This is a genomic window from Candidatus Binatia bacterium (genome assembly GCA_036382395.1).
GTDB lineage: Bacteria > Desulfobacterota > Binatia > HRBIN30 > HRBIN30 > JAGDMS01.
Window position 1 is genome coordinate 1 of sequence record DASVHW010000155.1, and the last position, 51357, is coordinate 51357.

Annotated in this window: 50 protein-coding genes; 35 read left to right on the forward strand and 15 right to left on the reverse strand. The window is 62.0% G+C overall.

Features of this window, described 5'->3' with window-relative positions; genetic code table 11:
* The 8 genes from VF515_07055 to rplU form a co-directional block, all read right to left on the reverse strand.
* Nucleotides 1–461 (reverse strand): DUF1156 domain-containing protein (locus VF515_07055; GenBank protein HEX7407395.1); only part of this gene is annotated, 461 nt, incomplete at its 3' end.
* Complete coding sequence (locus VF515_07060; protein ID HEX7407396.1) at nucleotides 458–781, reverse strand: hypothetical protein; 324 nt, start codon at nucleotides 779–781, stop codon at nucleotides 458–460. The genes VF515_07060 and VF515_07055, both read right to left, overlap by 4 nt.
* A gap of 20 nt (nucleotides 782–801) precedes the next feature.
* Entirely contained in the window at nucleotides 802–2283 is a 1482-nt protein-coding gene (locus VF515_07065; GenBank protein ID HEX7407397.1) for an ATP-binding protein, read from the reverse strand.
* The gene (locus VF515_07070) at nucleotides 2280–5774 is read right to left on the reverse strand and encodes a helicase-related protein (protein HEX7407398.1); all 3495 of its coding nucleotides are present in this window, start codon (nucleotides 5772–5774) and stop codon (nucleotides 2280–2282) included. Before VF515_07070 ends, VF515_07065 begins: the two co-directional genes overlap by 4 nt.
* A gap of 185 nt (nucleotides 5775–5959) precedes the next feature.
* Nucleotides 5960–7135 carry a glutamate 5-kinase gene (gene proB, locus VF515_07075; GenBank protein HEX7407399.1) on the reverse strand — a complete coding sequence of 392 codons (1176 nt, stop codon included), beginning with the start codon at nucleotides 7133–7135 and terminating at the stop codon, nucleotides 5960–5962.
* A gap of 1 nt (nucleotide 7136) precedes the next feature.
* The gene (obgE, locus tag VF515_07080; GenBank protein HEX7407400.1) at nucleotides 7137–8210 is read right to left on the reverse strand and encodes a GTPase ObgE; all 1074 of its coding nucleotides are present in this window, start codon (nucleotides 8208–8210) and stop codon (nucleotides 7137–7139) included.
* A gap of 145 nt (nucleotides 8211–8355) precedes the next feature.
* Nucleotides 8356–8610: a 50S ribosomal protein L27 gene (gene rpmA / locus VF515_07085; GenBank protein HEX7407401.1), complete on the reverse strand. Its 255-nt coding sequence runs from the start codon at nucleotides 8608–8610 to the stop codon at nucleotides 8356–8358.
* Nucleotides 8600–8935 carry a 50S ribosomal protein L21 gene (gene rplU / locus VF515_07090; GenBank protein ID HEX7407402.1) on the reverse strand — a complete coding sequence of 112 codons (336 nt, stop codon included), beginning with the start codon at nucleotides 8933–8935 and terminating at the stop codon, nucleotides 8600–8602. Before rplU ends, rpmA begins: the two co-directional genes overlap by 11 nt.
* A gap of 84 nt (nucleotides 8936–9019) precedes the next feature.
* Here rplU and VF515_07095 point away from each other — a divergent pair, with 84 nt between their 5' ends.
* The 4 genes from VF515_07095 to cutA are packed head-to-tail and all read left to right on the forward strand — an operon-like array spanning nucleotide 9020 to nucleotide 11721.
* Nucleotides 9020–9307 carry a glutaredoxin family protein gene (locus tag VF515_07095; GenBank protein ID HEX7407403.1) on the forward strand — a complete coding sequence of 96 codons (288 nt, stop codon included), beginning with the start codon at nucleotides 9020–9022 and terminating at the stop codon, nucleotides 9305–9307.
* A 16-nt stretch (nucleotides 9308–9323) separates the two neighbouring features.
* Entirely contained in the window at nucleotides 9324–10337 is a 1014-nt protein-coding gene (plsX, locus tag VF515_07100) for a phosphate acyltransferase PlsX (protein ID HEX7407404.1), read from the forward strand.
* Entirely contained in the window at nucleotides 10337–11380 is a 1044-nt protein-coding gene (locus VF515_07105) for a phosphatase domain-containing protein (protein ID HEX7407405.1), read from the forward strand. Before plsX ends, VF515_07105 begins: the two co-directional genes overlap by 1 nt.
* A gap of 11 nt (nucleotides 11381–11391) precedes the next feature.
* Nucleotides 11392–11721, forward strand: a complete 330-nt coding sequence (gene cutA / locus VF515_07110) for a divalent-cation tolerance protein CutA (protein ID HEX7407406.1) — start codon at nucleotides 11392–11394, stop codon at nucleotides 11719–11721.
* Nucleotides 11722–11725: 4 nt separating this feature from the next.
* Here the strand turns inward: cutA and VF515_07115 are convergent, their stop codons facing one another.
* From VF515_07115 to tldD, 6 genes are all read right to left on the reverse strand, one after another.
* On the reverse strand, nucleotides 11726–12883 hold the full coding sequence (locus VF515_07115; GenBank protein HEX7407407.1) for a PilT/PilU family type 4a pilus ATPase: 1158 nt from the start codon (nucleotides 12881–12883) through the stop codon (nucleotides 11726–11728).
* Nucleotides 12884–12886: 3 nt separating this feature from the next.
* Nucleotides 12887–13990, reverse strand: coding sequence for a type IV pilus twitching motility protein PilT (locus VF515_07120; GenBank protein ID HEX7407408.1), 1104 nt, complete (start codon nucleotides 13988–13990; stop codon nucleotides 12887–12889).
* A gap of 149 nt (nucleotides 13991–14139) precedes the next feature.
* Entirely contained in the window at nucleotides 14140–14781 is a 642-nt protein-coding gene (locus tag VF515_07125; protein HEX7407409.1) for a CPBP family intramembrane glutamic endopeptidase, read from the reverse strand.
* The gene (locus VF515_07130; GenBank protein HEX7407410.1) at nucleotides 14778–15437 is read right to left on the reverse strand and encodes a septal ring lytic transglycosylase RlpA family protein; all 660 of its coding nucleotides are present in this window, start codon (nucleotides 15435–15437) and stop codon (nucleotides 14778–14780) included. The genes VF515_07125 and VF515_07130 overlap by 4 nt, the downstream gene beginning before the upstream one ends.
* 81 nt (nucleotides 15438–15518) lie before the next feature.
* Nucleotides 15519–16871 (reverse strand): TldD/PmbA family protein, encoded by a 1353-nt coding sequence (locus VF515_07135; protein HEX7407411.1) that lies wholly within the window; start codon nucleotides 16869–16871, stop codon nucleotides 15519–15521.
* Nucleotides 16872–16884: 13 nt separating this feature from the next.
* Nucleotides 16885–18339 carry a metalloprotease TldD gene (tldD, locus tag VF515_07140; GenBank protein ID HEX7407412.1) on the reverse strand — a complete coding sequence of 485 codons (1455 nt, stop codon included), beginning with the start codon at nucleotides 18337–18339 and terminating at the stop codon, nucleotides 16885–16887.
* Nucleotides 18340–18429: 90 nt separating this feature from the next.
* Between tldD and VF515_07145 the strand changes: the two genes are divergently transcribed.
* Both VF515_07145 and VF515_07150 read left to right on the forward strand, forming a co-directional pair.
* A complete protein-coding gene (locus tag VF515_07145; GenBank protein ID HEX7407413.1) occupies nucleotides 18430–18732 on the forward strand; it encodes a hypothetical protein in 303 nt (100 codons plus the stop codon).
* A gap of 6 nt (nucleotides 18733–18738) precedes the next feature.
* Nucleotides 18739–19020: a hypothetical protein gene (locus VF515_07150; GenBank protein ID HEX7407414.1), complete on the forward strand. Its 282-nt coding sequence runs from the start codon at nucleotides 18739–18741 to the stop codon at nucleotides 19018–19020.
* A 101-nt stretch (nucleotides 19021–19121) separates the two neighbouring features.
* Here the strand turns inward: VF515_07150 and VF515_07155 are convergent, their stop codons facing one another.
* Nucleotides 19122–19892: a Sir2 family NAD-dependent protein deacetylase gene (locus tag VF515_07155; protein HEX7407415.1), complete on the reverse strand. Its 771-nt coding sequence runs from the start codon at nucleotides 19890–19892 to the stop codon at nucleotides 19122–19124.
* Nucleotides 19893–20022: 130 nt separating this feature from the next.
* On the opposite strand from VF515_07155, the gene VF515_07160 reads away from it, so the two are divergent.
* The 29 genes from VF515_07160 to VF515_07300 all read left to right on the forward strand — a co-directional run.
* Nucleotides 20023–20598, forward strand: a complete 576-nt coding sequence (locus tag VF515_07160; protein HEX7407416.1) for a hypothetical protein — start codon at nucleotides 20023–20025, stop codon at nucleotides 20596–20598.
* Between the two features lie 107 nt (nucleotides 20599–20705).
* A complete protein-coding gene (locus VF515_07165) occupies nucleotides 20706–23291 on the forward strand; it encodes an ATP-binding protein (GenBank protein ID HEX7407417.1) in 2586 nt (861 codons plus the stop codon).
* Between the two features lie 120 nt (nucleotides 23292–23411).
* Nucleotides 23412–24761 carry a glycine--tRNA ligase gene (locus VF515_07170; protein ID HEX7407418.1) on the forward strand — a complete coding sequence of 450 codons (1350 nt, stop codon included), beginning with the start codon at nucleotides 23412–23414 and terminating at the stop codon, nucleotides 24759–24761.
* Nucleotides 24762–24869: 108 nt separating this feature from the next.
* Nucleotides 24870–27698: a pyruvate, phosphate dikinase gene (gene ppdK, locus VF515_07175; protein HEX7407419.1), complete on the forward strand. Its 2829-nt coding sequence runs from the start codon at nucleotides 24870–24872 to the stop codon at nucleotides 27696–27698.
* A 226-nt stretch (nucleotides 27699–27924) separates the two neighbouring features.
* Nucleotides 27925–29619: a type IV-A pilus assembly ATPase PilB gene (gene pilB / locus VF515_07180; protein HEX7407420.1), complete on the forward strand. Its 1695-nt coding sequence runs from the start codon at nucleotides 27925–27927 to the stop codon at nucleotides 29617–29619.
* A gap of 11 nt (nucleotides 29620–29630) precedes the next feature.
* Nucleotides 29631–30764 (forward strand): type IV pilus twitching motility protein PilT, encoded by a 1134-nt coding sequence (locus tag VF515_07185; GenBank protein HEX7407421.1) that lies wholly within the window; start codon nucleotides 29631–29633, stop codon nucleotides 30762–30764.
* A gap of 101 nt (nucleotides 30765–30865) precedes the next feature.
* Nucleotides 30866–32086 carry a type II secretion system F family protein gene (locus VF515_07190; GenBank protein ID HEX7407422.1) on the forward strand — a complete coding sequence of 407 codons (1221 nt, stop codon included), beginning with the start codon at nucleotides 30866–30868 and terminating at the stop codon, nucleotides 32084–32086.
* A 6-nt stretch (nucleotides 32087–32092) separates the two neighbouring features.
* On the forward strand, nucleotides 32093–34168 hold the full coding sequence (locus tag VF515_07195) for a sigma 54-interacting transcriptional regulator (GenBank protein ID HEX7407423.1): 2076 nt from the start codon (nucleotides 32093–32095) through the stop codon (nucleotides 34166–34168).
* A gap of 495 nt (nucleotides 34169–34663) precedes the next feature.
* Nucleotides 34664–35056 (forward strand): prepilin-type N-terminal cleavage/methylation domain-containing protein, encoded by a 393-nt coding sequence (locus VF515_07200; GenBank protein HEX7407424.1) that lies wholly within the window; start codon nucleotides 34664–34666, stop codon nucleotides 35054–35056.
* A gap of 199 nt (nucleotides 35057–35255) precedes the next feature.
* Nucleotides 35256–36194, forward strand: a complete 939-nt coding sequence (locus VF515_07205; protein HEX7407425.1) for a hypothetical protein — start codon at nucleotides 35256–35258, stop codon at nucleotides 36192–36194.
* Nucleotides 36178–37116, forward strand: coding sequence for an ABC transporter ATP-binding protein (locus VF515_07210; protein HEX7407426.1), 939 nt, complete (start codon nucleotides 36178–36180; stop codon nucleotides 37114–37116). Before VF515_07205 ends, VF515_07210 begins: the two co-directional genes overlap by 17 nt.
* 151 nt (nucleotides 37117–37267) lie before the next feature.
* On the forward strand, nucleotides 37268–39031 hold the full coding sequence (locus VF515_07215) for a tetratricopeptide repeat protein (protein ID HEX7407427.1): 1764 nt from the start codon (nucleotides 37268–37270) through the stop codon (nucleotides 39029–39031).
* Nucleotides 39028–39795, forward strand: coding sequence for an ABC transporter permease subunit (locus VF515_07220; GenBank protein ID HEX7407428.1), 768 nt, complete (start codon nucleotides 39028–39030; stop codon nucleotides 39793–39795). The genes VF515_07215 and VF515_07220 overlap by 4 nt, the downstream gene beginning before the upstream one ends.
* Before the next feature lie 74 nt (nucleotides 39796–39869).
* Nucleotides 39870–40073, forward strand: a complete 204-nt coding sequence (locus VF515_07225; protein ID HEX7407429.1) for a tetratricopeptide repeat protein — start codon at nucleotides 39870–39872, stop codon at nucleotides 40071–40073.
* Between the two features lie 3 nt (nucleotides 40074–40076).
* Nucleotides 40077–40844, forward strand: a complete 768-nt coding sequence (locus VF515_07230) for an A24 family peptidase (GenBank protein ID HEX7407430.1) — start codon at nucleotides 40077–40079, stop codon at nucleotides 40842–40844.
* Between the two features lie 124 nt (nucleotides 40845–40968).
* A complete protein-coding gene (locus tag VF515_07235; GenBank protein ID HEX7407431.1) occupies nucleotides 40969–41412 on the forward strand; it encodes a GspH/FimT family pseudopilin in 444 nt (147 codons plus the stop codon).
* 2 nt (nucleotides 41413–41414) lie between these two features.
* Entirely contained in the window at nucleotides 41415–41759 is a 345-nt protein-coding gene (locus VF515_07240; protein HEX7407432.1) for a type II secretion system protein, read from the forward strand.
* Nucleotides 41705–42361, forward strand: coding sequence for a hypothetical protein (locus VF515_07245; GenBank protein HEX7407433.1), 657 nt, complete (start codon nucleotides 41705–41707; stop codon nucleotides 42359–42361). Before VF515_07240 ends, VF515_07245 begins: the two co-directional genes overlap by 55 nt.
* A 53-nt stretch (nucleotides 42362–42414) precedes the next feature.
* Nucleotides 42415–43479 carry a hypothetical protein gene (locus tag VF515_07250; protein ID HEX7407434.1) on the forward strand — a complete coding sequence of 355 codons (1065 nt, stop codon included), beginning with the start codon at nucleotides 42415–42417 and terminating at the stop codon, nucleotides 43477–43479.
* Between the two features lie 117 nt (nucleotides 43480–43596).
* A complete protein-coding gene (locus VF515_07255) occupies nucleotides 43597–43971 on the forward strand; it encodes a response regulator (GenBank protein HEX7407435.1) in 375 nt (124 codons plus the stop codon).
* Between the two features lie 39 nt (nucleotides 43972–44010).
* Nucleotides 44011–44394 carry a response regulator gene (locus tag VF515_07260; protein HEX7407436.1) on the forward strand — a complete coding sequence of 128 codons (384 nt, stop codon included), beginning with the start codon at nucleotides 44011–44013 and terminating at the stop codon, nucleotides 44392–44394.
* Nucleotides 44387–45010 (forward strand): dTMP kinase, encoded by a 624-nt coding sequence (gene tmk, locus VF515_07265; GenBank protein ID HEX7407437.1) that lies wholly within the window; start codon nucleotides 44387–44389, stop codon nucleotides 45008–45010. The genes VF515_07260 and tmk overlap by 8 nt, the downstream gene beginning before the upstream one ends.
* Nucleotides 44992–45969: a DNA polymerase III subunit delta' gene (gene holB, locus VF515_07270; protein HEX7407438.1), complete on the forward strand. Its 978-nt coding sequence runs from the start codon at nucleotides 44992–44994 to the stop codon at nucleotides 45967–45969. The genes tmk and holB overlap by 19 nt, the downstream gene beginning before the upstream one ends.
* An 82-nt stretch (nucleotides 45970–46051) precedes the next feature.
* A complete protein-coding gene (gene metG, locus VF515_07275) occupies nucleotides 46052–47593 on the forward strand; it encodes a methionine--tRNA ligase (GenBank protein HEX7407439.1) in 1542 nt (513 codons plus the stop codon).
* Between the two features lies 1 nt (nucleotide 47594).
* Nucleotides 47595–48416, forward strand: coding sequence for a TatD family hydrolase (locus tag VF515_07280; protein HEX7407440.1), 822 nt, complete (start codon nucleotides 47595–47597; stop codon nucleotides 48414–48416).
* 229 nt (nucleotides 48417–48645) lie between these two features.
* Nucleotides 48646–48921 (forward strand): hypothetical protein, encoded by a 276-nt coding sequence (locus VF515_07285; protein HEX7407441.1) that lies wholly within the window; start codon nucleotides 48646–48648, stop codon nucleotides 48919–48921.
* Nucleotides 48922–49030: 109 nt separating this feature from the next.
* Nucleotides 49031–49468 (forward strand): large-conductance mechanosensitive channel protein MscL, encoded by a 438-nt coding sequence (gene mscL, locus VF515_07290; protein HEX7407442.1) that lies wholly within the window; start codon nucleotides 49031–49033, stop codon nucleotides 49466–49468.
* Between the two features lie 273 nt (nucleotides 49469–49741).
* Complete coding sequence (locus VF515_07295; protein HEX7407443.1) at nucleotides 49742–50575, forward strand: LLM class F420-dependent oxidoreductase; 834 nt, start codon at nucleotides 49742–49744, stop codon at nucleotides 50573–50575.
* Between the two features lie 41 nt (nucleotides 50576–50616).
* The coding region (locus VF515_07300; GenBank protein HEX7407444.1) for an AMP-binding protein at nucleotides 50617–51357 on the forward strand (741 nt) is incomplete at its 3' end.

Below are 51357 nucleotides of genomic sequence, written 5' to 3' on the forward strand. Positions count from 1 at the left end.
TCGCACCCGAGCCGCAGCGCCTCCAGCGGGATCGAGCCGCCCCCCGCAAACGGATCCACGACCAGCGGCGGCTCTTCGCCATGCGCCGCCTTCACCAGCGCCCGGCTCACCTCGAGATAGGTACATTGCGCCGCGTTATCCCAGTTCGCGAAGTCCGCGATAAACTTGAGCAGCGCCTTGCGCAGGTCCTCGTCCGTGGTGCCCGGATTGCAGCCGGCCACCTGCGGCAGGAGTTCCCGCGCCTTTGCCTTGAACTCCGCCGGGCAGAGCGGATCGCACGGGTCCGGCCACAGCAGCGTGAGCAGCACCGCCCGGCTCGACGCCAGCGGCCGCCGCGCCCACCACAAGTGCAGCGTGCTCGGATGCCCGTGCCGGATCGACTTCTCCCGCGCCGCGCGCCGCGACACCTCGGCGATCGGGAAGTCCACCTCGGCGAGGCGCTTGCAGTCCTTGGGGATCATTGCCGGACCTTGCCCTTCTTCTTGCGAGACGGGCCGCCATCGCGGCCGGAATCGGGCGAGAGCGGTCCGGAAACGGGCGGTCGCCCGGAGGCATGGGCGGTTGCCATCGCCAGTCCCGCCTCCGTTGTTTTGTACCTCTGCATCCGGCTTCGCGGCTTTTCAGGGATGGTCCGTTCCAGAATGTCCATGGCCATCAAGGGCGCAAGATAGTTCGCCTGGAAGGTCTTCCAGTGCTTGAGCCCCAGTTCGGTCATGATGGCCTTCGCCGGTTGAGGTTCGCGGCAGAACGCCGCCACTTGTGCGGTGACTTCTGCGGTCACTTGTGCGGCGACATGCGGGGTCATTTCACGTCATCCCCGCCGCGTTCCTTCAGCGCCTTTTCCCCGGCCGGGGTCAGCCGGTACTTCTGCAATCGGCTGTTCGGCTTGTCGGGTATGGTGCGTTCGACGAGGCCTTGCTCAAGGAAACGTCGGACAGACCGCTTGAACGCTCCCGTCACGGCCTTGCACCCGCACCGTCTCGCCCAATCAGAGATCGCCAGGGGGCTGTCGGCTAGATGACGCAGGAGCGACTCGGCCCCTGACTCGGCCCCTGACTCGGCCCTTGACCTTCCCGCCGCGCCGCCGGCAACCAACGGCGCCCTGAAGGTGACGACCAGGAACCCCTGCTTTTCCTCGAAGACCGGAGGCGGTGCGCCGTGCTTCTCGCACATCTCGATCACGCGGTTGGTGCCGCGACCCCAGACCTCCACCGCTCCGGTGCGATGGAACGCTTCGGCGATCGACGGGTTGGTCGGCTTCGACAGATGCGGACCGGAGAGCTGTTCCACGGTCATGCCGCCGGGGAGACGGCCATAGCTCTGGATCTCGATGCGGTCGTCGAAGATCGCGATCGCGACGTACCCGGAGTGATGGGAGTAGTCGCGGTGCATGACGGCGTTGAGGAGGATCTCTCGCAGCGCTGCGGGCGGAACCGGGAAGCGATCTTCACGGAAAACCGTTCCCTTGGGGAATCGCGCCCCCAGCGGCATGGTGCGCTCGAGGAACGCCATGCCTTCGCGCACCATGGAAAAGGCGTTCATGTGCTCCTGCCGGTTGTCCACGATCTCGCCGGTGACCGTCGTGCCGCGGAAGCGCCCCAGCTTGAGAAGGCACTGGGGATAGTCGGGCATGAATCGCGTGCCGTAGAGCACCTGGGCGGCCCGCGTGAGGACGCTCGATACCCGCAGTCCCAGCCGGTCGAGAATCTCCCCGATGTCGCGGCGGGTGTCCGGCGAGATCCGGCTTTGCTGAATGGCCAGCTCGCGCGTCCGCAGGATTTCCTTGCGATCCAGGTCCTTCAGCGCCAGTCCCTCGGCTGAAAGGTTCTCCCAGCGGCGTTTGGCATGGCCGCGCTCGACGAGCAGACGCTCGTACTTGGCCTGCGGCATCCGACGCGTCGTGCTCCCTACGCGCTCGTACGGGCGGCCTTCGTAGGTGAAGGGTCGCATGTCCACGCCACCCTCGACCGCCGCAAGGACGAGCTCGCGGCCTGCCTTGACCTTGATGCGATGGATGGAGACGTGGGCGGGCGGCTCGAAGCGATCGGCGGCTTGAGCGATGTCGCGGAGCGTCTGGTCAGAGACGGCCTGCCCCTCGATGGTACCTTCCGGCCGGACGCCGAAGAGCACCATGCCGCCGGAGCCGTTCAGGAAGGCGCAGAGCGTCTGCATGCCTTCCTTCAACTCTCCCGTCGAGCGCTTGAACTCCAGAGCCGGACCTTCGCTTTCTTTCACGAGGGCGGCGAGCTGTTTCGCGTTCGCGGGAATCCCCACGGTCGTCACGGACGTTCTCCTCCATACGGCGGCGAGTCCTCACGCACCTGCATGGGCTTCGTCATCGCGTTCACGGCCAAGTAGTAGTGGGCCACCTTCGTCACCTCGTTCCAGTCGAGGCGCGCCGGGTCGCGGATCGGCTGCTGGAGTCGCGGAGCATTGTCGCAGTCGGTGACGACGTAGAGCCAGAAACAGTCGGGACGGTCTTCTGCCACGCGGCGCTCATTGGGCGTGAGCAGGATCGTGCCGGTCGCTGCACCAAGGCCCTTCACCTCGATGAGGCGCAGCTCTCCGGAAGCAAGGTCGAGGCTCGTGACGTCGTAACCCAGGTTTTTCTCCGAGACATCGTAGACCTGCCGCCCCTGCGCCTGCTCGTGCTCCATGACCACGCGCATGGCGATGGCTTCGGTCTCGAAGTTCGGCCTGAGACGTCGCACCTCGGGCGCCTCGCGCTCCGGATGGGGCAGGACCAGCACGCTGGCGATACGTTCGACGGCTTGCAGCGTGAGCGCCCGCTGGCGCTCCAGCTCGCGCCGCCGCCGCTCGCGCCGCACCATCAATTCGGCATGTCGTGCTTCCGCTTGTGCCAACCGGCCCTCTGCACCGGTCACCTTCTGGTCGACCTCCGCCGCAGCTTTGCCGATCTCTTCGTCGACCTTCTGCAGCAGCTCCGTCAACGACAGCTTGATGTGCGCGCCGATGCGCTCGATCTCGGCCAGTCGCTCGGCGCGGACTTCTCCGATGAAGGGTGTGAGCGCGTTTGTGTTCAGCCACTCGGTTGCCTCGGGAAGCGAGATGACCGACGGCAGAGCGGCGGGCGCTGGAGTTGCGGTGAGGTTGCCGAGCATGCTGAGTTCGACCAGCTTGGCGTTGCCCTCACCCTCGCTGCGAGAATTCTCTTGAAGGAAGCCTTCGCTTGGAGACGCCGTGCCCTCACGGCGTTCAATCCCGCTGCGAGCGCGGGCTGAGGGCAGCCCGTCTCCAACTGCGGAGTGAGGAGATCCAATCTCCACAGCGAACAACCGTTCGTGAATCACTTGGCCGAGGCCGTCGACGACTCGTGCGCGGTAAAAGTCGATTCGCGCCGACGTCTCGTGGTCGAGCGAGTAGAAGCACGCGCCCTTGGCGAACACCTCCTGGGCGAGTGCGCTGGTGTGCCGGTGCAGCGCTTCGAAGTGCGGATGCCCCGGCGTGACCCACTCCAGATTGTTCTTCTCCGCCGTCTCGCGATCGGTCGACAGCCGCGGATACTTCGCGACCAGCGCTGGAAGCTTCCAGTCGGGTTCGCTCTCCTGGCGCCGCAACACCGGCGGCGTCCTGCCGGGCTCGAACGCGTGCGGCAGCGACGCAACCGGCTTCAGCTCGAACGGGACATACCCCGCCGCGTCGCGGATGAAGCGCGCGATCGTCTCGGGCACGACGCGCCGCTCCTGGGCGCGGGCGCGGCGCTCGATGAGCATGTCGAGGTTGAGCCGCTTGCTGGCCAAACCTTCGAGCGCATTCTGGCAGATGGCCCGGAACCGGCCTTCGTCGACATCGCGCAGGAGCCGATCTTCAAGGTCCGCATCGCCGAGCTTGCCGGCATAGTAGTCGCGTAGGACGCGCTCGATGTGGGCGGCAGGCAGGATCTCACCGACGACGTTGAAGACGGCGTCGTCATCGAGGGCGTTGCGGATCTCCTGCAGCTTCTCGAGCAAGCGCTGGAGCACGCGGCCTTCGATGGTATTCGTGGCAACGAAGTTGAAGATGAGACAGTCGAAGAGCTGGCCGTAGCGATGGATGCGGCCCATGCGCTGTTCGAGCCGATTCGGGTTCCACGGAATGTCGTAGTTGAACAAAATGTGGCAGCACTGCAGGTTGATGCCTTCACCTGCCGCTTCGGTGGCAACGAGCATCTGAATGTTACCTTCTCTGAACTGCTGCTCGACGTACAGCCGCGTGTTCGGTTCTTCCCGCGAGCCGATCTTCATGCTGCCGTGGATGCATCCGACGCGGAAGCCCCACTCTTTGAGAAGTCCCATCAGATAGTCCAGCGTGTCCTTAAACTCGGTGAACAGGAGCAGACGCTGCTCGGGATGGTCGAAGAATCCCTCTTGGTGCAGGAGCTCCTTGAGCCGCGACAGCTTGGCCTCGGCGCCCGAGTCCTCGACGCGCTTAGCATCTACGGCCAGCACCTTCAGCTCCGCGATCTCCTCGCGAACCTGCTCGGCACTGCCGGCAAGCGTGATCGCTTCGAGCATCTGCTCCAGGCGCTCCCGTTCGCTCTCCTCCATCTCTTCCAGTTCTTCAGGATCGGGAAGGTCCGGTGGTGCGATTCGCGCGAGTTCCTGGGCCTGCTTCAGTGCCGCGTCGAGGCGGCGGGCGCGATTGTCGAGCGAGCACCGCATGGCGTGCGTGCTGGACGCCAGCCGGCGCTGGTACAGCGACATGAGGAAGCCGACGGCGCGAGCGCGCGGATCGTCGCCCTGTGCGGCGGCCTTGGCGCTCTGCTGCTTCACGAAGTGGGTCACGCTCCGGTAGAGATCGAACTCGTTCCCGTCGATCTGGAAGTCGACCGTGTGCGGAATCCGCTTGGTGAAGATCTTCCGCGCCACCCACGAGCCGTCGCTCTGGCGCTCGGGGAAATAGACCATCGCCTCCTTCGTGCGACGCAGGTAGAATGGCGCGCGGCGCTGGGTCATCGCCTGACGAATCGACTTCACGTCGGCGTAGGCGTCCTCGTCGAGCAGTTGGAGAAACAGGCTGAAGTTCGTCGGGTCACCCTTGTGCGGCGTGGCGGTGAGGAGCAGTAGGTGATCCGTGCTGTCCCGGAGCAGCTCCCCGAGCGCGTAGCGCGCGGTCTTCCGAGCTGGCGGCGTCCACGACATCCGGTGCGCCTCGTCGACGATGACCAAATCCCAGTGCACTTGTTTCAGGCCGGGAAGAATGTCAGTGCGCTTGGCCAGGTCAAGCGACGTGAGGACATGACGGTGCTCCAGCCACTGGTTGACGCCGAACTGGTCGCGAATGTCGCCGCCTTTCAGGACCAGAAATTTCTCGTCGAACTTCTCCTTCAGCTCGCGCTGCCATTGGAAGGTCAGATTGGCGGGGCAGACGATCATAATCCGATCAGCCAGCCCACGGAGCTTCAGCTCGCGGATGAGCAGTCCCGCCATGATGGTCTTGCCCGCACCGGCGTCGTCGGCGAGCAGGAAGCGTACGCGCGCGAGTTTGAGCAGGTAGTGGTAAACGGCTTCAAGCTGGTGGGGCAGGGGATCGACGCGCGACACCGAGAGGCCGAAATACGGGTCGAATTCGTATGCAATCCCCAGCGAGTAGGCCTGCAAGCCCAGCCAGAGCAGCCGGCCGTCGCCGTTGTACGTGCAGACGGATTCTTGAACAGCCAGGGCTTCGAGATCCCGGCGCGTCAGCGTTACGCTGCGGAATCGCTCCGAGCGGATACCGACAAGCCCGACCGTCCAGGTGTCCGGCCCATTCGGCCGCACTGTCTCCACGCGCATGGGCTCGTTGAAGAGTGCACCGGAAAGAACTTGTCCGGGACTGATAGCGTGTTCTTCGTTCATCCTCCGCCCCGCTCGCTCCTGCAATTAGCATAGGCTCGCGGTTGGGAGATAGAACCGAGAGTGAACCGACAGAAGGGTACGGGTGGGCGCCCGCCTACGGCTGACCCCGTCTCCCTCGCAGGCTACGACTCAGGACCGATGGTCAGCACGAGATCATTGCGGTGGATGACCTCTTCGGTGAGCTTGTATCCGAGGACGCCTTCGATGCCGGCGGAATGGACGCCTTTGATCTTGTCCAATTCGGCGGCGCTGTAGTTCACCAGGCCGCGCGCGAATTCGCTGCCTGACAGATCGACGCAGCGAACGCACTCGCCGGGGCCGAACTTGCCGTGGACCTCCTTCAAGCCTTTGGGCAAGAGACTGCGGCCCTTGTGGGTGATTGCTTCATAGGCACCCGGGTCCACCACCAGCGTGCCCGCCGGCTTCAATGTGTAGGCGATCCAGTGCTTGCGCCGGCCCAGTCGATCGCCGCGCGGAAGAATCAGTGTGCCCACCGCTTGGCGCGCATCGAACACCGCCGGCAGCACGCCGGAATGGAGACCGTCCGCGATGATGGTGGGAATGCCGGCGGCAGCGGCCTTCCTGGCGGCGGCAAACTTCGATGCCATTCCCCCCGTGCCGAGTGCGCCACGCCCATCCATGACGTAGGCGGACATGGCGCGGCCGGGATCCTCGACCACGTCGACCATCACGGCGTCGGAATGGGCGTGCGGGTTCTTGGTGTACAGTCCGGCGACGTCGCTGAGCAGCACGAGCAGGTCGGCTTCGACCAGGCCGGCGATCAGGGCCGACAGATTGTCATTGTCGCCGAAGTTTCTCAGCTCGTCGATGACCACGGTGTCGTTTTCGTTGGCCACGGGCACGACGTCGGCGGCAATGAGCGTCTCGATCGTGTGCCGCGCGTTGAGATACCGGCTGCGGTCCGCCAGGTCGTCGTGGGTGAGGAGAATCTGAGCTACCTGGGTCGAGTGCGAGGCGAAGTACTCTTCGTAGAGGGCCATCAAGTTGATCTGTCCGACCGCGGCGGCCGCCTGCCGCTGTGGGACGGTTTTCGGGCGTTCCTTGAACCCAAGGCGCGCCATGCCCGCGGCAACCGCGCCCGAGCTCACCACCACCAGCTCGATGCCGCGTTTGTGCAATCCGCACAGTTCTTCCGCCAGCGATCGGAGCCGCGGGCGATTGATGCCGTTCGGCCCCGATAAGATGCTGCTACCGATCTTGATTACCGCGCGGCGCAGGTGTTTACACAAGCGCGGCTTATGAACGAGTTGGTCGTTTGTCGCGGCAGATCCGCCCATCTCATTCCCTCACCCTGACCGTCTCCTGGAGCGCGAGGGGATCCTGAGGTGGCGGCTCGTCAGGCACCGCCGCTCGTAGCGCCCGCCAACGGCGACCGACCTCACGCATGAGCACGGCGACGCCTTCGCCCGTGGCGGCAGAGATTGCCCACAGCGTGATGCCGCGTTGCGCAAAACGCGCCTGGACAGCAGGGTAGCGTTCTCGCGCTTCGCTCAAATCCATCTTATTGGCGACCACCACCTGCGGTTTTGCCGCCAGCGTGGCATCGAAGGCTTCGAGTTCGCGATTGATCGCGTCGTAGTCGTCCACCGGATCCCGGCCGGTCAGGCCGCTGATATCGAGGAGATGAATCAGGAGACTGGTGCGCGACAGGTGGCGGAGAAAACGGTCCCCCAGTCCGCGTCCGCGGTGCGCCCCTTCGATCAGACCCGGAATGTCGGCAAGGACGAAACTTCCTTCGTCATCGAAGCGGACGACGCCCAGGTGGGGCACGAGTGTCGTGAAAGGGTAATCCGCAATCACGGGTCGGGCGGCGGAGACGGCACTGATCACGGTTGATTTGCCGACGTTCGGATACCCGACCAACCCGACGTCGGCCAGAAGGTGGAGTTCGAGCCGCAGGCGGCGTTCCTCGCCTGGAGTTCCGGGCTGGGCGTATCGCGGCGCCTGGTTCGTGGAGCTGGCGAAATGGGCGTTGCCTTTGCCGCCGCGCCCGCCGTGCGCGACGATGTAGCGCTCGTGCGGCTGGCGGAGATCGACGATCAGCTCGCCGGTATCGGCATCGGTGACGATGGTGCCCGGGGGGACGCGGACCAGACGGCCCTCACCGTGCTTTCCGTACTGTTGCTTTCCCCTGCCATGTTCGCCCCGGCCGCCTTTGACGAGGGGCTGAAATTTGAAATCCAGCAAGGTGGTGAGGCCGGGGTCGACCACAAAGACCACATCGCCGCCGTCGCCCCCATCGCCGCCGCTCGGTCCGCCGTGGGGCCTATATTTTTCGCGCAAAAAGCTGACACAACCACGCCCACCGTCGCCGGCATGCACATGGACCTCAGCTTCGTCAATGAATTTCATCTCCGCTGCCGGCGGAGGTTAGCGGCACCACCCGAAAAAGGAAAGCGGTCTTCACCTGTCTCGCCTGCGCTCGTAGCGGCGCAGCATGCTGCGCCCCTACATAAGGGACGAAAATCGACAGACACGGAGGGTGAGGCAGAAGAGGTTATGCCGGGAAGATGTGGACTTGGCGGCGGTCTTTGCCGACCCGCTCGTAGCGGACGACGCCGTCGATCTTGGCAAACAGCGTAAAATCGCGACCCATCCCGACGTTCTTGCCCGGATGCACGCGCGTGCCGACCTGGCGCACCAGAATGCTGCCTGCCTTTGCCATCTCGCCCGCGAACAGCTTGACGCCACGCCGCTGTCCCTGGCTGTCGCGTCCGTTACGGGTGCTTCCTTGTCCCTTTTTATGCGCCATGGCTTCCTGCCCCTGTTTCGATGCCGGTCACACGAACCGCGGTGAACTGCTGCCGGTGGCCCTGATGACGGCGGTAGTTCTTGCGACGTTTCTTCTTGAACACCAGGATTTTCTTGGCTTTCCCGTGCTGGACGACCTTTGCGGTGACCCGGGCTCCCGCCACGAGCGGGGCTCCGACTCGGATTGCCCCCTCATCCGCCGTCATCAACACTTCCTGGAACTCGATATCCGATCCGGGCTCTCCGGTGAGCTTTTCGACTCGGATGACATCTCCGGGGGCAACGCGGTATTGCTTCCCTCCGGTACGAATTACTGCATAGCTCATGGCTGGTCTCCAGATAAAGAAGCTACTTGAGTAGAAGAACCCTCTAATATTGTCAACTCCGGCTGGTGACGGTATGCAACACCCATGGCGGCACTTACCCTCGTTCTGTATGGCAGGCCCGAGTGTCACCTGTGCGATGAAATGAAGCAAGTGGTGTTGCCGGTCGCACGAGAACTGGGGTGCACGGTGGCGGAGATCGACATCACCGGAGATGCCGATCTCGAAGCGCAGTTCGGTACGGAGATTCCTGTGCTCTTTGTCAACGGCCGCAAGGCCTTCAAGTACCGTGTCGTCGAACACGAGCTCCGCAAGCGCCTGGTTGCAGAAGGCCGCAGAGGGATGACCTCGGCTCCGGGCGGAGCGAAAGGTTGAGAGGCGGTTCTGACGTATGCCGATCATTGCTGTAGACGCGATGGGGGGGGATTTTGCCCCCGAGGAAGTGGTGAAGGGTGTTGCAGAGGCCTCCCTGGAGACAGACATCCAGTGCACCCTGGTTGGGGACGAGGCGGAGATTCAAGCCATCCTCAACCGCGTCGCGTACAACCCGGCGCATATCGGTGTGCACCACACGCACGAGTTTGTCTCTATGGCGGATGACCCCAAGACGAGCCTGCGCCACAAGCGCCGCGCCTCGATCCTGGTTGCGGCCCGGCTGGTTGCGGAAGGGCAGGCGGACGCGGCGGTGACGGCTGGCAACACCGGGGCCGCCGTGCTCGCCTGTGCCCAGCAGTTCAAGACCATCCGTGGCGTCCGCAAGGCGGCGCTGGCCAGCGTGTATCCGCGGCAGACCGAATACCCCGGTCAGGATCAGCTCGCGCTGCTGCTCGATGTTGGGGCCACTATCCGCTGCGATGCCACGGAACTCGTGCAGTTTGCGTTGATGGGAAGCGCTTATGCGCGGCATATTTCGAAGGTGCCGAATCCTCGTGTGGCGTTGCTCAACATGGGGGTCGAGGAAACGAAGGGCGGGGACATTCTGGCCGACGCCTATCGTCGGCTCAAGGCGGTTCCAGGCATCAACTTCGTGGGCAACATCGAAGGCAACGATCTGGCGAAGGGAAAGGCCGATGTGATTGTGTGTGAGGGGCTCCTGGGAAATGTTGTGCTAAAATTGTTGGAAGGTTTAGCCGAAGTGGTAGTGGATTTGGCCGGGACGGCCCGCCGTGAGAATTGGCGGTGGAAGTTGGGGTTTTTCATGTTGGCAAGCGGTTTCGGGCGACTACGTGACCTGACTGACTACGCCGCTTACGGCGGCGCGCCCATCCTCGGCTTTGAACACCTGATGATCAAATCGCATGGCCGTTCGAATGCGCCCGCGATCAAGAACGCAATCAAAGTTGCGGCCAAGGCCGTGCGCGATGGGGTGACGCGGGAAATCACCGCCGGGATTGAACGACTGTGATGGTGCTGCGCCGTGCCAAACGCCGCATGCCTGAGGTGCTGCGGCCCATCATCTTCCGCTGGGACCTCGACAAGACATACCTGAAAACTGAGTTCGACTCCCTGCGCGAGCTGATGCGGGTGCCGTTCGAGAAGCCGCAAGACAAAGTCGCGGTCCCCGGTGTGGCCCCGCTCATTCGTGGCCTGCGCGAGGTGGCGACCCAGGCGGGCCGGGAGGTCCGGATCTATTTCATCTCGGCGAGCCCGCCGCAAATCGCCAAGGCTATCAAGCAGAAACTTGCCCTCGACGGCATCGAGTACGATGGCATTGTGTTCAAGAACCAGTTACAGCACCTGGTCCGCGGTCGATTCCGCAACTTGCGCGAGCAAGTCGGCTACAAGCTGACGGAGCTGCTGAAGAGCCGCGGCGCGACGTCGGCGGAATCGCACGAGGCGCTGTTTGGCGACGACTGGGAGTCAGATCCAATCATCTATTCGCTGTATGCCGATGTTCTCGCCGGTCGCATCGCTGGCGACGAACTCGGTGAAGTTCTCCTTGCCATCGGCGTTGATCCGAGCCTGATTGCCGAGGCTAAGCAACTTGCGGCTGCAGCCGAGCGCGGCGAAGTCGTGGAAAAGATATACATCAACCTCGAGCGCCGCACCCCGCCGACCAGCTTTCGCGCTTTTGGTCCTCGCCTGGTGCCCACCTTCAACTACTTCCAAACGGCCGCGTGCTTGTTCGAGGACGGCTATCTGACCTTGCCGGCGGTGGTGCAGGTTGCCGAGAGTTTGATCAACGACTCAGGCTACACGCCTGGGGCGTTGGCGAATTCCCTGGCCGACATCACGCGCCGCGGGCATCTGCAGCAAGCGAGTACGATCGCGGTGCGCGAGTACTTACGAGCCCGCGGGCTGATCCCGCGTACCGGTCGTCGCCGTGTGGGCATGGCCTTGTGGCAGCGACTGAGCCAGTGGGTCAAAGCCAAACCCGCTCCGGTGCAGCCACAGGGCGATGCCATTGATTACCACCAACTGGTTATGCAATGGCGTGCGGCGCGTTAGGGAGCAAGGAGATGACGGATTGCATCGCCGTGTTGGTCACCGTCGGATCGCCGGAAGAAGGGGAACGGATTGCGCGGGCGTTGGTCGAGGAGCGTGTTGCCGCCTGTGTCAATCTGGTGGGTCCGATCAAGTCCACATACCGCTGGCAAGGTAAGATCAGGCGCGACGAGGAACTGTTGCTGATCATCAAGACGCGCGCGGCGCTCTTCGCCGAGGTGGAGGCCCGGGTGAAGGCGTTGCATTCCTACGGAACGCCGGAGGTGATCGCCTTGCCGATCACGGCGGGCGCTCAAGCGTACCTCGAGTGGTTACGCGCCGAGACGCAATTACCCGGTAAGTGAAGCTCTACGGCCGCCGCAAGTGTGGCGGCGTAACGCCTTCGATGCGGAAGTCGTCGCTTGCTGGCCTGCCCGGAAGGCCGTTCTTCTTCGGCTCTTGACGTGAGAGATCGAGATTCTTGATGCGAATACGCAGGTTGTTGGCGCTGTCGGCGTCGGCCAGCGCCTGCTCCTCTGAAATTCGCCCCTGAGCATAAAGGTCATAAATTGCGTGGTCGAACGTCTGGCCGCCTTCGTGGGTGCTCTGCTCTATGGCTTCCTTGAGCGTGTCGATTTCACCTTTCTTGATGAGGTCTTTGATCCAGGGTGTGTCGATGAGGACTTCGAGCGCCGCCACACGCTTCCCATCGACCCCCGGCACGAGCCGTTGGGAGATGATACCCCGCAGATTGAGGGAGAGCTGAAGATAGATCTCGGGATGCCGTGGTTGGGGGAAGAAGTTCATGACCCGTTCGATTGCCTGGTTGGCGTTGTTCGAGTGTAGCGTCGCCAGGCAGAGGTGGCCGGTTTCTGCAAACGTGATCGCCGCCTCCATCGTTTCAGCGTCGCGCACCTCGCCAATGAGAATGACATCCGGCGCCTGGCGCAGGGTATTCTTCAATGCATCATTGAACGAAAGCGTATCGAAACCCACCTCACGCTGGTTCACGATGCACTTCTTGTGGCTATGCACAAACTCGATTGGATCCTCGACCGTCAGAATGTGTCCCGCGGTCATCTCGTTACGGTGGTCCAACATAGCGGCTTGCGTGGTGGACTTGCCCGAGCCGGTTGCGCCAGTCACCAGCACGAGCCCGCGGCGGCTGAGCGCAAGGGTTTTCAAGATCGGTGGCAACTGCAGCTCATCAAGCGTTGGGATGCGGATCCTGATCTGGCGCACCACCACCGCCACCGCACCCCGCTGGCGAAACACATTGATACGAAAGCGGCCCAGTCGCTCCGAAGCGATGGCCAGATTCATTTCCAGCTTCTCATCAAAGGCGGCACGCTGGCGCTCACTCATGAGCGACGTCGCGAGCGCCTCGACCTCGACCGGCGTCAGCACCTCGGTTCCGACGGGTTCGGTGAACCCCTCGATGCGAAGCATGGGAGGACTCTCGATGGTCAGATAGAGATCGGAGGCGCCGCGCGTCACCATCTCGGAGAGCAGCAGCCGGATATCCACCGGTTACGCTCCGCGCCCCCCGACCGGCCGCGGAAATCGCTGCGCGCCAGCCTTGGCGTCGGTCGCCATTGCCCCGAACAAGTTCGGCGTTAGGGTCCTCGACTGCGCTTCTTCCTTGGTGACCAGGCCCCTGTTCACCAGATCGATCAGGGCCATGTCCAAGGTCTGCATTCCCACGGCTTGGCCGGTCTGCATGCTTGAAGGAATCTGATGGATCTTGTTCTCGCGGATCAGGTTGCGCACGGCGGGCGTCCCAATCAGAATCTCGAGGGCTGCGATCCGTCCCCCGGCTCGTTTGCGCAACAGGGTTTGTGTGATCACCGCTTGGATCGATTCCGCGAACATGGTGCGGATTTGCGATTGTTGGCCCGCTGGGAAGACGTCGATGATGCGATCGACCGTCTTCGGCGCACTGGAGGTGTGCACAGTTCCAAACACCAGGTGGCCGGTTTCGGCCGCAGTCAGTGCCAACGAGATCGTTTCCAAATCGCGCATTTCGCCCACCAGGATGACATCGGGATCTTCACGCAACGCGCCGCGGAGCGCTGCGTCAAACGACATGGTGTGCGGTCCAACCTCACGCTGGTTGACCAAGCATTTCTTCGAGGTGTGGACGAACTCGATCGGGTCCTCGATGGTCAGGATGTGTCCTTCGTAGCCCTCGTTGATATAGTCGATCATTGCCGCCAGAGTGGTCGACTTTCCAGAACCGGTAGGTCCGGTGACCAAGACCAATCCTTTCTCTTTGTCGGCAATGTCCTTTATCACCTGGGGCAGCCCGAGATCATCGAAGGTCATCACCTTCGTCGGGATCGTACGGAACACGGCGCCCTCGCCGCGACGGGTGCGAAAGGCGTTCACCCGAAACCGAGCGATGTTCCCCAACTCGAACGAAAAGTCCGCGTCGTTCGTTTCCTGAAACGTCCTGCGCACCGCATCACTCATGATGTCGAAGACCATGTGGTGCACCTCTTCGGGGCTGAGCGGCGGGTGCTCGATGCGTTTCATGTCGCCATGAATGCGGAGCATCGGCTGCTCTCCAGACGAAAGGTGAACGTCGGAGGCTCCCTCCCGGTGGGCAAAAGTCAGCAACTGTGTGATATCCATGGATGAACCCCTCTCGTGGATAGTGGAATGAGCAAAACGCACGCCAGGTGCGGGGGCTCGACACCTCTGGTGTCATCATGCCGGGGCAGGGGTGGCATCCTCAGCTTCGGGCAACGTGAGGGCCTGGGACGTTAATTTGGTAACGCCGCTCAGCGCGAGAGACTGGCCAACATGATCTGCATCAGAAGATTGCTGCCGGCGTGATAGAACGTCGGTACAAGGATGGTGTCCGTCCGGGCTCGCAGCCATCCGTAGAGGAGGCCCGGGAAGAATACGATCAGACGTGCCGGACCCCCGTACCATAGATGGCATGCGGCGAACAGTGCGGCGGCGATCGGCAACCCGAGCCCCCATTTTGCACCGAGGAATTCAAAGGGTCTGCCGCAGGCGCGATCGAATTCGGTCTGCAGGTATCCGCGAAAAAAAAACTCCTCAGGGAGGGCGATGAGCAGAAGCTGGTCAATGGCCGAAGCGAGAAACACCGTCGGCAAACGAAAGTGAAAATCCAGCCCGGACCACCAATGCGCAAGAAGGTAATGGCCGACCATGTAGGGGACAAACACCGCCACAATGACCCCGGCGTGAAAACGGACGCTGCCTGGACGCTTCAGGGTCAGGCCATATGTGGCGTAGGGGCGCCTGGCCAAGGTGACGAGCGCAAAGGGGGTTAGAAACCACAGAGTTGGGAGATGCAATGCCACCGCAAGGGGAAGCGTGCCAACGAGAAGCGCCAACGCTTCAGCGATGGGCCGGTAGCGATGCAGGCTCACGCCGTCCCACTTCCGCGTCACGGTGAAGGCGGACTCGCATCTTCCACAATGATGGCGGACAAACCCAGGGGTGTGACCGACCGGGCAAGGGCGACGGCATCTTCCCGACGGCCGAACCGACCCATTCGCACCCGGTAGTGCCGGCCCGCCGCTCCGTCGAGCGTGGCGAGATAAACCCCATCAAAGCGCCGCTCCAAGGTGCGCTTGAGCCGCAGGGCGTTGTCGCGGTCCGCAAAGGCGCCGACCTGTACCGCGTACGCCGCGGAAGCAAGCTGCACACCTCCCATGCCCAGCACCTCGATGCGCACGGGCACCGTGCCGGGGCCGATCATGCCGACGGTACGCGCGGCGGCGTACGAGAGGTCGATCGCACGGTCCTTCACGAACGGTCCGCGGTCGTTGATGCGTACCTCTACCTCTTTGCCGTTCTGCATGTTGGTTACGGCCACGCGGGTTCCGAGCGGCAGCGTTTGGTGAGCGGCGGTCAAATCGTACTGGTCGTAGATCTCCCCACTAGAAGTGCGATTGCCGTGGAAGCCCGGGCCGTACCACGAGGCCATGCCAGTTTGGACGGCTCCAGAACGAGCCTCGATCGGAGGGGGATGGCGGCGCGCGACCAAGCCGCATCCCGACAGCAGCACTCCCAGCACCAACCCTCCGGCCACCCCACGCCACATGGCCGCGGATTATACCAGAAGAGAGCACAGAAAGCGTACTGTCCGGGATCTATCAGGGAGACGTTCTCTGTCCTGTGCTTTTCAATTTCCCGCCACGGTCATGCGGGCAATTTTCACGGTCGGTGCCATCACGGAGTGACGAAGATCGAGATCGTTCCCGATGGCCTCGATGCTGTCGTACATGGTCAGGAGGTTGCCGGCGATGGTTATCTCCTCCACCGGATGAGCGAATTCGCCGTTCTCGATCCACTGGCCGACAGCACCGCGCGAGTAATCGCCGGTCACCGGGTTGACTCCGAAGCCAATCAACTCTGTGACGTACAGGCCGCGATGCACCGACCGAATGATCTCTTCTGGAGAAGCGGTTCCCGCCTGGAGGAAAAGATTCGTTGGCGCGACCCGTGGGGCGTCGCCGACCGATCGGGCCGCGTTGCCGGTGCTGCGGCTATTGAGCTTTCGCGCCGAGTACGTATCGAAGAGGTAACTGGCCAGCACGCCGTGATCCAGCACGACGGTACGCCGAGTTGCTAGCCCCTCTCCGTCGAAGGGCTTCGAGCCCAAGCCGCCCACGATCGTTCCGTCATCGATGACCGTGACCCACTCCGGAGCGATGCGCTGGCCAAGCTTATCGAGCAGGAAGGAGGTTCGCTTGTACAAGGTGTAGCCCGAGACCGCGGTCGCGAGATGATGCATCAAGCTCGATGCCGTTTCGGGATCGAAGATCACCGGCACGTCGCAGGTCTGCACGCGCCGTGCATTGAGGCGACGTACGGCGCGCGCTGCGGCCTTGCGTCCGATCGCGGCCGGGTCTTCCAGCCGCGTCAATTTTCGTTGCACGGAATACCAGTAATCACGTTGCATCGAGCCGTTGGCGGAGGCAACGGGTACAACTGAAAGCGACACGCTCGAATCGCGGTACGCGCCGACGAAGCCGAGGGTCGACGCATACACGACACGGCCAGTAGAAGAAGAGAAGCTTGCACCTTCGGAGTTTGTGATGTGGGGGTCCGTGTCCAATGCCGCCCGCTCGGCTTCCCGAGCCGCGGCAATGGCCCGTTCGGCCGTGAGCGACTCGATCTCCGGGTCATAGAGTTCCAGATCGGGAGTTCCGGCTGCCAGTTCGTGGGCCTCAGGAAGCCCGGAGAACGGATCCGGCGCGATTACCCGCGCCAGGGCACAGGTGTCCTCCGCCAGGCGCTCCAGCGCCTGGCGCGAAAAATCCGCGCTGGAAGTGATGGCGCTGCGTTCGTTGATGAAGACCCGCAGGCCGAGATGTTTCTGGCGCGCCTGTTTCAGCGTCTCGATCTCTGCCAGGCGCACGCCGGCTTCGAGCGCGTCTCCCTCGGCCACGACGACGTCGGCGGCGCTGGCGCCGTGGCGTTTCGCCGCCGCCAGCAGTACCTCGGCGATCTCTTCCAGCGGCTGGACACTCATGGTCTCCACCTCATCAGGCAGCCTGCGTGCCCCCGACGGTCAGGCCGTCAATGCGGATGGTGGGCAGGCCGACACCGACCGGAACCGATTGGCCGTCCTTGCCACAGGTGCCAATGCCCTCATCGAGCCGGAGGTCGTTGCCGACCATGCTGATGCGCTTGAGGACATCAGGCCCGTTGCCGATGAGGGTGGCACCCTTCACCGGCCGCGTGATCTTGCCGCCCTCAATGAGGTAGGTCTCACTCGTCGAGAAGACGAACTTACCGCTGGTGATATCGACTTGGCCGCCGCCGAAGTAGGCAGCGTAGAGACCGTGATCGACGGATCGGATGATCTCATCGGCGGTGGATTCTCCAGCCAGCATGAACGTGTTGGTCATTCGCGGCATGGGGATATGCGCGAAGCTCTCCCGCCGCCCGTTGCCGGTGAGCGGCATGCCCATCAGTCGGGCGTTGAGTCGATCTTGCAAGTAGCCGCAGAGGATGCCCTTCTCGATCAGCACGGTGCGGCTGGTCGGGGTGCCTTCGTCATCGACGTTGAGCGAGCCGCGGCGATTGGCCAGCGTGCCGTCGTCGATCACGGTGCACAACGGCGACGCTACCGGCTTGCCGAGCAGCGCCGAAAACGCAGAGACCTTCTTGCGGTTGAAATCTCCTTCTAACCCGTGGCCGACGGCTTCGTGCAGCAGAATGCCCGGCCAACCCGGACCGAGAACCACCGTCATCGTCCCCGCGGGTGCGTCGGTTGCATGCAGGTTGCGCAGCGCCTGATCCGCTGCGGCTCGCGTCAGACGCAGGTAGCGATCTTCCTCCAGCAAGAAACCGTACTCGACGCGGCCGCCCCCGCCGGATGTGCCTTGCTGGCGGTTCCCCGCTTCTTCCGCGATGCAGGTCACGTTGAGGCGGACGAGGGGCTGCGCGTCACCCACCAGCACACCAGCGGAGCTCACGATGAGCACGAGCTTCTGCTCGACGCCAATGGTTGCCATGACGTTCTTGATGCGTGGATCGTGGCGCCGCGCGGCGACATCGATGCGGCTGAGCAGATCCACCTTGTCCGCTAAGGGCGCTTCCAGTGGCGATCGCGCCAAGGCGTACAAGTCGTGCCCCGGCGCCGCCTCATGGACTGCCACGGCACGGTGTTCTCCGCCGCCCTCTGCGATCGCCTGCGCCGTGCGCGTCGCCAGCCGCAAGCTGTCGATGGTGACATCATCGGAGTAGGCATACCCGGTCTTGTCGCCGGCAACCACGCGCACACCCACGCCCTGCATGATGTGCTGACTGGCCGTCTTGACGATGCCTTCCTCGAGGCTGAGGCTTTGGACTCTGCGGAGCTCGAAGTACAGATCGGCGTAATCCGCGCGACGCGCGACGGCGGTGCCGACGATGTGTTCCAGCGCGGACTGGCTGAGACCGAAACGTTCGAGAAGGAATCGCTCCGGTGCGTGTGTGGGAATCGCGGCTGTCATCGTGATAGTCCTTGATTTTGAGCCTGCAACCTGCGTAGCATAGTCGCAGTCACGGGGCCAGGTTGTGCGTAGCGCAAGACGAACGGTCGCATGAGTCAGTACTCCCTCGAAGCGCGCTGGTCGTGTCTGCGACGCTACGTGGGGCTACGCATCAACCTCTTTCGTGCCATGCATGACGGCCGTTTTCACCTCGCCGACGACCAAAGTGTGATCGCTACCCGCTCCGGGGATTTCGCACTGACAGCGTGCATCGCCTTCGATCAGGTCTTCTCGTATTACTACGTGCGCGACTGCAGCTGGTATCGTAGTGATCTGTCGCGGTTGAGTGACGACGATGTGCCCGACCACATTCGCGACGATCTCCTGCGGCAGTTTCTCAGCTTGCTCGGTTGACGCCCCGTGAGCGCCGCACCTGTGCTGCCGCCGGATCGCTGGCTTACCATTCTCGATCGCCTGTTCACGGAAATGATCGAGCAACAGCACAGCAAGGTGCTGCAACTCGCACGTCGGGTTGTACCCGATGTCACACCGGAGGACTTGCGCAACCCACAGGACTTTCCGCAACTCAGCCGGGACCCGGTGTTCAACTACGAGGACGGTCTCCTCGCCGGTCTACGCAGCGCGCATATCGCGGTCCGAGCCGAGCTGCGTTGTTACGAAGACGCCCCCGGCAACGGCTGAGAGTGCCGCACGCATCGGCCGTGGGGGTTTCGACGCGGTCGTTCGCATGCAGCCGGCGGTTACTTGCCACCCACGATCGATGGGTGCGCGCGACGATGAGGTTAGGCGGTTCGCAATTGGGTGATCCGCCCCGCAAGCTCGGGAAGCACGACGGCGGACGGCGCGCGCAAGCTGATCGCGGCGAACGCGGTCAACTCGGTTTCGTGTGGGTTGATTTCAATCAACTGGCCGCCCTGCTGGCGCACGTCGATCGGGAACTGCGCTGCCGGATAGACGGTTGCGGAGGTACCGGCAACCAGCATGCAGTCGCACTTCTCGGTCTCCTCGAAGCAGCGGGCCAGCACGTCGGTCGGAATAGGCTCGCCAAAGGACACGGTATCGCTCTTGAGGATGCCATCACAACGCGGACAGTGCGGCGGCAACGCCTCCAAGCGGATCTCTTCGCGCGTAAAACGGCTGGTGCACTGGATGCAGCGTATGAGTGTGTAGTTCCCGTGGATTTCCTCGATCAGCTGGCTGCCGGCGAGCCGATGCAGGTTGTCGACATTTTGCGTGATGAGACAGCGCAGGATACCCGCTGATTCCAGTTGGGCCAAGGCGTGGTGTCCAGAGTTCGGCTCGGCAGTGAGTAGCGTCTCCCAGAGTTCGCGCATGGGCCCGCTGGGAGAAAGTCGCTCTCGCCAGGCTTGCGCTGGATCAGCGAGGAACCGTTGGTAGCCGTTCATCGGCGGCTCCCCGTATTTCGTCCACAGGCCGCCCGGCCCGCGAAATGGCGGAATGCCGCTTTCCACCGACATCCCCGCTCCCGTGAGGGCAACGACATAGCGAGAGCGCAACACGATTTCAGCAGCGCGTTCGATGTTAGCCGGCAAACTTTCCCCAATTGCCTGAGCCACGGACAGAGTTGAGCCTTCTGATGAGGTGCAGTATAGGAGAGCGGCAAGGATTTCAATCGGCCCTGCTGCAGATGATGTGTGGGCAAGTTCTGGGGAGGTTTGGCGCATGAAGCTGTCTTGGATGGGTGGAATCAGTATCATCGTAGCAACCGTGACTACAGCAGCGATCGCCGCCGGTGGGGAGCAGCCGATTAAGGACCCCGACGGAAAAATCTTGGCCGTGGTGTTGGCGTGCGACGCGTGTCAATCTGGCTCTGAGGGGACAGCGAAGGCATGTTCGACTGGGGCGGAAGAGGGCTGGCTGAACGGCAAGCCGTGCGGGAAGTGCATGCTGACGGCGAACTTGAAGGAACCTCTTGCGTACCGCTACGATCTCCATATGCAAGGAAAGCTCGTCGATGGCTCGGGCAAGCCAGTGAAAGAGCGGTTCGTCAAGATGTTTCTTCCGAACGGTTGGACGGTGCGCACCCGAACGTTCGAGGACGGCACTTTTCACGTGATGCTCGGCGCCACCGAAGACCGCAAATCCAAAAGCCCGGTACTCACTGACTTGGGGACGCACGTCGACTCGGTGAAAGGCACAGAGTACTACGCGCTGTTCATGCTGCCCGGATCCTACAAGCCGTGCCCAGCGGGAGCGGCCAAACCTGTTGGGAAAAAGCAAAAGAGCAAGAAGCACTGATTGGAAACGCGGGTCAGCGGCCGTTCCGCAACGGCTTGTGCGGCACCGTCCGCGCGTCGTGCCGCGTCGTGTTGCCAAGGTGAGCCGCCGCGCAGTAGACTGTCGTCGTGGGTTTCAGCGTGCGCCTGCCTCGCCTCAGCCTCCCGCGCTTGGCGTTGGCTCAATACTTGAAGCATGACCTGATTCGACAAACGGCTTATGTGGTCCTGGTTGTCCGCGCGGCTGAGGGCCTTGCTGCGTGGATCCTGTTCAATGAAGTGTTCCTACCGGATGAGCCGGACGCGTGGCCCATGCACTTCGTCTTCCTCGGCTATTTCATAGTCAACTCCTTATTCTGCCTGCGCTACCGGGCCGGGCGGATCACCAGTGCGGGGGTGTTGATCGACATCGCGGTCAACGTGGGTACCATGACCCTCGTGGCGGGCTGCACCGGGGGCGTCGCGAGCCCGGTTGCGCTGGTCAGTCTGTTCAAGATCGCGGGCTATGCCTTCATCTTCACGCCGCGAGCCGGGGTTGTGGCGATCGGGATGACGCTGGTGGGATTTGCCGGTCTAGGCGTGGTGGAAGATGCCGGGTGGTGGAACTTGGCTTCCGTCTCCATGTCACCGGAGACGGAACGTCGGATCGAGTCCGTCTTTCGCGTGTCCGTTCTCAGCATGATCCTGGGGGCATCCGCTTGGCTCTTCAATCAGCTTGCCGACAAGGAAGGGCAGGTCGGCGCTGAGACCCAGCGCGCGCGCGAAGCGGCGGAGCGCGAACACGCGGCGGCCAGTGTTACCGGCGCCCTTCTGGCGGTGAGCGAGGCCGTGAGCCGGCTCACCAGCCTGGATGAGATTCTCACCAAGGTCGTTGACCTAGCCCCGCGTGTGCTCGCAGTAGACTACTGCGGCATTTTTCTCTGGAGCGAGGAGACCGCCACGTACCGGAGAGCCGCCGTTTCCGGCGTCGAACCGGCGCTGGCGGGGCAGCTCACCAGCGTGAGCTTGAGTCCGGCTGACGTGCCCGATCTCGAGTGGGTGCGGCGGTTGGGCCACTGCGCCGTGATTGCACCACAAGGCATCTCCCTTCTCGGCGTGCCTGAAGCACCGACGCTGCTGGCGGCGCCGCTGCTCAGCGGTGGGCAGTTTTTCGGTGTGCTGCAGTTTGGCAGACGCGTTGGCAACGGGAACTTTACGCAGCGTGACCTCACCATCGCAGACGGCGTTGCCAGCCAGATGGCCGTTGCCTTGGAACGGGCGCGGTTGGTGGAAGAAAGCCGGCGCCTGGCGCGTGCCGTCGAGAGCACGGACGAGGCGGTGCTGATCACCGACCCCCAGCGCCGTGTGGTGTTTGCGAACCAGGCCTTCCTCGAGATGTTCGGGTACGCGCGGGACGAGGTACTCGGACGCGACGCCGTGACATTCGGCGCCGATACGTCGGAGGAATGGCTGCGGGAAGTACGGCGCTCCGTCTTCGATAGAAAATGGCGTGGTGAAATGCTGGCCCGGCGCCGGGACGGCTCGACGTTCCCGGTGACGCTCAACGCCAGCCTGATCCGCACGGACGACAATCGCATTCAAGGTGCCGTCGTGATCATGGACGACATCTCCGCGCAGAAGAAGATGCAGGACCTGCTGCAGCGAGCGGATCGTTTGGCGGCGGCGGGGGAGTTGGCCGCCGGTGTAGCACATGAGGTGAACAACGCACTGGCGGGTATTCTGGGGCAGGCGGAGCTGGCGCAGCAATCAGGGGACGTTGAGGTTTTGCGTGCGGCCATGGCCCGCGTGGAAACCCAGGGGCGCCGCATCGCGGAGATCGTTCAGGGGTTGCTGGGATTTGCCCGCCCGCGGCCGCCGCAACAAGAAGGCATCGATTTGCGGGCGCTGGTGAATGACACCTTGCGACTCATGGCTCACGAACTCGGTCGCGACGGCGTCCGCAGCGAACTGCGTGTTGCCAGCGGGTTGCCGCGCGTCTTGGCCGACGCCAAGCAGATCCAGCAGGTCTTGGTCAACCTCTTCACCAATGCGATGCAGGCGATGGAGCCGCGCGGCGGTTCCCTCCTTGTCAACATGATGTTGAATGGCGCCGCCGTGTGGACGGAGATCCAGGACCAAGGGATCGGCATCCCCCCCGAGCTGTTGCCGCGCGTCTTCGATCCGTTCTTTTCAACCAAGGAGAAGGGGACCGGGCTGGGGCTCAGTGTCAGTTATGCGATCGTCCGTGCCCACGGTGGCGACCTCACGGTACGCAGCACGGTAAACGCAGGTACGACCTTCACGCTGAAACTGCCGGCGGCGGTGGGCGCTGTCCATACCGTGTTGCTGATCGATGACGATCCCGATGTCGCCGAAACCCTCAGCGATATGTTGCGGCGCGAGGGGCTGACCGTGCGCACTGCGACCACCGGAGGTGAGGGGCTGGCGATCCTGGCGCGTGAGACGTTCGACGCCATTTTCCTGGACGTGCGTCTACCCGATATCTCTGGACAAGAGGTGTACGCCCGTTTGGCGGTGGACCGGCCCCAGCTGGCGCGGCGCGTCGTCTTCGTGACCGGGGGTTTGTGGCGCATCGGCAGCCGTGGGTTGCGCGAGACGCTCCCGGCACAGCCTACCTTGAGCAAGCCATGCACGGCGGCACAGATCCGCGAGGTGCTGCGCCTGGTATCGGGCGCGGCTGACGCCAGCGACCTCCCCAACGCCGCCGAAGGCTGAAAGGCGGCCTGGGGTATCCATGGATCCGTAGCTTACCACCCCGGTCCCGGCACGGGGCCAATCCGGATGATTTGCTGCTCCGCTATCGACATGGTAACAAACCTCCTTCGGTCGAGCACAATGAGTCGTACTGTCACTATGGAGAAGATCGTGAACCTCGCCAAACGGCGCGGGTTCGCCTTTCAATCGAGCGAGATTTACGGCGGTCTGGTCAGCTGTTGGGACTACGGGCCGGTTGGAATCGAACTCAAACGTAATGTGAAAGAAGCCTGGTGGCGCGACATGGTGCTGACGCGAGCAGACATTGTCGGCATCGATTGTGCGATCTTGATGCACCCGCGGGTGTGGGAGGCCTCCGGACACGTTGCCGGCTTCACCGATCCCATGGTGGACTGCAAGAAGTGCAAAGGACGCTTCCGTGCCGATAAGTTGGCCGACGCACACTGCCTGGAGAAGCCATCCAAGCACCCCGGGGAATGTGGGGGTGAACTCACCAGCGTCCGGCAATTCAATCTCATGTTCAAGACGTTCATGGGCCCGGTTGAAGATACGGCCAGCGTGGTATTCATGCGGCCGGAGACCGCCCAGGGCATCTTCGTGAACTTCCTCAACGTGCAGAATTCCTCGCGCCTGAAAATCCCGTTCGGCATCGCGCAGATCGGCAAGTCCTTCCGCAACGAGATCACCCCCGGGAACTTCCTTTTCCGTACGCGGGAGTTCGAACAGATGGAAATGGAGTTTTTCGTCCGGCCAGGAGAGGACGAACACTGGTTCGAGTACTGGCGGGAAGCCCGCCTGAACTGGTACCGCACCTGGGGGATTCGAGAGCACAACCTCCGCCTGCGACCGCATGAGAAGGACGAGCTTGCCCATTACGCCAAGGGGTGTGTTGATGTCGAATACCAGTTCCCGTTCGGTTGGTCCGAGCTGGAAGGCATTGCCAATCGTACCGACTTCGATCTGAAGCAGCATGCCGCCGCCAGTGGTAAGGACCTCAGCTACTTCAACGAGGAAACTCGGGAACGTTTCATTCCCTACGTGATCGAGCCGGCGGCGGGCGCTGATCGTGCCACGCTGGCGTTTCTGATCGACGCATACGACGAAGATGAGGCCGACGGTGAAGCCCGTGTGGTGCTGCGCTTTCATCCCCGGCTCGCCCCAGTGAAAGCCGCCGTCTTCCCGCTGCTGCGCAAGGGCGGACAACCGGAGAAAGCCCTTGAGGTGCGCGATCTCTTGGCGGCGCACCTCCCCGTCCAATATGATCAGGCGGGGTCGATCGGACGTCGATACCGTCGGCAGGACGAGATCGGTACGCCGTGGGGCATCACCATTGACCATCAAACGATGCAAGATCAGACTGTGACCGTACGTGACCGTGATTCCATGCAGCAAGAGCGCATTCCTGTCGAGCGCCTCGCCGATGTGCTGAAGCACCGCATTGGCCTGCCGTGGAAACCGCCGGTACAGTGAGAGCGGCCGTCGCGTTTGGTACGTAGGCGGCCAGCCAGACGGCATCAGGCGGGATCACCCCTGAAGGAAAGGTGAAAGCAGATGGCTCGTAGTCGAGGGCGTAGCGTTATGAAGGGTAAAGGCAAGGCTAAAGCAGAACCTCGCGCCTTGAAGCGGGCAAAACCACGACCGCGCCCGCAAGCGCGCCGCCGCGTCGCAGCGAAACGACTGGTCTTTGCGTTCGAGGCGGGCCGTGCCGACGGTAATGCTGGAATGAAAGCGTTGCTCGGTGGCAAAGGCGCCAACTTGGCCGAGATGGCGGTGTTAGGGCTGCCCGTGCCCCCGGGATTCACGATCTCCACCGAGGTGTGCACGTATTTCGATCAACACAGCCACCGCTATCCGGCGGCCTTAGAGGCGGAAGTGAAGAAGCAACTCGCTCGCATGGAGAGAGGCCTCGGGCGACAATTTGGCGATCCCAAGAATCCGTTGCTGGTCTCTGTGCGTTCGGGCGCCCGGGCGTCGATGCCAGGAATGATGGACACGATTCTCAACCTTGGCCTCAATGACGACACGGTGCAGGGGGTGATCACAGAGAGCGGGAATCCGCGATTTGCGTACGACTGCTATCGCCGCTTCGTGCAGATGTACGGGGACATCGTTCTCGGGCTGAAGCCGCAATCGAAGACCGAGATCGACCCGTTTGAGGCCATAATCGAGCAGAAGAAGCAACAACGCGGCGTCCACCTCGATACCGAGCTGTCGGCAGAGGATCTGCGTGCGCTGGTGGGAGAGTTCAAAACGGCGATCAGAGAACGGCGCGGTGTGGAGTTCCCGGAGGATCCCTACAAGCAGCTCTGGGGCGCCATCGGCGCCGTGTTTGGCTCGTGGATGAACGACCGGGCGATCGCGTATCGCAAGATGAACGACATTCCTGAGACCTGGGGGACTGCGGTGAACGTCCAGGCAATGGTGTTCGGCAATCGCGGCAACGATTCCGGGACCGGTGTCGCCTTCACGCGAGACCCTGCGACCGGCGAGAATGTCTTCTACGGTGAGTTCTTGATGAACGCGCAGGGAGAAGACGTCGTGGCCGGCATCCGGACGCCGTTACCAATTGCCGAGCTCGAACGCGAGAACCCGGAAATCTACGGACAACTGGCGAAGATCCGTCGCACATTGGAGCGGCACTACCGTGAGATGATGGACATCGAGTTCACTATCGAGCAGGGGCGGCTCTACATGCTGCAGTGTCGGGTGGGGAAGCGGACCGGTGCGGCGGCCATTCGTATCGCCGTCGACATGGCGAAAGCGCGTTTGATCACGCCGGGCGAGGGGCTCTTACGCGTCGAACCCGACCAACTCAATCAGCTGCTCCGTCCAACCTTCGTTGGTGCCGAGAAGGAACGGGCGGTGCGTGAGCACCGGTTTCTGACACGCGGGCTCAACGCTGGGCCGGGCGCGGCCACGGGGCGCATCTCCTTCCATGCTGAAGACGCCGAAGCCGCCGCCGCCCGCGGCGAACGGGTGATCCTGGTTCGGATCGAGACATCGCCTGAGGACATCCGTGGCATGGCCGCCGCCCAGGGTATCCTCACGGCCCGCGGTGGTATGACGAGCCATGCCGCGCTCGTCGCTCGGCAAATGGGCAAGGTCTGCGTTGCCGGCTGCGACGCGCTGACGATCGACTACGAGGCCGGTCAGATGCGTGTGACGGGAACGGACGCCGTGTTGAGGGATGGAGACAGCATCTCCATCGATGGCACCACGGGCGAGGTGTTTCTGGGGGAAATCCCCACCGAGCCCAGCGAGGTGGTGCGCGTACTCGTCGACCGTACGCTCGATCCGGCGCGTGCGCCTCTCTACCAGCTATACGAACAGCTCATGAAGTGGGCAGATCGCGAGCGGCGGCTCAAGGTGCGCGCCAACGCGGATCAAGGTGACCAATGCGCCAACGCCATCGCGTTTGGTGCGGAGGGTGTCGGGCTGTGCCGTACCGAACACATGTTCTTCGGCGAGGACAAGATTGGACCGATGCGCGAGATGATCCTGGCCGAAACGTCCGACGAGCGCCGCGCCGCCTTGGGCAAGTTGCTGCCATTGCAGCGGCGAGACTTCGAGGGCATCTTCCGAGTCATGGGTGGTCGCCCCGTGACGATCCGTACCATCGATCCGCCATTGCACGAATTCCTCCCACATGAGGCCGCCGGACAAGAGGTGCTGGCGCAGGAGATGGGGATTTCAGCCGAACGCATCCGTGAGCGGATTGAAGCGTTGCATGAGTTCAACCCAATGTTGGGCTTTCGCGGCTGCCGCCTGGGCATCATTTATCCCGAGATTACCGAGATGCAGGCGCGTGCGATCTTCGAAGCAGCCGCCAACATGGCGAAGTCGGGCATTACGGCGGAGCCCGAGGTGATGATCCCGCTGGTGGGACACGTGAAGGAACTGAAGCTGCAGGCCGATATCGTTCGGCGGGTTGCGGCAGAGGTCATGGCAGAGAAACGCGTCCGCCTGCAATACTCCGTCGGCACGATGATCGAAGTGCCGCGTGGCGCACTCACTGCCGATGCCATCGCTACTGTTGCAGAGTTTTTCTCTTTTGGAACAAACGATCTCACACAGACCACGCTTGGCGTATCCCGGGACGACGCCGCCCGTTTCCTCATTCCTTATGTCCGCGACTTCGAGATCTACGCGCGGGATCCCTTCGAGTCGATCGACCAGGACGGGGTGGGCGCACTCATGCGTACTGCCGTAGAGAAGGGGCGCAAGGTGCGGCCGAAGTTGAAAATCGGGATCTGCGGCGAGCATGGCGGCGACCCGCAGTCGGTGATGTTCTGCGACCGGATTGGCCTCGATTACGTCTCCTGCTCGCCTTTCCGGGTGCCGATCGCTCGCCTTGCGGCCGCACATGCCGCTTTGGGCGTGGGCACAGGTCCAGGGGCGACGGAGTGAGCGCCGCTTCTCCGTTCCGGTAAGATGGGCAGTCGTGGACGCACCCGGATCGTCGGCATTATCGACTATCCGGGTGCGTCCACGCTGTGGGGGGTAGTGTCGAATGCCGCCCTTGGTGCCAGCTTGGAAGGCCAGGTCGCCTCAATCACGAAAAATTGACAAGCAGGCACTCCCTCAGTAGCGTGGGTATGGGTGATACCGTGCTAAAATTCGGTTTGCAGGGCGTATGATCACACGTTTGGGCGAACTGCTGGTTAAGCGCGGACTGATTACGTCGGCGCAACTCACCAAGGCCTTGGAGGAACAGGCCACCGGTACGAGCGCCTTGAGTTCCGTGTTGGTCACGGCGGGATTCATCAACGAAACCGACCTGGCCGCCTGCTTGCAGAAGGAATACCGGCTCTCGCTGGTGGATCCGTCGGCCATGAATCTGCCTGCCGAGGTGCTGCGGTTGATTCCCGCCACCTTGGTGCAGCGGCATCATCTGATTCCCATCAACTTGAGCGGCTCGTCACTTACCGTGGCGATGTCTGATCCCTCCAATCTGGTGGCGATCAATGAGGTGAAATTCCTCACCGGGTATGACGTGAAGGTGGCTGTGGCGTGCGTGTCTTCCATCAGCGCCGCCATTGAAGAGCACTACGAGGAGGGTGCGGACTACGACGACGTCCTGACGGAGATCGAGAGCGAGGACGTCGAGGTCCTCGACAAAGGTGAGGAGGTCGACCTCAAGGAACTGGAGCGCGCGACAGAAGACGCTCCGGTCGTCAGGCTGGTCAACGCCATCCTCACTGCCGCGATCAAACGGCGCGCCAGCGACATTCACCTGGAGCCGTTCGAGCGCATGTTTCGCGTGCGGCTGCGCGTCGATGGCGTGCTAGAGGAGATCATGCGGCCGCCCCTGAAGCTCAAGAACGCCATCACGTCACGAGTAAAGATCATGTCGGCACTCGATATTGCCGAACGGCGCTTGCCACAAGACGGCCGGATCAAACTGAAGTTGGACCGGAGACAAGAAATGGATTTCCGCGTCTCGGTCTTGCCGACGCTTTTCGGCGAGAAGATCGTGCTGCGATTGCTTGACAAGTCGAACCTGCAGCTCGACATGACCAAACTCGGATTCGAAGAGGGGGCGCTGAAGGACTTCAAGGATGCGATCTCCAAGCCGTACGGCATGGTGCTCGTGACCGGCCCCACGGGAAGCGGTAAGACGACGACCTTGTACTCGGCATTGTCGGAACTCAACAAGATTGGATCGAATATCTCCACCGCGGAGGATCCGGTTGAATTCAATCTCGTGGGGATCAACCAGGTACAGATCCATGAGGAAATCGGATTCAGCTTCGCCAATGCCTTGCGTGCCTTTCTGCGGCAGGATCCAGACATCATCATGGTTGGCGAGGTGCGCGACTTCGAGACCGCGGAGATCGCCATCAAGGCGGCACTCACAGGACATCTGGTGTTGAGCACCGTGCACACCAACGATGCGCCATCGACGATCAACCGTCTTCTCAACATGGGGGTTGAGCCGTTTCTGGTGGCGTCCTCGGTCAACTTGATCCTGGCCCAACGACTGGCTCGCGTGGTTTGCAGTGGCTGCCGCGAACCGGTGGAGTTGCCCCACCAGGCATGGCTCGATATCGGTGTGGGGCGGGACGAGATCGGTTCGTTCAGCTCCTTTCATGGGGTCGGCTGCCCGCAATGTAATGGCACCGGCTACCGCGGCCGTATCGCGTTGTATGAGGTGATGCCGATGAGCGAGGAACTCCGAGATCTGGTGCTGAACGGGGCCTCGGCGGCGGAAGTCAAGCGTTGTGCTGTGAATCTCGGCATGAAGACATTGCGGCAATCCGGCATCGGCAAGTTGAAAGAAGGGGTCACGACGGTGGGAGAGGTGGTTCGTGTGACCATGCCCGATTAGGCGGGCCTGCCATGGTGGACGAGACCTTTTCCCCCGAAGGCGACCGGACCGAGGCTTCGGCTCCGGCCAGTATCCAGGGTTTCCTGGAAATGATCGTGCAAAATGGCGCGACCGATCTCCATGTTTCAAGCGGCAGTCCGCCGCTCATGCGTGTCGCGGGGAAGCTGACCCCGCTCCCATTCCCGTCGCTCACGGCCAGCGAAACGAAGAACCTTTGCTACAGCCTCCTGACGGAGAGTCAACGGCATCGCTTCGAAGAAGAAAACGAACTGGACTTTTCGTTCGGCATTCGTGGCTTGAGCCGTTTCCGAGGCAACCTCTTCGTACAAAAAGGTACAGTCGGCGGCGCGTTTCGCCTAATCCCTTACGAGGTTAGAGGGCTGGCTGAGCTAGGGCTGCCGCCGGTGGCTGGCGAGTTGACTAAACTGCCGCGCGGGTTGGTCCTGGTCACAGGCCCAACAGGGAGCGGTAAATCTACCACGCTCGCGTCCATGATTGACAAGATCAACCGGGAGCGCCAAGAGCACATCGTTACGGTCGAGGACCCGATCGAATTTGTCCACGAGCATCGCAAGTGCCTCGTAAATCAGCGGGAAGTCTTCGCGGATACGCACGGGTTCTCCCAAGCACTTCGGCATGTGCTGCGCCAGGATCCTGATGTCGTGCTGATCGGTGAGATGCGAGATCTGGAGACCGTCGCCTCAGCGCTGACCGTTGCCGAGACGGGTCACTTGGTACTCTCCAGCTTACACACCAACTCAGCGGTACAGACGATCAACCGCATCATCGACATTTTTCCCTCCAATCAGCAGCCGCAAGTTCGCGCCCAGCTGTCCCTTGTACTCCAAGGCGTGGTCTCCCAGCAGCTGATCCCTCGGCTCGACAGTCGGGGGCGGGTTTTGGCGGTAGAGATCATGATTCCCAACCCCGCCATCCGCAATCTCATTCGGGAAGAGAAAATCCATCAGATCTATTCGCAGATGCAGATCGGGCAGCTCAGATTCGGCATGCAGACGATGTCGCAATCACTGGTCGATCTCCACCAACGCCGGTTGATTTCGTACGAAGAGACGGTGGGGCACGCCACAGAGCCAGACGAAGTGCGCGCGGTGCTTGGTGGGTCTCCAGGTTCTGCGCACCGCTGAAGCATCTGGCACGTAGCGTGCTTTAAACCTTACTTCAGAAGGACGACAGTAGGCGAATGAAGGGAATTCGCCCACTGCTCCTCTCACGGCGAGGTAAAAAAATGGCGGTTTTTGTATGGCAGGGCGTTTCCGCGCGAGGAGAGGTACTGAGGGGGGAGATGGAGGCCCCCACCCGTGACGCCGTATTGATCCGATTGCGCTCGCAGCGCATTCAGCCGGTTCCGGCGAAGATCAAGGAAAAGGGAAAGGGCCTCAACAAAGATATCACCATCCCTGGCTTCGGAGAATCCATCAAGGGTCGCGATATCGTGATCTTCACGCGCCAATTGGCGACGATGATCGATGCCGGTCTGCCGATCGTTCAGTGTTTGGATGTGCTGGCCGCCCAGTCGCCGAACAAAAAACTCCGTACCCATATCCGACAGATCAAGGAAGAGGTGGAGTCAGGTTCGACCTTTACCGATGCATTGCGCAAGCATCCGAAACTATTTGATGATCTGTATGTCAACATGGTCGCCGCAGGCGAAATCGCCGGTATTCTGGACAGCATCCTGCATCGGCTGGCGGGTTACATGGAAAAGGCCATGAAACTCAAGAGCAAGATCAAGGGGGCCATGATCTATCCGGCGACAATCGTCACTGTGGCCGTGAGTGTAACCGCGGTGCTGCTGATTTTTGTGATCCCGGTCTTTGCGGAGTTGTTCTCGAGTTTCGGCCAAGCCTTACCGGCCCCAACGCAATTCACCATCAACTTGAGCAATTTCACCATTGCCTACTTCAAATACATCGCTGCCGTGACCATCGCGGTAGGTGTGGCCGGCCGGCAATTCTATAAAACCGAAGGCGGACGGCTGATGTTCGATCATCTGTTTCTGCAGATGCCGGTGTTTGGTGATCTGTTCCGCAAATCGGCGGTCGCCCGCTTTACCCGGACACTCAGCACCCTCGTGTCATCTGGTGTTCCGATTCTCGATGCGCTTGCCATAACGGCACGAACAGCCGGCAACAAGGTGGTCGAGCGTGCTGTGCTGGCGACCCGGGTGAGTATCAGTGAAGGCCGAACGATTGCTGAGCCTCTCGCGCAGAGCAAAGTCTTTCCCCCCATGGTGTGCCAAATGATTTCGGTCGGTGAGACGACCGGTGCGCTCGATGCCATGCTGCAGAAAATCGCCGAGTTCTACGAGGATGAGGTCGATAGCGCCGTGTCCAATCTCACGGCGTTGATGGAACCGTTGGTGATCGTGTTCTTGGGGGTGGTCATTGGAGGCTTGGTGATTTCAATGTACCTGCCGATTTTCAAACTGGGCTCCGTCATCGGCTGATTCGTTGTGACTGGTTCAGTTCTAGACCCGGCGGAACAGCTGCGCGGCCGGCTGGAGCGGTTTCTCTTCTTCCGCGTGGTGCTGGCGTCGTTGTTTCTCGGGGCGCTGGCGCTCGCACTCCTGCTGAGCGGGGGGCAGCAGTACGCCGTTTCTATTGCCGTACTCCAACTCAGCATCGCGGCCACATATGCCCTGACCATTCTTTCTGCGGTATTGGTCCTGCGTCTGAAGCGGCTCTTGGTGTTCGCCTATTTGCAGGTGGCGTTTGATGTGGCGTTGACCACCGGCGTCATCTTCGTGACCGGCGGTAGCGACAGCCCGTTTGGGTTTCTGTACAGCCTCGTGGTCATCAATGCGTCGATGCTGCTGTCCACGCCGGGAGCGATTGTGGCCGCCTCAGTTTCTTCGATCGCCTACGCGGCACTTGTGCTGGCCCTGAATCTCGGCTTGATTGCTCATCCGGCGTACCCGTTTCAGCCCAGCCCGATCGACCTGCAATTCTCCGTCCGTTTCGCCATAACCAATGTCACATTTTACTTGATTGCATTCCTGGCCACGCTGCTGGTGCGCCGGCTGCACCAAACTGAAGAGCTGCTCGAAAAGGGGGAAGCGGAACGCGATCGGCTGGCTTCTGTGCAAGAGGCGCTGGCACGCCACATCGGGAGCGCCCTGGTTACCACCGATGCGGAGGGTCGCGTCAGTTCGTTGAACTACGTTGCTGAAGAGTTGGCTGGGGCCCGCGCGCTGGAGGTGATCGGCAAGGACATTGGGACTATCTTTACGCCTCTGCGGCAGACGGCAATCGGTCGGCTGCAATTTCTGCAGTCTTCGGGCAGCATCCAGCCGACCGAGTTTCAACACCGAACCGATACGGGCCGACAGCTGATCTTGCGCTGCTCCACGGTCGTACTGCAGGACACCTACCGCAATCCGATTGGTGCCCTCTTCATTCTGCAGGATATCACTGCGTTGCGTCAACTCGAGCAGCGCCTTCAAGCCGAAGAAGGAAACTCCGCTGTCGAGGAAGAAATCGCAATCGGGGAGGAGGCCTCGACCGATGGTCTGATCGGTACCAGTGCCGCCATCTGCCGTGTGCGCGAATTCATTGATAAAGCTGCAAGAAGCGACGCGACACTCCTGGTTACCGGTGAGAGCGGAACAGGAAAAGAACTGGTCGCGCGGGGCGTGCATGCGCGCAGCGCGCGGCGTGACCGGCCATTCGTTGCAGTCAATTGCGGTGCGATTCCGGCCAACCTCATCGAGAGCGAGCTGTTTGGCCACGTCAAGGGCGCCTTCACCGGGGCGGCAAGCGATCGTGCCGGACTGTTCCGCATGGCAGACAGCGGGACCATTTTCCTCGATGAGATCGGGGATCTTCCCCTCCCGTTGCAGGTGAAGTTGCTGCGCGTTCTCCAGGAACGCACCTTCACGCCGGTTGGTGCCGACAATCACGTGACTGTCGATGTGCGAGTGGTCGCTGCTACGAATCGACAGTTGAGCGAAGAGGTGCAAGTCGGCCGCTTCCGTGAGGACCTATTCTATCGCTTGAATGTGTTGACCCTGGAGTTGCCACCGTTGCGCGAGCGACGCCAGGACATCCCGTCCTTGGTTCGGCGGTTCCTTCGGCAGTCTTCTGAGTTCCACGGAAGGCGCGTAGAGCGGCTCTCGGTGGCGGCTTCGCGGCGTCTGCAAGCATACGATTACCCGGGTAATATCAGGGAACTAGAGAACATAATCGAGCATGCGGTGGCACTGTGCGACGGCGAGACGGTTCATGAGGAACATCTCCCTGGTTACATGCTGAAACCTGGCGTAAAGGGTGGGTGCGAGAGTCCATCTATTGCAATGTCTCCAGCCGTGGTGCCGCCGATTCGTGCGGCTGGAGGAATCGACAACCTGGAAGACAACCTGGCTGCCTACGAAAAAGCCATATTACTGCGCGCACTCAGCGATGCGGGCGGAGTGAAAAAGCGGGCCGCGGAGCTTCTCGGAATCAACTATCGCTCGTTTCGCCATCGGCTACAGAAATACGGGCTCGGAGGATTAGCGGCGTCCGAGCATGCCGAGGATGTCGCAGGGTGAACTGCGAAGCGCCGGCTCAGATGATCAGGGATCGCGTCAAGAAAATCACGGTGAACATTTCAGTAATCATCCGGCTGAGCCCCCTCAGGCTCCTGGGTTCTGATCTGGGTCATGGGCGATGTGCTCTATCAGACTCTGTGACGCCCACAATCCTGTCGGAGTCCGATACGCGAAAGACGTGTGGCGTGACGGCAAAAGATGGCCCGCCGGCAGCGTACAAGTGGGCTGCGTCAAAAAAGTCGCGGACAAAATATGTCAACTGCGTAAAGAAAGTAGCGTTTTTGACTGTGCGATCCGAGCGAAGGCGGCATTCGGCTTCGATCGAGTTCTGAATCAGTGGTGGTACGTGCCTTGCTTTGGTCACTGGTGTTGGAGGTTATCGACGAAGCAAGCCCACGCCCCGCTTGGATGACTTGACACTGGTGCAAATGGCAGAATTCGCCACTCAAACGGACGACAAAAAAAGAAGAGAATAGGAAAGGATAGGAGGACACAATGAAGGCAATAGGGAATAAGGGTTTCACGTTGATCGAACTGCTGGTGGTAGTGGCCATCATCGGTATCTTGGCGGCCATCGCCATTCCGCAGTTTGCTGTCTACCGGCAAAAGGGGTTCGACGCCCGGGCCGAGTCTGACCTGCGCAACGCGGCCACTGCCGAAGAGGCGAACTTTGCCACGAATCAGGCCTATGTGACCTGTACGACTGCTGCGCTCTGCGGCGGAACATCGACCACGACAGGGCTCCTGCCAGGCTACAAGCCATCGGCCGGGGTCGACCTTGCGATGGCGATCGTTGACCCCTCATCGTTCTCGGGCACTGCGACCCATACGGCCGGCACTGGCAAGATCTGGAACTACCTGAGCGCGTCTGGTGGTCTTCAACCGTAGCGCGTCTGGTGGTATTCAGTAGACGGTCGCGAAAAATGGGACCGTGGGGACGGGCGTTCTGCCCGTCCCCATTTTTTTGCTCGCCTACCGCCAGCCCAGGGAATTCCACTGCCCCAATTGCATCCGATGGCCGTGGACTAAAGCGATGCATTCTTCGTCGAGTTGCGATCCTCCCCGGCATTTGTCATGGAATCAAGGCGTGGAACACAAGGCTCAAACTGCGGCGCGTCTGGCGGTGGTCTGGATCGCGATCGGGTTACTGGCGGCGGCGGTGATGCGGGCCGACGGTGCGCTAGGCCGGCAGTTGGAGGTTAGCGCCAAGCCAAGCGAGCTGATTTACCTACCGCCGACGCCTTTTCTGAAGGCAGTCTGCCTTGGTTACCAGCACGCCTTGGCGGATGTTCTGTGGTTCCGCACGATCAGCTATTTCGGGCGACATTATCGGGACGATCGCCTCTACCCGTGGCTTGCAGGAATGTGCAACGCCGTCACAGACCTGGATCCGGCGGCTGAGTACGTCTACCGCTTCGGTGGACTCATTTTATTATGGGAAGCCGATTTCACCGATGCCGGCATTGCGTTGCTGGAAAAAGGGACGCAGAACATCCCGGCATCCTGGGAACTGCAGTACATGCTCGGGTTTAGCTACTACTTCTTCAAAGACGACCTGGCGGCGGCGAGCCGTACGCTGCAGGCTGCCGCCTTGTTGCCTGATGCTCCGGAATTCGTGAGCGGTTTGGCAGCGCTGACGCATGCGGCGCGTGAAGGGGCGAGCCGGGCCATAGACTTCCTCACGGAAGTGGAACGCAACAGCACCAGCGATGAAATACGCAAAGTGATTCGCCAGCGCATTCGCGAGCTCACGCTGTCTCGGGATATTGAGGCGCTACAGGCGGCGACCGAGGCTTTTGCGAAGCGGTTCTCACGCCAGCCGATGGCTCTCGAAGAGCTCGTCAGTACGGGGATGCTTGCTTCGATTCCGCCGGAGCCATTTGGGGGACGATATCTTTACGATCCACAGACGAGGCGAGTGCAGAGCAGCCTGGGTCATCAGCCGCGGCACCTGAGCAGCAGCCGAAAGCGTGAGCAGCTTCTCAAACGGCTAGGTCAGGAGAGCGATCATGGGTCTCGTCCTTGAGCTCATTGAGCTCACCAAGCACTTTCGAACGAACTGGATGTTCCGCACGGTCCGTGCCGTGGACCGTCTCACGCTGTCGGTAAAAGACGGCGAGGTCTTCGGGCTTATCGGCCACAACGGATCAGGCAAGACCACTACCTTCAAATTGCTTGTGGGATTATTGCGACCGACGCATGGCGTTGTGCTTTGGGATGGTGCGCCACTCGAGTGGTGCCAACCGCGCGGCTCGATCGGGTTCGCGCCGGAACAACCATACTTCTACGATTACCTGACCGTGCGGGAGACATTGAATTTCTACGGTCAACTGTACGGTATGAAAGCGGCCCAGCGCTGGCAGCGTGTCAATGCCCTGGGGGCGGAGCTTCAGATCGCGCACAAGATGGACGCGCCGATCCGGACGCTGTCGAAGGGCACTCTGCAGCGCGTCGCGGTTGCGCAGGCCATCATGCAGCAGCCCCGGCTCGTCATCCTCGATGAGCCAATGTCGGGACTCGATCCCGCCGGGCGCAAGCACATGCGTGAGTTGATCCTGTCGCTCAAACAAAACGGGACGACGGTTCTTTTTTCTTCCCACGTGCTGAGTGATGCCGAAGCGCTTTGCGATCGCGTCGCGATTCTCGTCGAAGGACAATTGCGGGAGGTCGTCGAGCTAGGCCAGGACGCCGCCGCTCCGACATCGTATACGCTGGTGTGCGTCGAGGTGCCCAGTCAGACCCTGGCCGCGCTGGGGCGCATTGCCGTGGCGCCGCCCGCTGGCGGACCCAAGCGCTGGACCGTCAAATGCGCAGACCAGGTTGCGGTTCGTGCCGTTCTTGCAGAGTTACAGGCTGCCGGCGCATATGTGGAAGCCATTATGCCGGAACGGCCAACGCTCGAACAACGGTTTATGCACCATGTTGGAAAGGGCGCTGCTGCGGACTGACTTCATATATGCCTGTCTGGGTCATGGGCGCGCACTGCACCGTTACCTGCTGCCGAGTGGCAGTTCGGCGAGATCGTTTGCCCGTACCGTGCGCGCAGAAGCCCAATCTGCAGCGCCCAGGGCGCCCGTGGTTCGGGCGCGTACATGCGAGATGAAATCGACGGCGACGCAGCGGACAATCTCGAAGCGTGCCCTGCTCTTGCTGGTCGTGCTTGCCATGTTTCCGTACGCCAATGCCTTGAACGCTGGCTTTACCTTCGACGACGAGGCCGACATCCAGAAAAACCCCGCCATCACAGGTGGCCTTGACTTGGCGCGGATAGTTGCTGCTCCATTTCCTCCCGGCACGATATATCGTCCGTTCGCCGTGTTGACCTTTGCTCTCAATGAGAGGCTAGCGCCGGGGAACACCGTCGCGTACCACGGTGTGAACGTCTTGTTGCACGCGGGTGTCGCTGTTCTCGTTTTCGTTCTCGCCAGACGCCTGTTCGGTTCGGTTCGAACTGCGCAGATTGCTGCCGTGCTGTTCGCGCTCCATCCGGTCCACACGGAAGCGGTCACCAGCCTGGTTGGCAGGACGGAGCTGTTGGCGGCTCTGTTTGGCCTGGCAGCGATCCTGAGTATGGACCGAGCCGATACCGCCGCGCATTGGCCGGCGCGGGTCAGCTTGTACCTGCTTTCGCTCACAAGCTTCTCGCTCGCCTTATTCAGCAAGGAGAGCGCGCTGGTGGTCGTGCCGCTCATCCTATTGTTTCGCATCGCCCGTCGTAGGGAGCCATTGGTGACAGGCCTTGTGACCCAGTTGGGCAGCCTCGATTGGGTTCCGTATGCGCTGTGTGCGGGTGTCTTCCTGTTCTTCCGGTACCTGGTGGTGGGGGGCCTGATGGTGAACACCCCCACTCCACTCGACAATGCACTGGCGTTTGTTCCGTGGAGCATCCGCGTTCGTTCCGCCCTGGGTATTCTCTGGGATTACTTCGGGCTTCTGAACTTCCCCCTCGTACTGGCCGCAGATTATTCTTACGCACAGGTCCACATTATCGATACCTGGACCACCCCGAGGTTCGTGGCCGGGCTAGCGTTAGGGGTGGCTGCAGGGTGTGTGATTGTACGTGATCGCCGGCCGGCCATTACCTTCGCAGTGGCGTTTCCGTTCGTTGCGTTGTCTCTGACCTCCAACCTGTTATTTCCTGTTGGCACGATCAAGGCGGAGAGGCTCTTGTATTTCCCATCCGTAGGGTGGGCGCTTCTGGTCGCGTTCGGATTCGATCACCTGACACGCGTGCAACGGTACCGTCCGATCATCATCGGGCTCTTAGCGATCCTGGTTGGAGCTTTCGCGCTTCGCACTTGGACGCGGAATTCGGACTGGCTCGACGATGCGACCCTCTATCGCAGCATGGTACGCAGCGCGCCGAACAGCGCCAAAGCGCACTACAATATGGGGGTCGCCTTCCAGAAAGAGGGCGCTGACGCGGCAGCCATTGCCGAATTTCGTCGCGCGCTGGAGATCTATCCCTATGATGCCGGTGCCGGCGCACCGTTGGGGATCGGGATCTCCTACGAGAAGCAGGGGCGTATGGATCAAGCCATTGAGTGGTACAAGAAGGCCTTGGACCTCGAGCCGGAACTCGGCGGGGCGCATACCAACCTGTGCCGTGCCCTGTTGCGCGAGAGGCGGTTTGACGAAGCGGCCACTGCGTGCCGCAGGGGTCTACGCTACTCTCCCAGCGACGCCAATCTGCTCAAGTGGCTGGGGGCAAGCCTCGTCGGCGCGGGAGAGATGGGGAAGGGGGTCGCGGTGTGGCGCCGTTCACTCGCGCTCAACGAACAGGATGAAGAATTGCGTGACCGCCTGGCTCAGCTAGAGTCCGCCAGTGCGGGGTCAGATCAGCGCGTGGTGGCGCCGCGATGATGATCCTCGCCATAGCCCTCAACACCAGTCGAGAGGCTATCCGTAACAAGGTTCTCTATTCCATCCTGCTCTTCGCCTGTTTGGTGACGGCGATTTCTGCGGCCTTCGGATCGGCGTCGATCGGCGACACCAGCAAGTTTGTCAAGGATTTCAGCCTGTTCAGCATCTCCCTTTTCGGCGTGGTGACGACCGTGGTGCTGGGTGTCACGCTGCTCCACAAAGAGCTGGTGAAGCGCACCATCTACAACATCCTATCCAAACCGGTGGCGCGTTGGCAGTTTCTTCTGGGCAAGTTCTTGGGACTATTCGTGACCCTGGCGATCATGATGCTGTTGATGACCACGGCCCTGTTGGTCCTGCTGTGGTTTCTGGAGCACCGCATCGACTGGGAGCTGTTGCCGGTGATCGGTGCGATGATGCTGGAACTCACCGTGCTGCTGGCAGTGGCCATCTTCTTCTCCTCGATGGTCGTCACTCCGACGCTGGCTGGGTTGTTCACTGTCGGGACGTTCATCGCCGGCCGCTCGTCGGCGGTGCTGGCGTACTTCTTCAACGCCGAGCAGCCGGTTGCCTTGCGATACGCCATCAAGGTGCTCTACGTTGCGCTGCCGCACCTCGACCGGTTGTACGTGGCAGACCAAGTTGTATCTGGCGTGGCCCTTCCGGCTTCCTATTACCTGTACGCTACGGTGTACGCGCTGGGGTACGTTACGCTCTTGTTGCTGCTCAGCATGGTGATCTTCCGTCGCCGAGAATTTCTGTAGGCGCGCTCAATGATCCCACCGGTGCCATTGCGCACCAGATGCTTGGCCGGGCCTACTATGGCGGTGGTGATTCGGTGAATGCTGAACGCGAGCTGGTGGTGGCGCTGCGGCTTTCGGACCATGATCCTGATACCTACTTGTATCTGGCGAAGGTGTATGCTGGCCGCGGCGCCACGGCGTTGGCGCGGACGCACCTGCGGCGCTTTCTCGAGCTGGTACCCGGCGACCCAGAAGGGTTAGAGTTGCTGACGACGATCACTAGTGGCGATGGAGCCTAACCAATGCTGTATCTGATGGCCTTTGTCAGCGGGGCAATGATCGGGAGCTTCCTCAACGTGTGCATTTACCGCTTGCCGGCAGGCGAATCGATCGTGTTTCCATCCTCTCACTGCCCCGCTTGCGGCGTGCCGATTTCTTACCGCGACAACATTCCGCTGCTTGGCTATCTGCTGCTGCGCGGGCGCTGTCGCGCCTGCGGTGGCGCGATTTCCCTTCGCTATCCCCTCGTGGAGGCACTTACCGGTGTCGCCATGGTGCTGCTCCTGTATCAATTCGGTGTCTCCCCAGCGCTCGTGGTGTACGGCTTTTTCGTGGCGGCCCTGATCGTCATCAGTTTCATCGATTTGGATCATCAGATCATTCCGGACGTCATTAGCCTGCCGGGTATCGTCGTCGGCTTGGTCTGTTCGGCCCTCGGCCAAGGTCCGCCGTTTGTTGCCAGCGTGCTTGGCGCCCTGGTCGGTGGCGGCATCTTGTATGCGGTCGCCGTTGGGTACCACGCTATCACTGGGCGGGAAGGCATGGGTGGGGGCGACATCAAGTTGCTGGCGATGATCGGCGCCTTCCTTGGCTGGCGCGCCGTGCTTGTGACCCTCCTTGTTGGCTCTTTTTCTGGCGCCCTTGTCGGGGTTGCCTTGATCGCGGCCCGAGGTACCGATGCCCGCATGCCGATTCCGTTCGGCCCGTTTCTCGCCCTGGGCGCAGTCTGCGCGCTTGCCTTCGGCGAGCGATTGATCGAGTGGTACCTGCGCTTTGCGTTCGCCATGTAATTATCTCCCGGTGTTGTCACGTCGCCTGCCCACTTGCAACTGTACCGTCTTATGCAGTAGTATTTGCGCCTGATAGTGTAGGTGTCCGCCGCATTGCCGCAATGCGTCGGGGGCGTGTCGTCGTATGGGTAGTGGCAGGGGATTTTCTCTCTTGGAGTTGATCGTCGTTCTGTCGCTCGTGTCGATTCTGGCTGGGCTCGGCGGGCTGGCGCACCAGACGTTGCGTCCGCGGTTGAATCTCAGCATGGCCGCCCGGGAACTGATGATGGACTTGAAACTGGTGCGGATGCGTGCGGTCGCGGAGCATGTCAATTACCGCATCGTGTTCCCTGACGGGAGTGCGAGCTATCAGCCGCAGCGCAAGGTCACGGGCGGTTACAAGAATGAGGGTCGTCCCGTATCGCTTCCTCGTGGCGTCCTGATCGCTGACTGCACGGCGCGCGACGGGGCCATCAGTTTCGTGCCGCGGGGTAACGCTGGGAGTTTCGGCACCGTGACGATTCGCAACGAGACGGGCGAAGAGCGCCACGTCAGCGTCAACATTGCAGGCCAGATGCGGGCGTACTAGTCGTGGAAGGCCCTACGGTCAAAGGGTTCACCTTGGTGGAGCTGATGGTGGCGCTTGTCCTGCTGTCTGTGGCTGCGCTCGGGCTGACGAGCACGCTAATCAGCACGCACCGGGCGTTGAGAGTCAGCCAGAAATGGATGGAAGCGACGCAGTTGGCGATCGAGGGCATCGAACAGCTACGCGCTGGTCAGGTTCCCGCCTCGGCGCCAAGCGCGGGGGCCTTTGCTCGCTCTGCGGTCATCGTACCCTGGGACGGGCATTTCGGATTGCAGCAACTGGAGGTGACGGTGTCATGGAACGATGGCGAACAGCACAGGTTCCAGCTGGTAACATTGGCACGCCGCTGAAGCCAGACCTCGGCACTCAGCGCGGCACGAGCTTGGTCGAGCTGCTCACCAGCATGGTGTGCGTCTCGCTGTTGATGGCGATGTCCTACGGTTTTGCCTGCAACGCCTTTTTGAGCGCGCGGGTACAGGAGGGGAAAAGCGACGCTCAGGAGGTGACGCTCATGGCGATCGACCTTCTGACGCGCGAAGTGCGCATGGCCGGCTTCAGTGCCGCGGGGAAGCCTGTGATTGGTGTGCGTGTCGCTGCCGCAGAATACGTGGAAGTGGCGAGCGACTTCGACGGAGACGGCGATAGCGACGAGGCCAACGAACTGATCGCGTATAGTTATAATGACAACAAGCACCAGCTCGTCCGGGCCACCGGTGGCGCCAGTCCACAGCCGTTGGTGCCGAACGTGCCACCGGGTGGGCTCCGATTTTCGTACTTCGATGCAAGCGGAGCCGAGATTCCCGTGTCCGCCGGAACCCTGCCGCTCGAACAGCGTCGGCGTATTCGCCGCGTCGACGTTGTGTTACGCACGCAGTCGGCGGATGCCGACCCGGCCGGCGCGTTGCCGTCTATCTCCACGGTGTCGAGCAGCATTTGCCTCCGCAACCAGTAGTCAGATCGATGACTCAGCGCGGCACCGCATTGGTCGTCACTCTGAGCATTATCATGGTCCTGTTGCCTCTGGGGGCCTACCTGGTCCTGCAGTGCCGTACGGATCTGATGATTCAGCGCAATTTCCGCAACGAAGTGGAGGCGTTCTACGTCGCCGAAGCCGGACTCGATCACGCCGTTGCTGACATCCCCCCGGGGCAGTCTTTCGACGATGTTCTGGCCGGCCCTGACGGCATCGCCGGCACCGCCGATGATGGCCTTTTTCCATTCAGCGAGGGAGCGGCGGGTGAGTTCCCGTATCCGCCGTTTCACTATGAGGTGCGCGTTACCCCGACCGCAAACAACTCGCTCTCCATTCTGAGTCATGGCACCGGGAAAGACGGCGCTACCAAAGTGGTCGGGGCATTGGTCTCGCGCTCCCCGCTCCCCTTCACTCCAGCTGCGCTATATGTCCAGAACAATATGGGACGAGTGGAACTCGGCCCTGGCACGTTCTTGTTGTCCGGGTTGGACCATCGTCTGGATGATACACCAGAGAAGCCGAGCGGAACCGCGGCGCCGGTCCCTGCTTTGGGCAGCCCAGATGGCGAGGCGGAGTCGGCGTTGCGAAACCATCTGCCCGATGAACTCGCCGGGCGCTTCCTCGGTGCCGGTGGCCCTCCGAGCATAGCCGTGACTCCGCCTTTCGATGTTGGGGCGCTGGCGTTGCGATTGGCTGACCAGCCCCAATGCGCCAGATTCGGTGCCGTCGCCTCCGGTGAGTCGCTGGAATTCGGAACGCCACGCGTACCGCAGATCTCGCTCGTAAGCGGCGACGTCGAGGTGCCCGGTCGCCTTGTTGGCAATGGCGTGCTCGTCATTCAGGGCACTTTGCACGTCGGCGGCACGTTCGACTTCACCGGAATTGTGATCGCGTTGGGGGGGCTGGTCTTTGACCCGTCAAGCAATGTCGAGATCGCTGGCGCGTTCTGGCATGGAAGGACAGAGGACGAGCGGCTGCGGCTGCTGGGGACGGGCGCGATCATGTACAGTAGCTTGGCCCTTGCCGGCGTCGACAACGCATTCCCCGGACTGCTTCCTCATGCGGCGGTCGTGACGGGTTGGGTCGAAGAGTTGTAAATCCTCCCGTCTTGGGAGTAACGAGCTAGGCGTAATGCGGGGGCCGGCGGGCTTTGCAAGCGGCAGGGTCGGGCGATATAAGATAAGAAGGCGTTTGTCCCTGCCTATGGAGAGAAAATGGCAAAGAAAATTCTAGTCGTGGAAGATGACACTGACAACCGCCGCATCGTCGCTAAGGTGCTCTCCGTCGAAGGCTACCGTGTCATCGAAGCGACCGATGGAGTCGAGGCCCTCTCCCAGGCGCGGAGCGAACACCCCGATTTGATTCTCATGGACCTGGCCATGCCCAACATAGATGGATGGGAGGCGACACGACAATTGAAGGGCGATCCCCAAACGCGCAGTATCCCCGTGGTGGCGCTGACTGCGGTTGCCATGCGTGGCGATGAAGAGCAGGCCCGTGCGGCTGGCTGCGACGACTACCTCCCAAAGCCAGCCCGGCCGGTTGCCATTCGTGCCATGGTGAAGAAATACACCGGCGGAGCGGCCTGACCCAGCAGCCTCGTTAGGCTGCGGAGGCAAAAGACTCTAATGAAGCACAGAATCCTGGTTGTCGACGATAACCCCGATAGCGTGACCATTATGCGCGGCATCCTTGAAGGCCGGGGGTATGAAGTGGCCTCCGCAGCGAGCGGTGCCGAAGCCCTCCAGTTTCTCGCCAAGGAAACCGTGGATATGGTCCTGCTCGACGTCATGATGCCCAAAATGAGCGGCATGGAGGTGCTGCAGCACATTAAGGACGATGCCACTACCGGCCGCTTGCCGGTGATCTTGGTGACCGCCAAGACCCAGGATGAAGATCTCCTCAGCGGCTACCAGTACGGTGCCGATTACTACATCACGAAACCTTTCACCGCTAAGCAACTAGTCTACGGCATCGAGCTGATCCTCGGCAAAGGGGAATCGGTTGGCTGAACGTGGGTGCCTGATCGCCTTCGAAGGCATCGAGGGCGCGGGCAAATCCACGCAGATCCGCCGTGTGGCGGCGGTGTTGAGCGCGCGTAGTGTCGCCGTGGTGGAAACGCGTGAACCCGGCGGCACTGCCGTTGGTACGGAGGTGCGCCGGATCCTCATGCAGTTGTCCGAGACGCCCCCGACTCCGTTGGCCGAACTGTTGCTGTATCTTGCCGATCGCGCCCAACACGTTGCCCAGGTCATCGCTCCTGCGATCGCCAGCGGCCAGGTGGTGCTGACGGATCGCTTCTCTGCTTCGACCATCGCCTACCAGGGATACGCGCGGCGATTGGATCTCGCGATGGTCACCCGCCTCGATGCCATCGCCCGCCAAGGTGTGGCTCCCGCCCTCACCGTGCTGCTCGATTGCCCAGTGGAGATGGGATTGCAGCGCGCCCGCGGGGACGACCGCTTCCATCGTGAGGAGCAGGAGTTTCACGAGCGTGTTCGCGCCGGGTTCCTCTCCCTTGCCCGTGAAGACTGGGATCGCTATTGCGTCATCGATGCGACGGCTCCACCGGAGGAAATCGAGCGACAGGCCGTCGCCGCAGTGATGCAATGTCTCAACCCCCGGTAGGCTTCGCGGCCGTTCGCGGACACGAGCGTAGGCGCGAGTTCCTGCGCGCCGCCGTGGCACATGAACGCCTGCCGCACGCGCTCCTGTTCGTGGGACCAGAGGGGGTGGGGAAACGTTCCTTGGCGCTCGCCTTGATGACGTGGCTCCAATGTGAACACGGCGGCGACGATGCCTGCGGCCGCTGCGCCGCGTGCCGGCAGATGGCGGCCGGAAGCCACCTGGATTTTCAGCTGGTCACCGTGGCGCCCGGGAAGAAAGAGGTCGGTATCGATCGCATCCGTGAGGTCAAGCGCTTCATGCAGCTGCGGCCGGTTGGCGATAAAGCCAAGGTCGTCCTCATCGACGATGCCCACCTGCTGACCGTTGCGGCGCAGAACGCACTCCTGAAGGTCCTGGAAGAGCCACCCGCGCGCTCGTTTCTCGTGCTCGTATCGAACAACCCTGACGCGCTTCTGGCCACCGTCCGCTCACGCTGCCAGCGCATCCACTTTGGTCCCTTGCCCATCGATACGGTTGTGGACATCCTGACTGCGGGTTCAGATATGGACGTGGCCACGGCACGTGAACTGGCCGTGCTGGCGGAGGGCAGTCCTGGGCGTGCCCTGACCCTGAGAAAGTGCCTCGCCGGTGAGAGCCGGGAGCAATGGCGGCAGCGGCTTGCCGGCCTCGACCAGGCCCGTTATGTTCGGCTGGCGCAAACGGCAACTGAACTGAACTCGCCCGAGAGCCAGGTGGCAGCGAAACTCGAAATGCTCTTGTCCCAGCTCCGCGATGACGCGGTACGTTCTCTTCGTGCCGAGGAGACTGCACCCGACCCTTCGGCCGCAACGGCGACGAGTCTGCGGACGATTCTGCAGCGTGCGGATGCGGCGGAGGCTGCCTGGAACCTCATCCGTCGCGGCAACCCCAACCGACAGCTTTTGCTCGAAGCGTTGCTGTTACGCCTGGCAGCTTCCTGATGGGCTCAGCCGCAGACCGTTTGCGGTTCGAAGGTTCGTTCGAACCGAGGGCGCAGTAGCACACTGCGAGGAGTGACTTGCCGTGGATCGATTCTACGTCACCACGCCGATCTATTACATCAACGCCGAGCCGCATCTCGGTCACACGTACACCACCGTCATCGCTGACACCTTGGCGCGGTTTCATCGCGCCCGTGGGCACCGAACGTTCTTTACCACCGGGACGGATGAGCATGGCGACAAGATTGCGGCGGCGGCGACCGCGGCAGGTGAGGCGCCGCGAGCCTATGCCGATCGCCTCAGCCGGCTCTTCCGCGACACCTGGGACACGTGTGGTTTTCGGTATGATCATTTCGTCCGGACCACGGACGAGTGCCATGTGCGCACGGTGCAGGAGTTCCTGAGCCGCGTCCACGCCCAAGGCGACATCTACTTCAGCCGCTACGGTGGGCTGTACTGCACCGGTTGCGAGCGCTTCTACACCGAAAAGGAGCTGGTCGACGGCAAGTGCCCCGATCACCTGACGCCGCCGACCTTCATCGAGGAAGAGAATTACTTCTTCCGCATGACCAAGTATCAGGCTCAGTGGATTGCGCACCTCGAAAAACACCCCGACACCATCGTTCCGGAGCACTATCGCAATGAGGTGTTGGCCATGCTGCGTAGCGGGGCCTTACCCGACCTGTGCATCTCGCGCCCGAAGCACCGGCTGCAGTGGGGTATCGAGCTGCCATTCGATCGCAACTACGTCGCCTACGTCTGGTGGGATGCGCTGATCAATTACGTCAGCGCGCTGCGGGCGCATGGAGAAGAGACCTTCGAAGCCATGTGGCCGGTGGCCCATCACGTGATGGCAAAGGACATCCTGAAACAGCACGGCATCTTTTGGCCGACTATGCTGATGGCGATGGGGTTGCCGTTGTTCAAGCGCTTGCTGGTCCACGGCTACTGGGTTCGTGGCGAGAGCAAGATGTCCAAGAGCCTGGGCAACGTCATCCGGCCGCTGGACATGAAGGCGCGCTACGGGATGGATGCGTTGCGCTACTTCCTGTTGCGCGAGATGGCTTTTGGGCAGGACGCCGTGTTCAGCGAAGACGCCTTCATCACCCGCGTCAACGCCGATCTGGCCAACAATCTCGGCAATCTCGTGAGCCGTACACTCTCCATGCAACAGCGCTACTTCGACGGCGTCGTCCAAGCGCAGGGGGCGCCGACAGCGGACGACGAGGCGCTGCAAGCCGTCTTCGCGGAAGCGTACAGCGAGGTGCCCCGGTTGACGGACGAACTGGCGTTTCACCATGCCCTCGAAACGCTGTGGCGCGCCCTCGATCACGTGAACAAGTACATCGTGGTGACGGCCCCGTTCACGCTGGCCAAGGATCCGGCGCAGCGACCACGCGTTGGGGCCATTCTGCATCAGCTTCTCGAGGCGCTGCGGGCGACGGCCTTGCTGCTCATGTGGTCGTTACCTGAAACCAGCACCCGCATCTTCGAACTCCTCGGGCTGGAACCGATCGCGGCTTTGCCGCCCGATCTTTCCTGGGGCCGGAACTTTTCTCCGGCGCATCGCACCCAGCCGGCAGTCGTCCTTTTCCCGCGCATCGAAACCGGCGCGAAGCCTTGAAATGAGTCCAGCGGCCCTGCCCGTTGCGCTCCCCGCCGGCGCGACGCTCATCGATTCACATTGCCATCTTGATGAGGAGCGCTTCGATGCCGACCGCGATGCGGCCATGGCGCGGGCGCTGGCCGCGGGCGTCACCCGTATGGTGACCATCGGTGCCAGCGGTGGAATGCAGGCGAATCACGATGCGCTCGCCCTGGCCGCGCGGCATACGGCCATTTTTGCGACCGTTGGCGTACATCCGCACGAAGCCCGCACGGTGTCGGCGGCGGTCCTCGACGAGATCACCCGCCTGGCCAGTGCTCCAAAAGTAGTTGCCATCGGCGAGACGGGGCTCGATTACCACTACGACAATTCGCCACGGCCCGTGCAGCGCGAGGCCTTCCGGCAGTTCATTCGGCTGGCACGACAGTTGACGCTGCCGCTGGTGGTTCACCTGCGCGATGCCTACGAGGATGCGCTGACGATCCTGCGCCAAGAGAAGGCGGCAGATATCGGCGGCGTCATTCATTGTTTCAGCGGCGACCGCAGCACGGCACGGAGCTTTCTGGACCTGGGATTCGATATCTCCTTCAGCGGCATCGTGACCTTCAAGAACGCCGAAGAACTCCGCGCCGTGGCCCGGATGGTGCCCGCCGATCGCTTCCTGGTCGAGACCGATGCGCCGTTCCTGGCCCCGGTGCCATACCGTGGCAAACGCAACGAGCCGGCCTACGTGATCTACGCCGCCGCGGCCATCGCCGAGATCCGCCAACAGCCACTGGAAGACATCGCCACGCTGACGCGCGCCAACACCGAGCGCTGCTTCCGCCTGCCGCAGTCCTGAGCGTAGTGCCGCCGTTCGCAATCGCGGCGGCGTAGCCGGCGATGGTGGCGTCCGCGAGCGCGGCGATCAGCCCGTCTGTACAGACCTGAAGAGTTCTGTCTATAGCGCGACGATCGAATTCATATCCTACCTCGCTTTTCTCGTGCCACGGTTGGAGTATGCTGGCGGTGGTTTCCCGATGTTGACTGCGGTGCCCCCGTGGTCGGCTTAACCAAGAAGGAGGGTACAAATGGTGCAGCGTTCGATGAAGCGTGGAATACAGGTCGCCGTATTCACGGGCGTCTTTGTGGCCGGCTTTCTGTGCGGGTCGATGACCCAGCAGCGGGCCGATGCGCAGCTTGGCGAGCTGGGTAAGGAAGCCGTGAAGCAGGCGGGTGAATCCGGTGGGGCGTTGGGCTCGGTTGTCAAGTTGGGGGAGTCCATCGTCGACATGCAGCAGCACGTGGACGGACTGCAGAAGAACATCGAAGTCTTGAAGAAGGTCAAAGCGGGCCTGGGCGGCTGAACGCCTCTCGGCCTGCGTCCACGGAAAATGTTGTCCGGCTGGCCGGAGGGGCACCGCGTGTGCCCATCCGGCTCAGTCGCACTTCAATGTGCGCAAGGGGGGTACGACAATGCTGAAAGAGTTCAAAGAATTCGCCATGCGCGGCAACGTGCTGGACATGGCGGTGGGCATCATCATCGGCGCCGCATTCGGTAAGATCATCACCTCGTTCGTCAGCGACATCTTGATGCCTCCACTTGGACTGCTGCTTGGCAAAGTGGACTTCTCGAATCTGTTCATCGACCTGTCCGGACAGTCGCACCCCTCTTTGCAGGCGGCCAAGGCTGCCGGCGCACCGACCCTCAACTACGGCATGTTCCTCAACACCGTGCTCGACTTTGCGATCGTCGCCTTTGCGGTGTTTATGCTGATCAGGCAGGTGAACCGTTTCCTCCCGAAGCCGGCGCCGGCTCCGGCCTCGACCCGCGAGTGCCCGCATTGCTTGTCGGCGATGCCGCTGAAGGCGACGCGCTGCGCGCACTGCACCTCCGACGTGCCCCCGGCGTGAGTGACCAGCATCATGGGTCTGCGAATGCCCCGACAGTGGCGGGTCGCCCTCGTGCTGGTGATCGGTGGGTGCGGCCACTGGCGCGACCGTAGGCCTGCTGCACGGTCTGTGGTCCGGCAACGAGTTAGATCCAGGGTTCGTGAACTTCGTTGAACGGCGCCTGCGCGAACGCGGATACGAGCCGATCGGCTGGCGTTGAATCCGACGAGGTTCCGCCGCACGACTTGCGCAAGCTGATCCTCACTGATACTTCGCCGTCCTATGCCCGGAACTATGAAACTTGGCGTGACGATGTTCGCCACCGACCAGAGCATCGGCCCGGTTGATCTGGCTCGGGCGGTCGAGACGCGCGGCTTTTACTCGCTCTACATCCCGGAGCACACGCATATTCCGACCAGCCGCCGGACACCGCCCCCGACCGGAGACAAAGAGCTGCCCGAGGAATACAAGCGCTCCTTGGATCCGTTCGTGGCTCTGGCTGCTGCCGCGGGGGTCACTTCGCGCATCAAGCTCGGCACCGGCATCTGCCTGGTGGCGCAGCGTGATCCCATCGTAACCGCCAAGGAAGTGGCGACGCTCGATCTGATTTCCAATGGCCGGTTCGTGTTCGGTATCGGGTTCGGATGGAACCAGGATGAAATGGAAAGTCACGGCGTCGACTTTCCCCGGCGGCGCGAACGGGTCCGAGAGCACGTCCTGGCGATGCAGAGACTGTGGACCAACGAGAAGGCATCCTTTGAAGGGGAGTTCGTGCGCTTCGAGGAGAGCTGGTCGTGGCCCAAGCCGCTGCAGCAGCCCCGTCCGCCGATTCTCATTGGTGGCGCCGCCGGGCCCAAGCTATTCAAGCATATCGCCGAGTACGCCGACGGCTGGATTCCCATCGGCGGTGCCGGCGTGCGCGCAGCGCTGTCCGATTTGCAGCGGGCGATGCGTGAGGCCGGGCGCGATCCGGCTGACCTTCGGGTGGTGCCGTTCGGAACCATTCCCGATGCGGGCAAGCTGGAGTACTACCATTCACTCGGTATCACCGAGGTCGTCCTCCGCATCCCCTCGGTCCCGGCCGACACGGTACTGCGGCTGTTGGACGAATACGCCAAGCTGCTGTAGCTGAGCATCGAAACACATCAGCGCCAGAGAGGTTGAGGCTTATGGAAGTACGCGAGCGGACGATCCCGCAACTGGTACAAGGCGCCGCCGCGCGTTTTGGCGATCGCCACGCCATCGAGGACGGCGGGGTTACGCTGACCTACACTGATCTGGCGCTGGCGGGCGAGCGGGCGGCGCGCGCCTTCTGTGCCGCCCGCATCAAGCCGGGTGACCGCGTCGCGATCTGGGCCCCCAACATCTATGAGTGGATTCTCGCCGTCATTGGCCTCCAATCGGTTGGTGGTGTGCTGGTTCCCCTCAACACGCGCCTGAAGGGCGGTGAAGCCGGCTACATCCTCGCCAAGAGCGGTGCCCGCATTCTCTTCACCGTTCGCGAGTTCCTCGGCAACCGCTATGTGGAGCTGCTGCGCAGCGCGCTGGGCGGCTCCGGCGCGGGCCGGCCGATTGCGGAGCTTCCCGCTCTCGAGCGCATCGTCCTGTTGCGCGATGAACCTTCCCCTAACCCCCTCCTTGCCAAGGAGGGGGAAGGGGGAGGTCGCGGCGAGGAAGATGGTATCCCGACGTGGTCCGACTTCGTTCGGCTGGGCAGAACCGTCCCCGCCGACGAGGCGCAGCGGCGTCTGGCCGCGGTGTCGCCGGATGACCTCGCCGACATCCTGTTCACCTCGGGCACGACGGGGAAGCCGAAGGGCGTGATGACGACGCACGAACAGAACCTGCGCGCCTTCGACGCCTGGTCCGGCATCGTGGGCCTGCGTGCCGGCGACCGCTACTTGATCGTG

Bases quoted from the DNA above. Each gene is read 5' to 3' on its own strand.
- VF515_07070 (HEX7407398.1), bottom strand. From the start codon at position 5,774: ATGCGCGTGGAGACAGTGCGGCCGAATGGGCCGGACACCTGGACGGTC.
- proB (HEX7407399.1), bottom strand. From the start codon at position 7,135: ATGGGCGGATCTGCCGCGACAAACGACCAACTCGTTCATAAGCCGCGC.
- obgE (HEX7407400.1), bottom strand. From the start codon at position 8,210: ATGAAATTCATTGACGAAGCTGAGGTCCATGTGCATGCCGGCGACGGT.
- rpmA (HEX7407401.1), bottom strand. From the start codon at position 8,610: ATGGCGCATAAAAAGGGACAAGGAAGCACCCGTAACGGACGCGACAGC.
- rplU (HEX7407402.1), bottom strand. From the start codon at position 8,935: ATGAGCTATGCAGTAATTCGTACCGGAGGGAAGCAATACCGCGTTGCC.
- VF515_07095 (HEX7407403.1), top strand. From the start codon at position 9,020: ATGGCGGCACTTACCCTCGTTCTGTATGGCAGGCCCGAGTGTCACCTG.
- plsX (HEX7407404.1), top strand. From the start codon at position 9,324: ATGCCGATCATTGCTGTAGACGCGATGGGGGGGGATTTTGCCCCCGAG.
- VF515_07105 (HEX7407405.1), top strand. From the start codon at position 10,337: ATGGTGCTGCGCCGTGCCAAACGCCGCATGCCTGAGGTGCTGCGGCCC.
- cutA (HEX7407406.1), top strand. From the start codon at position 11,392: ATGACGGATTGCATCGCCGTGTTGGTCACCGTCGGATCGCCGGAAGAA.
- VF515_07120 (HEX7407408.1), bottom strand. From the start codon at position 13,990: ATGGATATCACACAGTTGCTGACTTTTGCCCACCGGGAGGGAGCCTCC.
- VF515_07130 (HEX7407410.1), bottom strand. From the start codon at position 15,437: ATGTGGCGTGGGGTGGCCGGAGGGTTGGTGCTGGGAGTGCTGCTGTCG.
- VF515_07135 (HEX7407411.1), bottom strand. From the start codon at position 16,871: ATGAGTGTCCAGCCGCTGGAAGAGATCGCCGAGGTACTGCTGGCGGCG.
- tldD (HEX7407412.1), bottom strand. From the start codon at position 18,339: ATGACAGCCGCGATTCCCACACACGCACCGGAGCGATTCCTTCTCGAA.
- VF515_07145 (HEX7407413.1), top strand. From the start codon at position 18,430: ATGAGTCAGTACTCCCTCGAAGCGCGCTGGTCGTGTCTGCGACGCTAC.
- VF515_07160 (HEX7407416.1), top strand. From the start codon at position 20,023: ATGAAGCTGTCTTGGATGGGTGGAATCAGTATCATCGTAGCAACCGTG.
- VF515_07170 (HEX7407418.1), top strand. From the start codon at position 23,412: ATGAGTCGTACTGTCACTATGGAGAAGATCGTGAACCTCGCCAAACGG.
- ppdK (HEX7407419.1), top strand. From the start codon at position 24,870: ATGAAGGGTAAAGGCAAGGCTAAAGCAGAACCTCGCGCCTTGAAGCGG.
- pilB (HEX7407420.1), top strand. From the start codon at position 27,925: ATGATCACACGTTTGGGCGAACTGCTGGTTAAGCGCGGACTGATTACG.
- VF515_07185 (HEX7407421.1), top strand. From the start codon at position 29,631: ATGGTGGACGAGACCTTTTCCCCCGAAGGCGACCGGACCGAGGCTTCG.
- VF515_07190 (HEX7407422.1), top strand. From the start codon at position 30,866: ATGGCGGTTTTTGTATGGCAGGGCGTTTCCGCGCGAGGAGAGGTACTG.
- VF515_07200 (HEX7407424.1), top strand. From the start codon at position 34,664: ATGAAGGCAATAGGGAATAAGGGTTTCACGTTGATCGAACTGCTGGTG.
- VF515_07210 (HEX7407426.1), top strand. From the start codon at position 36,178: ATGGGTCTCGTCCTTGAGCTCATTGAGCTCACCAAGCACTTTCGAACG.
- VF515_07215 (HEX7407427.1), top strand. From the start codon at position 37,268: ATGAAATCGACGGCGACGCAGCGGACAATCTCGAAGCGTGCCCTGCTC.
- VF515_07220 (HEX7407428.1), top strand. From the start codon at position 39,028: ATGATGATCCTCGCCATAGCCCTCAACACCAGTCGAGAGGCTATCCGT.
- VF515_07230 (HEX7407430.1), top strand. From the start codon at position 40,077: ATGCTGTATCTGATGGCCTTTGTCAGCGGGGCAATGATCGGGAGCTTC.
- VF515_07235 (HEX7407431.1), top strand. From the start codon at position 40,969: ATGGGTAGTGGCAGGGGATTTTCTCTCTTGGAGTTGATCGTCGTTCTG.
- VF515_07245 (HEX7407433.1), top strand. From the start codon at position 41,705: ATGGAACGATGGCGAACAGCACAGGTTCCAGCTGGTAACATTGGCACG.
- VF515_07250 (HEX7407434.1), top strand. From the start codon at position 42,415: ATGGTCCTGTTGCCTCTGGGGGCCTACCTGGTCCTGCAGTGCCGTACG.
- VF515_07255 (HEX7407435.1), top strand. From the start codon at position 43,597: ATGGCAAAGAAAATTCTAGTCGTGGAAGATGACACTGACAACCGCCGC.
- VF515_07260 (HEX7407436.1), top strand. From the start codon at position 44,011: ATGAAGCACAGAATCCTGGTTGTCGACGATAACCCCGATAGCGTGACC.
- holB (HEX7407438.1), top strand. From the start codon at position 44,992: ATGTCTCAACCCCCGGTAGGCTTCGCGGCCGTTCGCGGACACGAGCGT.
- VF515_07280 (HEX7407440.1), top strand. From the start codon at position 47,595: ATGAGTCCAGCGGCCCTGCCCGTTGCGCTCCCCGCCGGCGCGACGCTC.
- VF515_07285 (HEX7407441.1), top strand. From the start codon at position 48,646: ATGGTGCAGCGTTCGATGAAGCGTGGAATACAGGTCGCCGTATTCACG.
- mscL (HEX7407442.1), top strand. From the start codon at position 49,031: ATGCTGAAAGAGTTCAAAGAATTCGCCATGCGCGGCAACGTGCTGGAC.
- VF515_07295 (HEX7407443.1), top strand. From the start codon at position 49,742: ATGAAACTTGGCGTGACGATGTTCGCCACCGACCAGAGCATCGGCCCG.